Origin of the sequence: Micromonospora sp. NPDC049679 (assembly GCF_040659735.1) — a bacterium.
Lineage (GTDB): Bacteria > Actinomycetota > Actinomycetes > Mycobacteriales > Micromonosporaceae > Micromonospora_I.
Genome location: NZ_JBFANZ010000016.1, coordinates 1 through 57671 on the forward strand (window position 1 = coordinate 1; position 57671 = coordinate 57671).

Below are 57671 nucleotides of genomic sequence, written 5' to 3' on the forward strand. Positions count from 1 at the left end.
GCCGGCCGCGCCCCGCCCGGTCGCGGCGGTCGACCTGCTGCCCGAGCGGGCGCTCGCCGGGGACACCGAAGCCCGGCGCACGCTGCGCCAGGACGTGTACGGGTCGCTGGCGCGCGCGGGTGGCGAACTGCTGGAGACGCTCGACGCGTTCTTCGCCGCCGGCGGGGTGCTGGAGAGCGCGGCGCGCGCCCTCTTCGTCCATCCCAACACCGTGCGCTACCGGTTGCGGCGGATCGCCGATGTCACCGGTTTCTCCCCGCTCAGCCCCCGCGACGCTTTCGCGTTGCGCGTGGCGCTGACAATCGGGCGGCTCGATCCGGCGGCGCCGTCCGCCGCAACCCAGCCCTGACCCACCCCTTCGGCTACAAAACGCACATAAGGGCGATGACCTCTAACGATCTTTGTAGGATCTCCACAACTCCCGTAGTGTGGTTTGGTGCCGAGCAGCACACAGGTGACCCACCAGTATCAGGAAGAGTGCTAAACGTGCTCGCCGTACTCTCCCCAGGCCAGGGTTCCCAGAAGCCCGGCTTCCTCACTCCATGGCTCGACCTTCACGGCGCCGAGGCCCGGCTCCGCTGGTGGTCCGCGCTCGCCGGCGTCGATCTGGTGCACCTCGGCACCCGGGCCGACGCTGACGAGATCAAGGACACCGCCCGGACCCAGCCGCTGCTGGTCGCCGCCGCCCTGCTCGCCGCCGAACACCTGCCGATGTACGACGTCGCGGTGACCGCCGGGCACAGCGTCGGTGAGCTCGGCGCGGCCGCGCTCGCCGACGTGCTCCCCGCCGAGGCGGCGATCACCCTCGCCGGAGTACGCGGCCGCGAGATGGCCGCCGCGTGCGCCCTCGAACCGACCGGGATGGCCGCCATTCTCGGTGGCGACCCCGACGAGGTGCTCGCCGCGATCGAGGCCCACGGGCTGCACCCGGCCAACCGTAACGGCGCCGGTCAGATCGTCGCCGCCGGCGCCGTCGACCGCCTGGAGAAGCTCGCCGCCGACCCGCCGGCCAAGGCGCGCGTGATCACCCTGCAGGTCGCCGGCGCGTTCCACACCCCGTACATGGCCCCGGCCGAGGAGGCGCTCGCGGCCGTCGCCGCCGGGATCACCCCCACCGACCCGAGCAAGATCCTGCTCTCCAACCTGGACGGATCCGCGGTCAACCATGGCCGTGAGCTGCTGCAGCGACTGGTTCGCCAGGTGACCGCGCCGGTCCGCTGGGACCTGTGCATGCGCAACCTCGCCGACCTCGGCGTCACCGCCGTGATCGAGCTGCCACCGGCGGGCACCCTCGCCGGCCTGGTCAAGCGCGAGCTCAAGGGCGGCAACCCGCCCGAGATCGTCACGCTCAACACGCCCGACGACCTACCCGCCGCCCGCGACCTGATCGCCCGGCACGGCATGGCTCCGAGCCACGAGCCGACAATGCAGTTCCGCGTGGTGGTCTCCGCCAGCGCCGGCACCTTCGAGCCCGCCCCCGGCCTCGCCGAGGGCGACACGCTCCGCGCCGGACAGGTGATCGGCCACGTGGCCACCCGGCAGGGCGCCGTCGACGTCGCCGCGCACCAGGCCGGGGTGCTCACCGAATGGCTGGCCCACCACGACGACCCGGTCGCGCCGGGCCAGCCGCTCGCCCGCATCGGAGGACACCTACTGTGACCGGTTCCCGCATCGTCGCGATGGGGCACTACCAGCCCTCCCGCGTACTCACCAACGACGAGCTCGCCCAGATGGTCGACACCAACGACGAGTGGATCCGCGACCGGGTGGGCATCGCCACCCGACGCATCGCCGACAGCGAGACGGTCGCCGACATGGCGGCCGCGGCCGCCGGCAAGGCGCTCGCCAACTCCGGGCTCACGGCCGGCGACATCGACCTGGTCGTGGTCGCGACCTGCACATCCGTCGACCGCAGCCCCAACGTGGCGTGCCGGGTGGCGGCGAAGCTGGGCATCACCGCCCCCGGCGCCTTCGACATCAACACCGCCTGCTCGGGCTTCTCGTACGCGCTGGGCACGGTCGACCACGCGATCCGGGCCGGCGCCGCGCGCAACGCCATCGTGATCGGGGCCGAGAAGCTCTCCGACTTCACCGACTGGACCGACCGCTCGACCTGCATCATCTTCGGCGACGGCGCGGGCGCCGCGGTGGTCACCGCCACGGCCGACGACGAGCCGGCCGGGGTCGGCCCGGTCATCTGGGGCTCGGTGCCGGAGAAGAGCGACGCGGTACGGATCGAGGGCTGGCGCCCCTACATCCAGCAGGAGGGGCAGGCGGTGTTCCGCTGGGCCACCACGGCCCTCGCCCCGCTGGCGCTGCAGGCCTGCGAACGGGCCGGCGTCGCGCCGGAGGAGCTCGCCGCGTTCGTGCCGCACCAGGCCAACGGCCGGATCATCGACGGCATCGCCAAGCGCCTCGGCATCCCCCAGGCGGTGATCGCGAAGGACATCGTCGAGTCCGGCAACACCTCCGCGGCCAGCGTGCCGCTGGCCCTGTCCAAGCTGGTCGAGCGGCGGGAGGTGCCCGCGGGCGCCCCGGTGCTGCTCTTCGGCTTCGGCGGTGGCCTCACCTACGCCGGGCAGGTCGTCCGCTGCCCATGACGTCGCGCCGGCCGCTGTGGCCGGCGTCCGACGGGCACGGCTGCCCGCATCCCAACACCATCCATCTGGAGAGGAACCAACCCCAATGACCCGTGACGAGATCACCGCCGGCCTCGCCGAGATCCTCGAAGAGGTTGCCGGCGTGAACCCGGACGACGTGGCGGCGGAGAAGTCGTTCACCGACGACCTGGACGTCGACTCGCTGTCGATGGTCGAGGTCGTGGTCGCGGCCGAGGAGAAGTTCGGCGTGAAGATCCCGGACAGCGAGGTGCAGAACCTCAAGACCGTGGGAGACGCGGTCGCCTACATCGAGGCGCAGGCGTGACGATGGTTGACGTTGTCGTCACCGGGCTCGGCGCGACCACCCCGCTCGGCGGGGATGTCGCGTCGACCTGGGACGCGATGCTCGCCGGCCGCTCCGGGGTGGGTCCGCTCACCCCGGAGTGGGCGGCCCAGCTTCCGGTCCGGATCGGCGCCGAGCTGGCGGTCGATCCGAGCGAGGTGCTCGACCGGGTCAAGCTGCGCCGCCTCGACCGCTCGGAGGCGATCGCCCTGATCGCCGCCCACCAGGCGTGGGCCGACGCGGGGCTGGCCGAGGCCGGGCTCGACAAGGAACGGTTGGCCGTCAGCATCGGCTCGGGCATCGGCGGCGCACAGACGCTGCTCGCCCAGGACGACATCCTGGAGGCGTCCGGCCCGCGACGGGTCTCCCCGCACACCGTGCCGATGCTCATGCCGAACGGGCCGGCCGCGTGGGTCGGTCTGGAGTTGGGCGCGCAGGCCGGGGTGCACTCCGTCGCCAGCGCATGCGCCACCGGGGCCGAGGCGATCGCGCTCGGTCTCGACATGATCCGCGCCGGCCGGGCCGACGTCGTCGTCGCCGGCGGCACGGAGGCGGTCATCCACCCGCTGCCGATCGCCGGGTTCGCCGCGATGCGGGCCATGTCGACCCGCAACGACGAGCCCGAGAAGGCCTCGCGCCCGTGGGACAAGGCGCGCGACGGCTTCGTACTCGGCGAGGGGGCCGGGGTGCTCGTGCTGGAACGCGCCGACCACGCCGCCGCGCGCGGCGCCCGCGTCTACGCCCGGCTCGCCGGGGCCGGTCTGACCTCCGACGGGTACGACATCGTGCAGCCGCACCCGGAAGGGCTCGGCGCCATCCGGGCGATCGCGAAGGCGATCGCCGATGCCGGGATCTCCCGGACGGACATCGCCCATGTCAACGCCCACGCGACATCGACCCCGGTCGGTGACATGGCCGAGATCGCCGCACTGCGCGCCGCGGTGGGAACCCACCCGGTGCTGACCGCCACCAAGTCGATGTCCGGCCACCTGCTGGGCGCGGCGGGCGCGCTGGAGTCGATCGCGACGATCCTCTCGATCCGCGACAGCGTCGTGCCGCCGACGATCAACCTCGACGATCCCGACGACGGTCTCGACCTGGACGTGGCCGCCCACAAGGCGCGTCACATGGATATCCCCGCCGCCCTGAACAACTCGTTCGGCTTCGGCGGCCACAACGTGGCTCTCGTCTTCACGCGGGCCTGAGGCACGAATTTGGAGGCTGCTGCCGTGAGTACCACTGTCAGCGCTGATCAGTCCACTACGGATTACCGCGATCCCGAGGTGCGGCTCCGCGCGCTCTTCGACGCGGGATCGCTGCGCCTGCTGATGTCCCCCGACACCTCCGGCGTGCTCTGGGCGCGTGGTGAGATCGACGGCACGCCCGCGATCGCCTACGCCACCGACGCGACCAGGATGGGCGGGGCGATGGGCACCGACGGGTGCCGGCACGTCGTCGACGCGATCGACACCGCGGTCCGCGAGCGGATCCCGGTTCTCGGGCTCTGGCACTCCGGCGGGGCACGGCTGGCCGAGGGCGTCGTCGCGCTCGACGCGGTCGGGCAGGTCTTCGCGGCGATGGTCCGCGCCTCGGGGCGGGTGCCGCAGATCTCGGTCGTGCTCGGCCCGGCCGCCGGCGGGGCGGCGTACGGCCCGGCGCTGACCGACATCGTGATCATGAGTGCCGCGGGGCGCATCTTCGTTACCGGTCCCGAGGTCGTCCGCAGCGTCACCGGCGAGCAGGTCGACATGGAGCGTCTCGGCGGTCCGGAGCCGCACGGGCGTCGTTCCGGCGTCGTGCACGTGACGACGAAGGACGACGAGTCTGCGCTGGCCGAGGCGCGTAAGCTCGCCGCGCTGCTCGGTCGGCAGGGGCGCATCACCCCCGCCGACATCCCGGCCGTCGACGAGGAGGGGCACGACCTCTCCGCGCAGATGCCGGCGGAGAACAACCGGGCGTACGACGTCAAGCCGGTGGTGAAGGCGTTGCTGGACGCCCCGGGTGTGGAGTTGCACGCCAAGTGGGCGCCGAACGTGGTGACCACGCTGGGTCGCTTCGCCGGCCGTACGGTCGGCGTCATCGCCAATAACCCGCTGCGCCTCGGCGGCTGCCTCGACGCGTCCAGCGCGGAGAAGGCGGCGCGCTTCGTGCGGATGTGTGACTCGCTGGGCGTGCCGCTGATCGTGCTGGTCGACGTGCCGGGCTACCTGCCGGGGCTGGGCCAGGAGTGGGACGGCGTGGTGCGCCGCGGCGCGAAGCTGCTGCACGCCTTCGCGGAGGCGGTCGTTCCCCGCGTGACGCTGGTGACCCGCAAGGCATACGGCGGCGCGTACATCGCGATGAACTCCCGTTCGCTCGGCGCGACCGCGGTCTTCGCCTGGCCGAACGCGGAGGTCGCGGTGATGGGCGCGTCCGCGGCGGTCAACATCCTGCACCGCAAGAAGCTCGCCGCGGCCCCGCACGAGGAGCGGGAGGCGCTGCGCGCGCAGTTGATCGAGGAGCAGACGCAGATCGCCGGTGGTGTCAACCGGGCGCTGGAGATCGGTGTCGTGGATGACGTGATCAAGCCGGCGGAGACCCGTCGCCGGATCGCGGACGCCATCGCCGGCGCTCCGGCCGCCCGCGGCGCGCACGGCAACATCCCGCTCTGACCCACCCTCAAGATCCGCGTGATCAGGGAGTACGTCCGGCGAGTCGCCGGCCCGCCCATGGCGGCGGCCCCTGATCACGCGGATCTTGCATGCGCGGCGCCACCGCCGGCGCGCCCGCCGTTAAGGTAGGGACCGCCCCGACTTCAGGAGTACGCGTGGAAGCCACCGAGATCCGCAAGCTCGCCGCTCTCGAGGACACCCACTGGTGGTACCGGGAGCGCCGGGCGCTGCTGGCGCGGGCGCTGCGGCGGCTCAGCGCGGCCGGACAGCAACCGGGCCGGGCCCTCGACATCGGCGCGGCGGGCGGCGGCAACACCCGCGTGCTGCGCGCGCACGGCTGGCGACCGGTGGCACTGGAATACAGCCAGGACGGTGCCGAGGTGGCGGCCGAACGCGGACTCGACGTCATCCGCGCCGACGCGCGGTTCCTGCCGCTCCCCTCGGCCAGCCTCGACCTGGTCGTCGCCTTCGACATCCTCGAGCACATCGAGGAGGACCATCTGGCGGCGGCCGAGATCCGTCGGGCGCTGCGCCCGGGGGGCACGGCGCTCATCGCCGTACCGTGCGACATGAAGCTCTGGTCCGCGCACGACGTGGCGGTCGGACACGTCCGCCGCTACGACCGCGCGACGCTGACGACGGTGCTCGAAAAGGCCGGCCTGGTGGTCGACGAGCTGTGGAGCTGGAACGTGCTGCTCCGCCCGGTCGCGGCGTGGCGGCGGCGCAAGTCCACCGGCAGCGACCTGGACGAGCTGCCCGGTCTGGTCAACCTCGGCCTGACCACGATCATCGCCGCCGAACGCTACCTGCCGGTCAGGTCCCTGCCCGGGGTGTCGCTGATGCTCCGCGCCCACCGGCCGATCTGAGCGCGGCGACCCCGCACGGTGATAGGTTCCCCCGCGCCGCCCCACGGTCGGCCACCCGGCACCCCCGTAAGGAGAGTCAGATGTTGGCAGCGGTGAAGAGCCTGCTCGGCCATGTCCCGCTCTATGTCGCGCTGCAGCGCGGTCTCGGCGCGGACCGGCTGCGCTACCGCTGCCTCGACGAGCTCGGCCTCGCCGAGGGCGACACGGTGATCGACGTCGGCTGCGGCCCGGCCTACTATTTCGAGCGCCTCCCCCGGGTCAACTACTTCGGTTTCGACACCGCGCCGCGCTACATCGACTGGGCGCGCAAGCGGTGGGGCGACCGCGCCGAGTTCCGCTGCGAGGTCTTCGGCGAGCAGCACCTGGCGGAGATTCCGCCGGCCAACGCGGTGCTTCTGCTCGGGCTGCTGCACCACCTCTCCGACGAGGACTCCCGGCACCTGCTGCGGGTGGCCGCGAAGGCGCTCGCCCCCGGCGGCCGCGTGATCGCCGTCGACACCTGCTACGAACCCCGGCAGGGTCGGATCTCGCGCTGGATGTCGAAGAACGACCGCGGCGAGTACGTCCGGGAGCCGGAGGCCTTCGTCGCCCTGGCCCGGGAGTCCTTCACCCACGTCGACGGCGAGATCATCGACGACGCGACCCGCATCCCGTCGAGCTTCTGGATGATGCGGATGCGCGAGCCGGTGCTGGCGACGCGGGACGCCTGACGCGGGTCAGGGCAGTTCGTAGACGGCCATCCGGCCGTTGTCGAAGCGCAGCCGCGCCAGGGCCGTCAGCTCCGGCGCCTCGACGCCGACCGTACGGTCGACGACCAGCCAGCGCACGTCGTGGCGGTCGCGCAGCTCACGCAGCCCCGCGTCGGTCGGGGCGGTGAACGCCTCGTCGTTGCGGCGCAGGAGCTCCTGGTCCCAGAACTGGCCCAGCCCCAGCGCGGCGACCCGCGGCGCGAACGCCCAGCCCTCGACGAGCACGCGTCGTTCCGCGTACGCGCTGAGCCAGAAGGAGCGCGGGTCGCACCAGCCGTCGCGGATCGCCAGACAGTGCACGTTGGTGGCGACCACGTCCCGCGGCGAGCTGTGCTCCCGCGTCCACCGGGCGGCCTCGATCCGGGACAGCGGCATCGGCACGGTCGCGTACGCCCCGCCGTTGGGCGTCTGCACCGACTTGTACATGTCCATGATCAGGCCGGGGGCGCCGACCACCAGGACCGCGGTCAGCGCGACCACCGCGCCCCGCCCCCGCAAGGCCGGGATGCCGCGCCGGGCCATCAGCCAGGCCGCCGCCGCGACGAGCCCGGCCGCAGCGAGCAGCACGGACCACTTCAGCAGCGGCATCAGCGGATCGAGCGAGGTGGTGTACGACGTCGACCCGGCGTAGCTCAGCTGGGTCAGCACGAGCAGCACGGCGAGCGCTACGGCGAACCCGGCGAGCGCCCGCTTCTGCCGGGCGTCGAGGTCGGCCCGCTCGAGAACCATCGCGTAGCCCCACGCGGAGATCACGACCCCGAATGTGAAGCCGGCGCGGGTGAAGTACTGGTTGCCGTCGCTGGACTGCAACAGGACGAGGTACAGGCCGGGGCCGGCGACCGCACCGGCGAGCAGGAACCACTGCACCGGCTCCAGCCGCCATCTCCGCGACCGGATCAGCGCCACGACGCCGACGACCCGCAGCTGCATGTTGATGAGGAACGCCGTGATCACCGCGGCGATCACCAGTGGCCGTGGCCAGCCGGCCGGCGGCTGCGCCCAGAAGCGCTCGAAACTCCAGAACGGCCCGAGTTGCACGCCGTAGGTCTGGAAGCGGTAGAGCACCGCTGTGGCGAAGAGCTGCGCCGCCCCGGCGAGGACGCCGGCCACCACGACCGCCCATGGGATGCGTCGTTCGGTGATCAGCAGCGCGACCGCCGTGATCGCCAGTGCCACCGCGACGACCGGGACGGAGCTGGCCTTGGCCCCGCTCGATGCGAACATCAGCAGGGCGGCGAGGACGAACGCGCCCCGGCCGATCGGCGCGACCGGCCGGTCCGCACGCCGGTCGACGACGTCGGCCAGTGCCGCGATGAGCGCGATCAACAGCACCCAGCTGTAGATCATCGACATGCCGTGCCAGATGACGAACGAGGCCTGGGTGCCGAACGGCATCGTCACCGGGTGGGTGAAGTTGGTTTCGCCGATGACGAAGAAGAGCGCCGCGGCGGCCGCGCCGACGTACGGGCGACCGCTGACCCGCCAGCCCAGCACCGCGGTCAGCACGATCGCCGCGGCGCAGAGCGCGGGGATGGTCAGCCGCAGCGCCACGACGGGCAGGTCGATGTGGCCGATCAGGCTGGTCGCGGCCATGTGGACGTAGCCGAACCAGTGGTAGTTGAGCGGCTCCGCCGCGACCTGCGGCACGTGGATCGGCAACTGGTGCTTGGCCTCACCGGCGAGGGAGAGCTGGTAGGCGAGGTCCAGGTACTGCCGGGTCTCGTCCGAACTCGGCAGGATCGGATTTCGCTCGAGGAAGGTGTAGGACAGGTAGGTCGTGAAGAACGCGACCACGCCCGCCACCGACCAGGACCAGCCGAGCGGCGTCGCGGCGTAGCCGCGTACCACCCAGTGCCGGCGCAGTCGGGGCACGGCCGCGAAGACCGCCACCACCGACAGCGGCCAGAGCCACAGCCACCCGCGCAGGTCGAGTGCGCTGAACAGCGCCCACGCCGGCAGTTCGAGCACGAGCCCGACGGCGGCGCCCATCGCGACGTCCTCGACGAGCGTGTGCGGCCGGCGGCGCAGCGACCGGTAGACCAGCGTGCCCGGCAGGATCAGGGCGAAGAGGATGTACGCCACGTAGCGGACAAGGTCGAGCGGGGACGTCCCGGCGACGAGCAGCACGCCGGCGACGTAGCTGAGCCCGACGGCCAGCGGCAGCCAGCGGTGGACGGCGACGTACGCGGGGGTCGCCGGTCCGGCGTCGCGGTCGGCGACGTCGGGGAGTGTCGCGGTCACCGAGGCGTCCTCGGGCCGGGCGTGGTGGTGACCGTCAGCACGTCGTCGGCGTGCGGGTCCTCGGCGGCGTCGACCGGCGCGTGCTCCGTGGCGTCGTCGCTGTCCGAGCCGATGAAGTAGCTCGGCCGGCCCTGCACGGCGACGTAGATCCGGGCGATGTACTCGCCGAGCAGCCCCAGGCAGAGCAGCTGCACCGCGCCGAGGAAGAGCACCGCGACGTAGAGCGAGGCCCAGCCCGCGACGGTGTAGTGACCCAGGTACGCGACGAACGCGACGACGAGCATCGCGCTGCAGAGCACGACCCCGCCGACGCCGAGCCAGGTCGCCACCCGCAGCGGCGCCGCGGAGAAGCTCGTGATGCTGTCCATCGCGAGCCGCAGCATCCGGGAGAGCGAGTATTTGGTCCGGCCCGCCGCCCGTTGCTCCCGCACGTAGTCGACCTCGCCGCTGGGAAAGCCCAGCCAGGGCACCACGAGCCGCAGCACCGGCCCGCGTTCGGGAAGCTCCCGCAACGCTTCGACGGTCGCCCGGCTGAGCAGCCGGAAATCACCGGCCTGGGCGGGCACGCTGTTGCCGACCAGCCGGCGCACCACGCGGTAGTAGAGCCCGGCGGTCGCCCGCTTGAACGGCGAGTCGGTGGAGCGATCGCTGCGTACGCCGTAGACGACGTCCAGCTCGCCGGTCCGGGCGGTCCGCAGCATCTCGGCGAGGAGCTCCGGCGGGTCCTGCAGGTCGGCGTCGATGCTGGCGACGTAGGCGCCCCGGGCCCGGAACAGGCCCGCGGTCAGGGCGGCCTGGTGGCCGCTGTTGCGACGCAACCGGACCACGCGTAGCTGCGGCCAGCCGCGGCGCAGCCCGGCGAGAACCGCGGGGGTGGCGTCGGTGCTGCCGTCATCGACGGCCACCACCTCGTACGCCTCGGCGAGGGAATCCAGGGCGGCCCGGAGCCGTGCGGCGAACAACGGGAGCACGGCCTCTTCGTTGAAGATCGGCACGACGACGGAGAGTGCCGGTTCGAGCCGGGCCATGCCGCGTCTCCCCCGTTCGCTTGTGGTCAGACAGACAGCGGAACGCTATCAGGGCCGGCAGTGACCGACCTCACGACCGCAGTGGCCGGGTCAGCTGGCGCACACCGTCGCCGGGAGCCCCGGCACGGCGACCGGTGACCGCCCCGGCGCGGTGGCTCTGCCGGTGAGCACGGAGGCGAGCGCCGACATCGACACGCTGCTCGACGAGTAGGTGGCGAGCAGCACGGGGGACTTCGCGCCCGTGAGGACGTTCGGGGTGTCCATGGCCACCGTCACCGCCGCGTCCGGGCTCAGGTCCTTCGCCGTGTCGCCGTACCCGACGAGGTGCACCTTGGTGCCGCCGGTCGGGACGACCTTGGCGCCGGCCGCGCGCAGCGCCTCGGTCAGCAGTTGGCGGGTCGCGTCCCGCCCCGCCGACGCGGTGACGGTGACCGGTCCGCGTAGGGCCGTCTGCGTGCACGACCCGCGCAGCTGGCTGATCGCGGCGGCGCCCAGCCGCTGCACGACCTCCCGGTGGGCGGCGCTGTTCAGCGTGGACATCTCCGGCGCGTGCCCGGCGGCGAGCCGGAACTTCAGCGTCAGCACGTGGGTGACGGCGTCGACCAGCCGCTCCCGCGGCAGGTCACCGCCGCGCAGCGCGCCGAGCAGCCCGTCGTACGCGCCCGTCACGTCCGGCGGCATCAACAGCAGGTCGTTGCCGGCGTTGATCGCCCGGACCGCCGCTTCGCCGGCGGGCCAGCGCATGGCCGGTTCCATGTTCATCCCGTCGGTCACCACGACGCCCTTGAACCCCATCTGGTTTCGGAGCACGTCGGTGAGGAGCTTGCGCGAGAAGGTGGCCGGGGTGCCCGGGTCGACGGCGCGCACATCGAGGTGGCCGGACATGACGAGCGAGGCGCCCGCGTCGATTCCGGCGGTGAACGGCGGCAGGTCACGGGCGTCGAGCGCCTGACGGTTCTGCGCGAGCACCGGCAGCGCCTTGTGCGAGTCGGCCGCGGTGTGGCCGTGGCCGGGGAAGTGTTTGAGGGTGGCGGCGACGCCGGCCCCCTCCAGTCCGCGGACCGCCGCGCCGACCTGTGCGGCGGTGGCCCGGGGATCGGAGCCGTACGAGCGGGAGCCGATGACGGCGCTCTGCGCGCCGAGCACGTCGGCGACCGGGGCGAAGTTGAGGTTGACGCCGAGTGCGGCGAGTTCCGTGCCGGCCGCCCGCCAGGCGCCTTCGGTCAGGGTCGGGTCGCCGGCGGCACCGAAGGCCATCGCGCTGGGCAGCGCCGTCACCCCGGAGCGGATGCGGGTGACCACCCCGTACTCCTGATCCGTCCCGACCAGCAGCGGCGCGGCGCCCTTGCCGGTGGGGAGAGCGGCCGCGGCGTCCTGCAGGCCGGTGGTGAGCGCCCGGACCTGCTGCGGGTTGTCCACGTTGCTGGTCGGCTGGTTCTTTCCCGTCGGGTCGTCGGCGGAGAAGCCGACCAGGATCAGCCCGCCGAGGCGGTATTTGGCGACCATCTCGGCGGGGGTGTCGACTCCGGCGAGCTTGCGGTTGCCGGCGGCGGAGGCGGCCGAGACCGTGGTGGCCGCACTGCCGTACGCGTAGGGCATCAGCACCTGGCCGACGAGATCCTCGTCGCTGAGCGTGCCTACGAGTCGGGCGGCGCGGGCGGCCGGATCACCGGACTGCGTCGCGGCGCCGCGCGTGGATGGTCCGTCGGACGCGGTCGGCCGGCTCGCGCACCCGGAGAGGGTCAGCAGGGCGAGGAGGGTAATGGCGGCGATGGCGCGCCGCGGGGGGTTCGGCACAGGGTCATCCCATCAGGTGAACGGGACCGCCGGCAACCCGCACGGGGTCGGCGGCGCACCGTGGCACAACGGCCGACCGGCCGGAGATGCCTCCCCCGATGGGCGCTCCCCTGCCCACCTGCCCGCTCCCGTTTCCCCCTAATCCGGGGCACGGCACCACCCTGAGGGGCGCACGGCTCAGCCGACCCGGGTGAGGAGGGTCACCGGGGCGCCGTCCCCGGCGTAGCGGTAGGGCTCGAGTTCGGCGTCCCACGCGGTGCCGAGCGCCTTGTCGAGAGCGTGCGCGAGCGCCTCGGGCGCGCGGGCCGCCGCCATCAGCGCGCGGAGCCGGTCCTCGCCGAGTTGGATGTCCCCCGCCACGCCCATGGCAGCACGGAACAGCCCTCGGCCCGGTACGTACATGAACCGCTCGCCATCGACACCGGGGCTGGGCTCCTCGGTGACCTCGAAACGGATCATGGGCCACTGCCGGAGGGCAGCAGCCAGCTCGGCGCCCGTCCCCGCCCGGCCGGTCCAACTGCACTCCGCCCGACGGGCGCTTGGATCGACCGGTTGGGCCGTCCAGTGCAGGTTGACCGGCGCGGTGAGGACGCGCGAGATCGCCCATTCGACGTGAGAGCACACGGCGAGCGGGGTCGAGTGGACGTATACGACGCCACGCGTTGGCACGGTGACCTCCCGGAGAGCGAGGTGCGTCTTCCCCTACGACCTCGATCACCAAGCGGTTCCGCATCTCATGATGACTTGTGTGACGGATGGTGCGCTAGGGAATCGCAAAACTGGCCCGGTCGGAATGTCGGCAGGGGGCGTGTCGTTGTCTCTCACAGCACCGGATGGGCTGGGTTTTCGTCCCCGAGGGGTCGTGTAAAGTTCAGTCGGCGACTTGTGTCGCCTCCTCAGCCCTCCGGACGTCCTGTCCATTCCCGTAGTCGTGCAAGGAGTACCCCCGTGGCGAGCAACACCTCAAAGACCGCGCGCGCGTCAGTCCGCGCCGGCCAGGCCGGTCAGGGTGGCGCCCTGAGCGTGCTCGGCGAGTTCAAGTACGTGATCCCGCTGAACGGCGGCAAGCACGCCTACGTGCGCAACCTGACCAACGGCAAGACCGCGCACCTGCGCACCGACTCCGAGGCCTTCGTCGAGGAGATCCGCGTGCTGGCCGCTGCCGGCCACGCCAACAAGATCCGCGCCGAGCTCAACGTGCTGGCGGCCGAATACCCCAGCGACGGCTGGGACACCACCGAGAAGCGCCTCGTCGAGGCCGGTGTCTTCGAGGGCTGAGCGCCCCCGCGACGCACCACAGCGCTGCGCCCCGTCACGGATCACTCCGTGGCGGGGCGCTCTGCGTTTCCACCGGTCCGGACGCCGGGTCGCGCTCAGCCGAGCAGCTCGACCCGTCCCGTGTCGAGGTTGTAGAGCCCGCCGACAACATCCAGCCCGCCGGTCGCGATCGCCGCAGCCAGCCGCTGCTCCGCGCGCAGCCGCAGCACGCTCCGGGCCACGTGCCGGCGGACGGCGAGCGCCTGCACGTCCGGCTCGTCCAGTCCGACCTCGGTGACCGCCGGGGCTATCTCGTCGACGAGATAGCCGAGCGCACCGTCCGGCCGCTCCCCCGTGCGCAGCGCGGTGACCGTCGAGGCGACCGCGCCGCACCGCTCGTGGCCGAGCACGACCACCAGGGGTACGCCGAGTTCGACCACCGCGAACTCGACCGAGCCGAGCACGGCGCGGTCGAGCACCTGGCCGCCCGAGCGCGCCACGCAGATCGAACCGAAGGTCTGATCGAAGATCGCCTCCAGCGGCACGCGGGAGTCGATGCAGCCCATCACCAGGGCGGACGGCTCCTGGTCGCCGGAGGCGGCGGCCTCGGCGGCGGCGACGTAGTGCCCATGGCGGGGGCGACGGTTGACGAAGCGCTCGTTGCCGGCGAGGAGGTTGGCCAGCGCCTCGGCCGGTCCCGCGGCCCGCCCGGGGCGATCGGCGACGATATCGCGAGGCGGCACGGGCGCGGCGAGCGACGCGGGCGTGATCTCGATGCGTGACGACGACATGTCGCTCAGCGTCGCGTCCCGCGGCCGTGTGCGGAAGCGACTTGCGAAAATTCTCACGTCGATGATTCACAACGTGGGACGCCGGGTAGACCACGAGCGGCTCGGGCCGTGCCGGAAGTCAGGGCCACAAAACGTGTCTCACGTGCCGATCGGCCGACATACGAGTCATGATTACTACCCGCGGGTACGCGTGGAACCCCGGCTCGACGCGGAGGTGAGCATGCCCGACCACACCACGGTACGACTACCGGACGGTGTCCGTCTGCACGTCGAGTCCACTGGTCCCGCGGATGCCCCGATCACCCTCGTGCTGCTGCACGGCTGGACCCTCGACCACCGGACGTGGCACAAGCAGATCGCGGCGCTCGGCGCGGAGTTCAACGACGGGGTACGCATCGTCGCGTACGACGCCCGCGGGCACGGCCGGTCCAGTTCGACGCAACTGCGCTCGGCCACCCTGGGTCAGCTCGGCGAGGACCTCGCCGAGGTCGTGCGTCAGGTCGTGCCGACCGGGCCGGTCGTGCTGGCCGGGCACTCCATGGGCGGGATGTCGATCATGGAGTACGCCCACCGGCACCCGGACGGGTTCGCGGAACGGGTGAGCGGCCTGGTCTTCGTCGCCACCACCGCCGAGGGGCACACGCACACCGCCTACGGGCTCTCCCCGCGGGTGGCCCGGCTGATCCGGCTCGCCGAGACCACCGGCGCCGGCGTGCTGGCCCGGTGCGGATCGTGGTACCCGCACCGACCGCTGCTGCGGGCACTCCGCCCCACGCTGCGCTGGCTCCTCTTCGGCGACGTCTGCGATCCGGACGACATCCGGCTCACCACCAGCGCGGTGGCGCACGCCTCGCTGCGCTCGATCGGGGGCTTCCGCACGTCGATCGGCGCACAGCAACGACTGGACACCCTCGCCGCGCTCGGCGACGTACCGGCGGCCGCTCTGGTCGGTGACCGCGACCGGCTCACGCCGCCGCCGTGCGGGGAGTCGATCGCGGCGGCGCTGCCCGGCACCGAATTGACCCTCTGCCCCGGCGCCGGTCACATGCTCATGCTCGAACGCCCCGACGAGGTGACCGCCGCGCTGACCGGCGTGATCCGCCGCGCGGTGGCACGTCAACCGACCCCGGCCTAACGGCCGGTCCGCCCTGCCGGCGGAGCGTCGGCAATCACGCACTTCGGGGGAGCGTGCGTGTCGATCGCCGCCGCGCCCCGTACCCTCGCTCTGGCCGCCGGTGTCGCCTGGCCCCGCCGCCGCCGCACCTCGCGGGCCGCCACCGCGTCCCGCCACCGACCGCTCTGGAGCTTTCGCGTTGACCGACGCCACCACCCTGCAACAGGAGATCGCCGCCGAGCAACAGCATGTCGACCGGGTCTACGCCCGCCTCGACCAGTTGCGGCTGGAGGCCGCGCGGGCGGAAAAGGACAGCTACCGGCAGGCCCGGGTGGGCAACTTCAGCGCGCTGGTCGAGCGCGACGCGATGGTCTTCCACGCCGCCCGGCGGCGACACGTGCTCGACGCCGAACACGAGGGGCTGGTCTTCGGCCGCCTGGATCTGCGCGAGGGCGCGGTGCTGCACGTGGGCCGGCTCGGCGTGCGCGGCGAGAAGGCCGAACCGCTGTTGATCGACTGGCGGGCGCCGGCCGCCGCCGCCTTCTACCAGGCCACCGCCGCCGAGCCGCGCGGCGTGGTGCGCCGTCGCATGATCCAGTCCAGCGGCGAACGGGTGACGGGCGTCGAGGATGACCTGCTCGACCCGGACGCCGCGCCGAGCGGGATGCGCGTGATCGGTGACGGCGCGTTGCTCGCCGCCCTGTCGCGGGCGAAGGGCCGGGGCATGCGCGACATCGTCTCGACCATTCAACGCGAGCAGGACGAGGCGATCCGCTCGCCCGCCGCCGGAGTCACGGTGGTCTCCGGCGGGCCGGGCACCGGCAAGACCGCGGTGGCCCTGCACCGTGCGGCCTACCTGCTCTACTCGGACCGCAACCGGTTCGCGGGCGGCGGCATTCTGGTCGTCGGCCCCTCCGGCGTCTTCGTCGAGTACATCGCGTCGGTGCTGCCGTCGCTCGGCGAGGACGCCGCGACGCTGCACTCGCTCGGCTCGCTCGTGCCCGGATTCGAGGCGACCCGTCCCGACCCGGCCGACATCGCCGCGATCAAGGGATCGTTGCGGATGCGGCGCGTGCTGGAGCGGGCGGTGCGCGACGCGGTCCCCGATGCTCCGACCGAGCTGCGTCTGCTCTACCGCGGCCAACTTCTCCGGCTGGGTCCGGCCGAGCTGGACGCGATCCGGGAGCGCGCGCTGCCGCGCGGCGCCCGCCGCAACGAGGTACGGCGGGCCGGGTTCGACGGCATCTTCCGCGCGCTCTGGGCGCAGGCGCGGGGGCTGCGCGCCACGGGTCTGCCGACTCAGCCCGAGTTCGAGGACGAACTGTCGGAGCGTGGCGACTTCCGCGACTTCCTGCGCGCGTGGTGGCCTCGGCTGCATCCGCGTCACGTGCTCGGCTGGCTGGCCCGTCCCGAGCGGCTGCGCGCGTACGCGGAGGGGATCCTCTCCAACGCGGAGATCCGCGCGCTGTCGGCGGCGTACCGGTCGCTGGCCACGCAGGGGCCGACCATCGCCGACGTGGCGATCCTCGACGAGCTGGACGAGCTGATGGGGCGTCCGCGGAAGCCCGCGAGCCGGACGCGCGACCCGTTCCACGTCCGGGACGGAATCCGCGAGGTGACCACCTTCGCGGACCGGGAGCGGGCGGCGCGCGGAGCGGCGGTGCAGCGCCCGGAGGACTATCGGGAGTACGCCCACGTCATGGTCGACGAGGAGCAGGACGTGTCGCCGATGCAGTGGCGGATGCTGGGGCGGCGGGGCAGCTTCGCCTCCTGGACCGTGGTCGGCGATCCGGCGCAGACGGCGTGGACCGGCAACCCGGGCGAGCTGGCACAGGCGCGGGACAAGGCGCTGGGCCGACGACGCCGGCACGAGTACGCCCTGACCACCAACTACCGCAACTCCGCGGAGATCTTCGCCGTCGCGGCGGCGGTGATCCGCGAGGTCCACCCCGATCTGCCGTTGCCGACCGCGGTCCGCTCCACCGGCGTGGCACCGGTCGAGCTGCGGGTGACGCCCACCGGGCTGCCCGCGGCGGTCCGCGACGCCACCGCCGCCATGCTCGCCGAGGTGGCGGGGACGGTCGGGGTGATCACGCCGGTGCCGCGCCGCGACGAGATCGCCGGCTGGCTGGCCGAGTTGGCCGGGCCGCGACTGCAGGTGGTCACCAGCCTGCAGGCCAAGGGCATGGAGTACGACGGCGTGGTGCTCGTCGCGCCGACCGAGATCCGGGCCGATTCGTCGGCCGGCGTCCGCACGCTCTATGTGGCGCTGTCCCGGGCCACCCAGCGCCTGACCACCATCGACGCGACCATGTGATCCCCAGGATCCGCGTGATCAGGGACTGACTCGCGCGTAGCGCCGGCGCGGCGTGCGCACGACCGCGCGATCACGCGGATCTTGCGGCGGGTCACCGATCCGCGATGGCGACCACGGAGTACGGCGTGGTCGACGTGGGCGGGGTGGTGAAGCGGGCGTTGGGCAGGTAGAGCCGCTGGCCGTACGCCGCGACGGTGGTCGGCACGTCGAACCGGGGGTCGGTGAGCCGGGAGATCACCCGGCCACGGACGCCCGCGTCGTCGAGGCGCAGCACCGCGACGGTGTTCAGGCGGTTCTGCACGACGTGGAGCGTGTGCCCGTGGAGGAGCAGCCCGTCGCCGTTGGTGAGCAGTTCGCCGCCGAGGTCGACGGCGCGGGTGACGCCGGTGGTCGGGTCGACGCGGAAGAGCCGGCCCGTGTTGGACTGCACGACGAGCAGACCGCGCCCGTCCGGCGTGCGGGCGATCCCGTTGGCGTTGATGCCCGCTCCGTAGACGATGTCCCCGGTCAGCGGCAGCCGCACCACCGCGTCGGGACCGGGCAGCCTGCCGGAGCGGTCCAGCGGCACCTGGTAGAGGACGGCATTGGTGGAGTCGGTGAACCACGCCGCGCGCGGCGTCAGCACGACGTCGTTGACGAAGCTCGGCGACGCGGTGAACCGGTAGCTGGCGAGGAGCGCCCCGGTGACCCCGTCGACGACGCGACCGTCGCCGCCACTGCCGCCGGCGACGTAGAGCCGCCCACGCGCATCGAGCTTCATGCCGAGTGACGGCGTGCCCGACCCCGCGTTGATGACGGCGCCCTCCCCGGTCGCCAGGCTCGCCCGGTAGATCGCGCCGGTCGCGCGGGAACCGAAGAAGGCGTAGGGCAGCGCTCCGATCGCGATCCCCTCGGGCTGGAACCCGGCGGGAAGCGCGATGGTCCGCGGAAACGGCGGCTCGGGGCGGGCGGGCGCGGCGCCGGCCGGCGCGGACGTGACGGTGAGGGCCGCGGCGAGCCCCGCGGCCAGGACGAGGGCGACACGTGGACCGGTCAGCACGGTGGGTATCCCTTGCAGGTCGGGGGCTTCCACTGACGGCGCGGGGCACGCGCCATCCATCCGCGTCACTGTATACCTGATGACGCGGATGTCCCATTCCAGGCCGCGGACCCGGTTGCCGGGCGGGCATATCAGGCTCGACGAACCCGGTAGGTACCATTGGTTGCACACATAGCAATGTGAGCATGGTTTGGCCGACCGCGGCCGATCCGGCGGGTGAGTGACGGAGGGCGAGCGTGGGCGCAGGTCATGACCATGGCGCGCAGGCGGCGCGGGCCGGCGAGCGGCATCGCGGCCGGCTCTGGGGAGCTGTTGCCGTGCTCGCCACCTTCATGGTCGTCGAGGCGGCCGCCGCGTGGGCGACCGGCTCGCTCGCCCTGCTCTCCGACGCCGGCCACATGTTCACCGACGTCCTCGGCATCGCCATGGCCCTCGCCGCGATCACCGCGACCCGGCGCGCGGCGCAGGACCCCCAGCGGACCTTCGGGCTCTACCGCCTGGAGGTGCTCGCCGCCCTGGCGAACGCGGTGCTGCTCTTCGGGGTGGCCGTCTACGTGCTGGTCGAGGCGGTACGCCGGTTCGACCACCCGCCGCACGTGCTCGCCGGGCCGATGCTCGCCGTCGCGGTCGGCGGACTCCTCGCCAATCTGGTGGCCTTCGCGCTACTGCGTCCCGGCGCCCGGGAGAGCATCAACGTGCGCGGCGCGTACCTCGAGGTGTTGGGCGACCTGCTCGGGTCGGTCGGGGTCATCGTCGCCGCGGTGGTGATCGCCACGACGGGATGGTGGTACGCGGACCCGATCATCGCCGTCTCCGTCGGCCTCTTCATCCTCCCCCGCACCTGGCGCCTCGCCCGGGCGGCCGTACGGATCCTCGTGCAGGCGGCCCCCGAGCACCTGGAGGTGCCCGCGGTGCAGGCCCGGCTCGCCGCGCTGCCGGGGGTCTGCGATGTGCACGACCTGCATGTCTGGACGCTCACCTCGGGCATGGACGTCGCCTCGGCGCATCTCACGATCGAGCCGGCCGCCGAGGTGGCCAGCGTGCTCGCGGCCGCCCGGGACACCCTGCACGACGAGTTCGCGATCGAACACGCCACGTTGCAGGTGGAGCCCGCGACGGCGCCGGGCGCGTGCGGCCCCGCCCACTGGTGATTAGTTTCCGCTTAAATTTCGTGACCTCATCTCGATCTTCTGCCGTCATATGTCACGAGTTATCGGTATAAAAGGCTCAACCGTCGCAGATCCGAACCCGCGCCCGCCGGTAGTGTCGGGACCGGCTTCCGCCAGGCGGCGCCCCTCCGGCGCCGGTGGGAGCCGTCGCCTAATCGCCGAAGGGCGAGCCGGGGAACCACGTAGGTGGGGTGCATCCGCGTCAGCGGTAGGGATCTTCCGTCCCGAACCCGTCAGCTAACCCGGCCGGCGGCTGACGGAAGGACTGGAATGTGACGTTGAAGCCCCCCGTACGACGGACGTTCGCGGCGCTCCTCGCGGTGATCGCCGTCACCGGCTCACCCGCCGCCGCGGCCCCGCCCGCCGCCGCGCCGGCCGGCCTCCGGGCGGCGCCCGGCGACATCGACGAAGGCGGCACCCCCAAGCTGCGTGAGCAACTCAACGCGGCGAGCAAGGGCTTCGTGGACGCCAAGGCGGCGCTCAACAACTCCATGAAGCGGCAGAAGGAGCTCGACGCCCACCTCAAGACCGTCGAGGCGGAGCTCGTCGTCCGCACGGAGACCGTGGGCGCGCTCGCCGGCCAGGTCTACCGGACCGGTCGGCTCGGTCCCGTCTCCGCCCTGCTCAACAGCGGCTCCCCCGACGACTTCGTCAGCCGCGCCTCCACGGTGAGCGCCGTTGCCGCCGGCGAGGAGAGCAAGCTGAATGCGCTGATCACCACGCGCGACCAGGAGACCCGCGCCAAGGCCGCGATCGACAAGGAAGTCGGGGAGCAGAAGAAGCAGCTCACGGTGATGGCGAAGCGCAAAGAGCAGGCCGAACGGGCGCTCGCCGCGGCCGGCGGCGGACAGGCCGCCGGCGGGGTGAGCGGCGGCTCCGCGTCCGCCGCGCCGGCCCGGCGCAATCCCGACGGCTCCTTCCCGGGCGAGTCCTGCAGCGTCGACGACCCGACGACGGGCGGCTGCCTCACGCCGCGCACCGCACACGCGTTGAGTCAGGCGAAGGCCGCCGGCTTCGAGCGCTTCGTCGCCTGCTTCCGCGACGACGGCGGCCCGGGCGAGCACCCCCTCGGTCGCGCCTGCGACTTCGCGGCCCAGACGGGCGGGTTCGGCGGGGTCGCGAGCGGCGGCGACCGGACGTACGGCAACAACCTCGCCAACTACTTCATCAACAACGCCGATCGGCTCGGCGTGCTCTACGTGATCTGGTTCAAGCGGATCTGGCTGCCGAGCAGCGGGTGGCGCGCCTACAACAACGGCAACGGCGACCCCTCCAGCGACCACACGAACCACGTGCACCTGTCGATGAACTGACCTGAATCGTGCGGCTGGCGCCACCCGGGACGGGTGGCACCAGCCGCACGATCGTGTTCAGCGGCCGCTGCGGGTCGAGTCGAACGCCGCGTCGTCGACGCAGACGCGCGTCGCATCCCCGCTGCAGCACCGCGACCCGTCGCGACCATTCATGATCGCCTTCATCGCGCTGATGAGAGCGATCATTTCGCGTTGCGCGGATGGGGGCGCGCGGTAATGGCGGAATGCGCGGAGAGCCGCACGGTATCGCGTTTCCCGCCCGATTCCGCTGACGAGAGAGCGCTCTTTCACACACTCCACGTGATCGGCCGACCACCCACGTCGGCTCTCGTTCCGATGCTGTGAGAGCGCTCTCTGGTGGAGTTATATACCCCGGCAGCCGTCGATGTCAATGCACCCGTTCGGGCGACTGAGCGATCCGTTAAAGATGCTCGCCGAATATTGACAGGATCCAGCCCTTCTGGTGACCTCCACGCAACGACTGGTTAATGCATGCGAAATCTTCTCGCTGCCGTGCCAGCACCCCGGAACCGGAGGAACGATGAAGCTCTCCATCCGTCGCGTCGTACCCGGCGGCGCTCACCACGCCGGTGCGCGCACGCGCGGCACCGACGTCGCCCCGCGACGACGTGCGCTCGCGGCAACCACGATCGTGGCGCTCGCGGCCGGCGTCCTCACCTTCGGCGCGCTGCGCCCGGCCGACGCGGCCACCCTCGGCGCCGGGAGCTACGCGACCACCCGCCCCGCCGGCGGCGCCGCCCCCACCGCCTGCGGCAACATCGCCACCAACCCCCGCCAGTTCGTCACCGGCAACGCCCCCGGCGGCGCCGTACCCACCAACGACTGGTGGTCGTCGCTGCTCTTCAAGCGGTACGACTGCGCCTACTCCGAACCGCTGCACGCGCATCCCATGTCGTTCGACCCGGTCGCCGGTGGCCTCGGCGTCTCCTACACCACCGAGGCCGCCATCTCCGGCTCGGCCACCGGCGTCGGCGAGTACCACTTCCCCTACTCCACCGAGTTCACCCTCGGGGTCGCCGGCCTCAACTCCCCCGACGTCAAGGTCGACGGCTGGAGCGACTGGACGGTGACGCCCGCCTGGTCCGACGGGACCCGCACCCTCAAGACCACCATCGGCCACGGACTGCCGTTCCTGTACGCGCAGGTCACCGGGGGCAACGCGGAGCTCCGCTTCGGCGGCACGCCCACCGTCTGGGCGACCAGCGGCACCCGGATCGGCTTCTCCGTCCGCGGCCACGACTACGTCGGGTACGCGCCCACCGGGGCGACCTGGACGGTGGCCGGCACGACGATCAGCTCCACGCTCGCCGGTCGCGGCTACTTCTCCGTCGCGCTGCTGCCCACGACGGCGACCACCCCGGCCGCCGAGCGCACCGCGCTGATGGACAGCTACGGCCAGTACGCGCACGCGCATGTCACCGGCACCCGAGTCTCGTGGAGCTACAACCAGTCGGCGAGCGTGGTCAACGCCACCTACGCGGTCACCACCACCCGGCGCGAGGGCTCGGCGAACGGGACGGTCATCTCGCTCTACCCGCACCAGTGGAAGAGTCTCAGCGCCGCCACCCCGATCGCGCAGACCTACGTCTCACCCCGCGGCCCGATGAAGAGCCTCGTCGGGGCGGCGGCCTTCACCACCGCGATCCGTTACAACGGCGTGCTGCCCGAGGTGCCGGCGGTCGCCACCGGCAGCGGCGCCGACCTCGCGACGCTCGGCGGCTACCTCGACCAGGTGGCGACCGGCGACCCGCTGGCCGGTTTCGGCAACGACACGTACTGGACGGGCAAGGCGCTGGGACGCGCGGCCCGGCTCGCCGAGATCGCCGACCAGCTCGGCCGGACCGCCCAGCGCGACCTGCTGCTGGGCGCGATCAGGAACCGGCTGACCGACTGGTTCACCGCCTCCGCGGGAAAGACCGAGCGGCTCTTCGCCTACGACCAGGCCTGGGGCACCCTCGTCGGCTACCCCGCCTCGTACGGGTCGGACACCGACCTCAACGACCATCACTTCCACTACGGCTACTACATCGCCGCGGCGGCCACGCTGGCCAAGTTCGACCCGGCGTGGGCCGCGACGAGCCGGTACGGCGGCATGGTCAACCTGCTGATCCGGGACGCCAACAGCTACGACCGCGCGGACACCATGTTCCCGTTCCTGCGCGACTTCGACATCTTCGCCGGGCATGACTGGGCCTCTGGCCACGGCGCGTTCGGCGCCGGCAACAACCAGGAATCCTCGTCGGAGGGGATGAACTTCGCCAACGCCCTCATCCAGTGGGGGCTGGCCACCGGCAACACCGCGATCCGCGACGCCGGCCTCTACATCTACACGACGCAGGCCCAGGCGATCCAGGAGTACTGGTTCGACTCCGCCGACACCAACTTCCCCGCCGCGTTCGGCCACAGCACGGTCGGCATGGTCTGGGGTGACGGCGGGGCGTACGCGACCTGGTTCAGTGGTGAGCCCGAGATGATCCAGGGCATCAACATGCTGCCGATCACCGGCGGGTCGCTCTACCTCGGCCATCGGCCCGGGTACGTGACGACCAACTGGAACGAACTGGTCCGTAACAACGGCGGCCAACCGACCGTCTGGCAGGACGTGCTCTGGTCCTTCCAGGCGTTGGGCAACGGCGACGGCGCGCTCGCCAGCTTCCGGGCCAACCCCGGTTACGCGGTGGAGGAGGGCGAGAGCCGGGCGCACACCTTCCACTGGATCCGTAACCTCGCGGCGCTCGGACAGGTGGACACCGGCGTCACCGCGAACACCCCGCTGTACGGGGTGTTCAGCAAAGGGGGCGCCCGCACGTACGTGGCGTCCAACATCACCGCCAACCCGATCACGGTGACCTTCTCCACCGGCACGACGCTGACCGTCCCTGCTGGACGGACCGCGACCACCGGCGCCCTCACCTGGAGCGGCGGCAGCGCGAGCGGCGGAGGCGGCGGAGGCACGCCGACGGCCAGCCCGACCGCGGGCCCGACGACCGGTCCCACGCCGGGCCCGACGCAACCGCCGCTGCGCTCCAACCAGCTCCACCTCCGCACCGGCGGCGTACTCGCCGACACCGCGGGCGCCGGCGCGACGACGGTGACCGTCCCCTCGGCGGGTGGGGGCAACCACGACGGCACCCCGCACAACCCGGTGACCTTCACCGGATGCGGGATCACCGGCGGGTACGGCTCAGGGGCGAGCGCGTTCGCGCTGCACGTGGACGCGGGCACGGCGGTCGGGGCGGGGGTGCAGGCCCGTATCTCGTACGACCTCACCGGTTCCGGCAGTTACAGCCGCGTCGAGACGTACCGCTATTTCGCCACGGACCCGGTGGCGGGCACGGAGAGCTACACCCAGGGCGCGGGGCTGCTCTCCTCCTCGGGCGCTCTCGCGGGCATGACCAACGGGTGTGTACGGCTGGAGGTCTGGAACGCGATCGGTAACGCGCCGACGACGGTACGGGTCGACGCCACGGCTGCGGACGGGCGGCAGTCGATCGTCACCGTGCCGTTCACCGTCACCGGCTGACGGACGGCGGACGGGCCTCTCGCTCTGCGAAAGCGGCAGCGAGAGGCCCTTTCTTGGCTTGGATGAAAGGCGCCGGTCGGCGGAAGCCGAACGGCACGCCTCCCACGGCGGTCTGCCGCGCCGCTCCGCACCGCGGCCCCCGCTCGGCTCTGCTGTAGCGGGGCGCCACGGCGCCGGTGGATCAGACGCCGGGGAGCTGGGCCTCGGGCATCTGGCCGGCGCCGGCGTAATAGGGCTCGGGGGCGCCGAAGAGCCCGAGAAGGCCGGTGACCCAGAGCTGCCGGTGGACAAATCTGCTGGGCTCGGTGACGACAAGCTTGACGCCACTCACCTCGGCGGTCTGGAATCCGGCGACCATCGCGCTGATGCCGACCGAATCGATGAAGGTGACGAGCCGCATGTTGAGCTGGATCCGGGTCGGCCGGGTGTTGGTCAACACCCCGGCGATCGCTTCGCGCACCTCATGCGCCGTGTCCACATCGATCTCTCCACGAGGAGCGATCTCGACCACCCCGCCGGGCAGCGTCGAAGTGACAATCGACAGGCTCACGCGAGCACCTCCACTCGCCCATGACGGGCGCTTCATCAGTACGCGGGCCGCGACCGAGCGTATTCCGCCGGCCAACTCGGCGCCACCCCTTGGCCGGATGGATCCCGCCCGCACCACCACTAATGTCCGGATATGTCTGGGCAAACCACGACACATTTACTGGCCGATTGGCCTTCTGGCCCCGACCCCGTGCCGCCGACGCCCACCACCCTAGCGGCCCATCCGACCGCGTCCGACGGTTCCGCCCCGGCCGGTCCGGTCCCGCCATGTGATCAGCGCTGACTCCCCCGCGCGTCGGCGGTGCACCCGGTCCGGAGCTGCCCTGATCACGCGACCCGCGCCTACACGGCCGGCGTCGCCGCCGGACCCGTACCCGGCAAACGTGCGTTGGAACACGTCGGCCGAAACCGCACCCACCGAACACGCGGTCTTCGTACCCTCGGCTCGTGACAGGTTGCGCGTCCGGTCGCGCACGAACCTGGTCCGCGCCGGTACGCCCGTCCCGACCGCAGGGGCGGTGTCGGCGCCCCACTCCGCCCAATCACCTCGGACGCCACCGCGCGTCCGCCGCGAACTACGTCAACGGGGGTTCGGGCGATGGCCCAGACGACAACGGAAGAAAGCGACCAGCCCGGCGCACCGCGGGCGCGCCGCGCCGGGCAAGGCCATCCATGGCTGACTCTGGTGTCGGTGGCGCTCGGCGTGATCATGGTGGCGCTCGACGGGACGGTGGTCGCGATCGCCAACCCGGAGATCGGTCGTGATCTCGGCGCGTCCCTCGCCGACCTCCAGTGGGTGACCAGCGGCTACCTGCTCGCCCTGGCGGTCTTCCTGATCACGGCCGGCAAGCTGGGTGACCGGTTCGGGCACAAGAAGATCTTCATCATCGGCGTCGTCGGGTTTGCGCTGACCTCGCTGGCGATCGGCCTCTCCCACAGCATCGGCGCCGTGGTGGCGTTCCGGGTGCTGCAGGGGCTCTTCGGCGCGATGCTCCAGCCGACCGCGTTGGCGCTGCTCCGGGCCGCGTTCCCGGCCGAAAAGCTCAACATGGCGATCGGCGTCTGGGGCGCCTCGTTCGGCGTCTCCACCGCGGCCGGCCCGGTCGTCGGCGGTCTCCTCGTCGAGCACGTCAGTTGGCAGTCGGTCTTCTTCATCAACATCCCGGTCGGCATCGTCGCGCTGGCCGCCGGGCTCTGGGCGTTGAAGGAGTCCAAGGCGCCCGCCCTGGCCCGGCTCGACGTGGCCGGCATCGTGCTGCTCTCCGGCGCCATGTTCTGCCTGGTCTGGGGCATCATCAAGGCCCCCGAATGGGGCTGGGGCGACGCGCGCAGTCTCGGCTTCTTCGCCGGCGCGGCCATCCTCACCGGCCTGTTCGTCTTCTGGCAGGCCAGGGCCCCCGAGCCGCTGGTGCCGTTGAGCCTGTTCCGGTCGACGTCGGTCTCCATCGGCACGGTGCTGATGGTCCTCGTCGCGTTCTCGATGTTCGGCTCGCTCTTCTTCCTGACCTTCTTCCTGCAGAACGTGCACCGCCTCTCGCCGGTCGAATCGGGTCTGCGGATGATGCCGATGAGCCTGATGATGATCATCAGCTCGCCGTTGGCCGGCGCGCTCATCACGAAGTACGGGCCGCGGGTGCCCATCATCGGCGGGCTGGTGGTCACCGCCGTGGCGATGTTCCTGCTGTCCCGGCTGCAACTCGACGCCGGGTACGGGGCGACGGCGCTCCCCTTCCTCCTGCTCGGCCTGGGGCTCGCGCCGGTCATGGTGGCGGCCACCGACGTGATCGTCGGCAACTCCCCCGAACACCTGACCGGGGTGGCCTCGGGCGTGCAGCAGTCGGCGATGCAGGTGGGCGGTTCCCTGGGTACCGCCGTGCTCGGCGCGGTGATGACCGCGCGGGTCGCCGCGGTCCTGCCCGGCCACTTCGCCTCCAACGGGCTCCCCGCGCCGACCGACGCCCAGGTCGAGCAGATGAAGGGTGCGGTCGCGGCGGGCGTGGTGCCGCTCGGCCCCGAGACGCCGCCGCAGGTCGCGGCCGCCGTGACCCGTGCCGCGGAGCTGTCCTTCCTCGACGGGATGCACCTGGCGTTCACGCTCAGCGCCGTGATGGCCGTTGTCGCGATCGGGCTCGCATTCTGGGTGAAGGCCGGTCGCAAACAGGAGGGCCCGGGGCCGGTCCACATGTGACCGCGCACCGACGGCTGATCGGCGCGGCGTCCCGTACCGGCCGATCGGGCCGGTACGGGACGGCTTGCCGCTTCTCCCGGACCGCTCGTCGACGGGTGGTCACGAGCGCTCCGCGGGCGACCGGCAGACCCTAGCCCAGCACCGACGGATGCCCTGGTCAGCACCCGGGCGGCGTGACCTGTCGCATTGCCGACGCGCAGCGGTCACACATGGGCGGGGCCCGATCACGGGTTTGCCGGAAACGGCCAGCGGGCACCTGCGGGAGAAGCAACCGCGCCGAACAGACGCCTCGGTCCGAAGTGGCCGCTACGTTCGGCACCCAAGGAGGTAGCACCATGCTCGGAACGCACCTGCTGGAACGCGGTAACAAGGTCGACGGCATCGCCGAGCAGGCGTGGAGTCAGCTCGTCTCCGCCGTCAACTCGGCCGGCGACACCGCACGACAGGCCAAGCGCCAGACCTCACACCTCGCCGACGAGGCGGGCAATCGGATCGGTCCCGCTGCCGACGAGGCGTGGAGTCGGGCCAACGCGGCTCTCGAGGCGCTCGCCGGCCGACGGCCCAGCCTGCCGTGGGCATGGCTCATCGGCGCCGGCGCCGTCGGCGTCGCCCTCGGCTGGCTCGCCGGGAGCGCCGCCCGGGCCGCCATCTCCCCCGCCCGTCAATCTTCGGATGAGCCGGATGGCGACACGACGGACCGGATCGCGTACGTGGACGTCGACCGCCGCAACTGATAGCGCCGACTCATGCCGCCGCGACCCGGGTTCGGGTCGCGGCGGCATGACGGTGTCCGCCGCGCACCGATCGGGTGGGGTCACGTGTCACGGCGGGAACGCGCGGGCTGAGAAGGCACCGGACGAAGCGCCGGTCGGGAACTCGCGGGCGCGGGAACCGCGCCGGTCAGGCCGCCGGATAGGCCCGGGTCTGCGCCGGCGCGACGCTGGCCCAGAGCGGCAGACCCGGGTGGAGCCGCAGTTCGGCGGCGGTGGCCGGGGTGACGTCGGCCAGCGCGGTCACCGGGCCGGTCAACCGGACGCGCACGTTGTCGCCGTGGCGTTCGACGCCGCTGACCGTCCCCCGCCAGCACGTGCCGGCGCCGTCACGGGCCGGTTCGGCATGCAGCGCCACGGCAGCCGGCGGAAAAGCGACGAAGACGTCGCCGTGCAGCGGCTCGGTGACCGTCAGCGTGAAGCTGTCGTCCACCGTCACCGTCGTGCCGGCGCCCCGGCCGCGATAGAGGTTGAGCCCGACCAGCCGGGCCACGTACTCGGTGCGCGGGCGGGCGGTCACCGCCGTCGCGTCCCCTTCCTGCACGACCCGGCCGTCCTCCACGATGATCAGGCGGTCGGCGAGCACCATCGCGTCGAGCGGATCATGGGTCACCAGCAGGGTTGCGCCGGCATGGTCGGCGAGGTGCCGGTGCAGTTCGGCGCGGGTGTCGAGCCGGCCGCGGGCATCGAGCGCGGCGAGCGGCTCGTCGAGCAGGAGAAGAGCTGGGCGTACGGCGAGCGCCCGGGCGAGCGCGACCCGCTGCGCCTGTCCGCCGGAGAGTTCGCCCGGGCGGCGATGGGCGTGCTCGGCGAGCCCCACCCGACGCAGCCAGGCGGTGGCCTGCTCGCGGGCCTCCCGACGGCGGACGCCCCGGCAGCGTGGCCCGAACGCCACGTTCTCCACCGCGGTGAGGTGTGGAAACAGCAGGTAGTCCTGGAAGACCACGCCGGTCGGGCGCCGCTCGGCCGGGAGGAACCGCCGCGTGGCCGGGTCGTCGAGGCGTTCACCGGCCAGGTCGATGTGCCCACCGTCGAGGGGCAGCAGGCCGGCGAGCGCCCGCAGGGCGGTGGTCTTGCCGGCGCCGTTGGGGCCGAGCAGCGCCACCACCTCCCCGGCGGCGGCCGAGACGGCGAGGTCGAGGCGGAAGACCCCCCGGTCGACCACCAGATGGGCCTCGAGCAGCGGACGGGTCGCGGTCACGACGCCGTGATCCAGCGATGCCGGAGACCGGCGAGGATCGCGACGGAGACGACGAGCAGCACCAGGCTGAGCACGACGGCCGCCTGCAGGTCGGTCTCCAGCGCGAGGTAGACGGCGAGCGGCATGGTCTGGGTGCGGCCGGGGTAGTTGCCGGCGAAGGTGATCGTCGCGCCGAACTCGCCCAGGGCGCGGGCCCAGCAGAGCACCGCTCCGGCCGCGACGCCGGGCGCGACGAGCGGCAGCGTCACCCGCCGGAAGGCGGTCCAACGGCTGGCGCCGAGGGTGGCGGCGGCCTCCTCGAAGCGCGGATCCGCGGCCCGCAGCGCGCCCTCGACGGCGATGACCAGGAAAGGCATGGCGACGAACGTCTCGGCGAGCACCACGCCGGTGGTGGTGAACGCCAGCGTGACGCCGAAGGTCGCGTCGAGCCAGCCGCCGAGCAGACCCCGTCGGCCGAAGACGAGGAGCAGGGCGACGCCGCCGACCACCGGGGGCAGCACGAGCGGCACGGTGACCAGGGCGCGGACCAGTCGCTGCCCGGGAAACGACGTGCGGGCGAGCAGCCAGGCCAGCGGCACACCGAGCACGACGCAGACGATGGTCGCGAGGGTGGCGCTCAGCAGGGACAGGCGCAGTGCGTCGAGCACGCCGGGCGCGGTCAGCCGCTGCGGCAGCGTGGTCCAGGGTGTCCGGACGAGGAGCCCCGCCAACGGCAGCAGGAGGAAGACCAGCCCGATCACGGCGGGGACGACCAGCAGCAGCGGGGCCCGCGAACCGGCGCGCCGCCGTCGGTTCGGGGAGCGCCCGTCACCGCGCCGCGCGTCGGGCGGCGCCTCGCGCAACGCGGTCACGCGGGCGCCTCGAAGCCGGCGGCGGCGAGCACCGCCCGGGCGTCGGCGGAGAGCAGGTACGCGACGAACGCGGCGGCCCCGGCGCGGTTGGGCGCGTCCGCGAGCGCGACCACCGGGTAATCGTTCGTCGTCGCCGTCGACTGCGCGAACTCGATCCCTTCGACGTCACGGAGTCCACGGACGTCGGTCCGGTAGACCAGCGCGGCGTCGACCTCGCCCAGTCGCAGCTTGGCCAGCGCGGCCTTGACGTCCTGTTCCAGGGTGACCGGGGTGAACGCGACGCCGGCGGCGGCCAGCGCGGTCCGCGCGGCCGCCCCGCACGGCACCTGCGGCGCGCAGAGCGCCACCCGGGTGCCGGCCGCGGCGAGGCCGCCGAGGTCGACGATCCGCCGGGGATTGCCGGCGGGCACCGCGATCACCAGCTGGTTGCGGGCGAAGACCGCGGGCGTCCCGTCGGTTTCGCGGCTCGCGGTCACCGTCGCCATCGTTACCGGATTGGCGGCGGCGAAGACGTCTGCCGGGGCGCCCGCGACGAGCTGCCGCGCCAGTTGCGAGCTGCCGGCGAAGGAGAAGACGACCCGTACACCGGGGTGGCCGGCCTCGAAGTCGGCGCCGATGCGGGTGAACACCTCGGTCAGCGACGCGGCGGCGAGCACGGTGACGCGTCCGGTCACCGGGGCGCCGTCCGCGGGGGCGGCCGCTCCCCCACCGCACGCGGCGACCAGGGTCAGGAGGAGCCCGGCGGCGAGCGCGGCGACGACCTGTCGCCGCTTCATCGCGGCAGCTCCACCAGGACGGTGGTCGACTTGATCACGGCCACGGCGACCGAGCCGACCCGCAGATCGAGCTCGTCGACCGCTTCCCGGCTCATCAACGCCACGACCCGGAACGGGCCGGCCTGGATGTCGACCTGGGCCATCACGGCGTCGCGGGCGACGGCGGTGACGATGCCGCGGAGCCGGTTGCGCGCCGAGGAGCGCCCGGCGCCCTCATCGGGCCCGTCCGAGAGCGACCGGGCGAACCCGGCGAGGTCGACGCCGTCGACCAGGCGATGACCGTGGGCGTCGCGGGCGGCCACGAGGCGGCCGGAGTCGACCCAGCGGCGGACGGTGTCGGTGCTGACGCCGAGCAGCTCGGCGGCCTCACCGATCCGGAACGCAGGCATGTCGGTCACTCTAACTCGCAGCTGCGAGCAACAGCCGCCCTCAATGCTTGCTTTTTAGACCTCAGATGGGGGGCGGGCTTGTTTTTCGCGAGCGACGGTAACAATTCTCGATACCGTGCGCTACCCAACGGTCACGCTTCCGGGTGTGGTGGATCATGATCGGTTGACTCCGCCCCGGACGCCGAAAATACTCCGCCCATGCCCCAGGCGGACGAGAAGGTTTACCCGGGACGGCCCGCGCCACTGGCGTTCCGGAGCTCGGACATGAGCGAGACGAAGGCCCTGATCGCCCGGTTCCTGTACCCGGTCGCGCTCGAGATGCTCAACGGCCGGCAACCCTTCACCTTCGACTTCCGGATCCTCCAGCTCGGCCCCATCACCATCGGCGACCTGCGCTTCGGCGCGGACGTCGCGATCGACACCGGGGACCTGCAGGCCTACCACGTCGATCTGCCGCTCGCCGGTTACCTGGAGACCGAGCACCGGGGCAACACCGTCACGGCCAGCCCCGACCGCGCCGCGATCTATCGGCCCATCGGCCGTACCGTGCTGCGCCGCTGGAGCCCGGACTTCCGCCAGCTCTCCATCAAGATCGAGAAACAGGCGCTCGAGACGGAACTCGAATCGCTGCTCGGACACCCGATCCGGGGTCCGCTGCGACTCGGGCCGACCCTCGACACCCGACGGGGCGCGGGGCGGACCTGGGCGCGGCTGGCGGGCATGCTCCGCGACGAGTTCGACAACGGCGGCGCGGCGATCCATCCGCTGCTCGGCGAACGGCTCTCGCACAGCGTCCTCACCGGCCTGCTGCTCGCGGCGGACCACCAGTACCGGCGGGAGCTGTCCGAGCCGGCCGAACCGAGCCGACCGCGCGCCGTCAAACGGGTGATCGACGCGATCCACACGGACCCCGGACGCGCGTTCACATCGGTGGAGCTGGCCGAACTCGCGGGCGCCAGCGTGCGCTCGCTGCAGGAGGGCTTCCAACGGCACCTCGGGCTCTCCCCGATGGCCTACCTGCGGCAGGTTCGGCTGGACCGGGCGCACGACGAGCTGCACCGGGCCGACCCGGGCACCGTCACGGTCGCCGAGGTCGTCCACCGCTGGGGCTTCGGCCACCTCGGCCGCTTCGCCGCCGCCTACCGGAGCCGGTACGGCGTCCGCCCGTCGCAGACGTTGCGCGGCTGAGGCGCGTCACTCCCCGGGGTCGCCGTGGCCACGTCGGCGCGGACCCACCTGCGCGTGGTCGTCCTGACTTGGGAGAGGCGGATGCGAGAGCGCGAACTGCGCCGTTTCCGGCAGCCCGGCCACCTCGTACGACGGATGGTCCGACCCGATCGACTCGTCCACGCTGCGCAGATGCGTCAGCACCCGGTTGGCCGCGCGCAGCCCGTCGTCCACCCGCAACGTCAACGGCGAGAGTCCGGTCGCCTTCTCGTCGCCGTTGAGCATCGCGTGCGCCTGGTCGTACCGAATCAGAAAGTCGAGGACGGCCTGCAGCGCCTCGGCCGCCCGTACCATGTCCCGTCCGACGTCCATCGCTCCGCCCAACCTCCTCGCCTCCCCTGCCGCGCCGCACGGACCCGATCCGGCTCGGGCCACGACATACGGCTACCGCACGGAATGTAGGACGACGGTCGCCCAGAGTCGATCCGCCGCACGCGGATCTTGTCCACATCGCGCGTGCTCTCCCACATCGGGCGAGAAACGGGCCCGACACCTTGCGGCGCCGGGCCCATCCGTGCGGTGAGGCCGCCGCGGTCAACTCGTGGCGCAGCCGACCGCCGACGGCGCGCCGTTACTCCCGGTCCAACTGCCGGTGAAGCCGAACGACGTCGTCGCACCGCCCGCGAGGCGCCCGTTGTAGGCGGCGTTGCGGACCGACACGTTCGCGCCGGTCTGGGTATGGGTGCCGCCCCACAGCTGGGCGACGGTCTGCCCGTTGGGGAAGCTCCAGCTCACCGTCCATCCGTCGATCGCCGACGTGCCGGTGTTGCGCACCGTCACCTCGGCCTGAAAGCCGCCCTGCCAGGAGCCGGTGACCCGGTAGGCCGCGGCACACCCGCCGGCCGGCGGCGCGGTCGGCGTGGCGGTGGGGGTGGGAGTGGGAGTGCTGGTCGGGACGCTCGTCGGGGTGGCCGTCGGCCCGGCCGGGCCACCGAGCCGGTCGGCGACGAGGACACCCCGACCGTTGGTGCCGAGATAGACCCGTCCGTAGACCCTCGGGTCACCGGTCAGCGCCTCGCCCATGTTGCCGTACTGGTGCTTGTCGTCGTTGATCCGCACCCAGCCGACGCCGCCGTTGTCCGACCGGTAGACGCCGGTCACCCCGTCGAGCGTCGCGACCGCGAACACCGCCGGGTACATCTGCCCCGGCGCCGCCTTGCCGAAGCCGACGTTGATCGCCCCCGCCACCGTCGGAACCTTCGCGAACGAAGCCCCCGAGTTGGTCGAGTGGAAAAGTCCGCTCTCCCCGGCGAGCCAGACGTTCCCCTCCCGGCCCGGCACCGCCTTGAACTTGACGTTGCCGGTCGAGGGAAGGCCGCTCGCCGCGGTCGCGGTGAAGCTCGCGCCGCCATCGGTGCTGACGTAGAAGGTGCCGCCGCTGAAGCCGTAGAACCTCGCCGGGTTCTGTCGGTCGGATTCCACCACCGAGTTCTGCGGGAGTCCGGTCGATGCGGTCCAGGTGTTGCCGAAGCCGACCGAGTAGTGCACGCCGACGTCGCGGGGCGCCCAGACGAAGCGGCTGCCGTCGGCCGCCGCCGCGATCGTGCCCCCCTCGTTGACGCCGCCCGGCTCGGTGCCCTGGAACCAGTTCGCTCCGCCGTCGGTCGAGAAGGCCGCGTGGCTGTCGCCGGGCCGGTCGGAGTCGGTGAAGTTGCCGGCGCGCACCATCACGCCCGGGTTGAGTTCGGCGTAGTCCAGGCTCGTCGTGGTGGTGAACCCCGGTTGCCGGAACATCATCGGCGGCACCGCGTCGAGGTTGGCGTGCCGGAAGCCGCCGATGTCCCCGAGGGCGCTGATCAGCGGCGCCCCGCTCGGTGGACTGATCAGATCGAGCACCGCCGTCTCTTCCAGCCCCTTCACCATCGGGCGGATGGTGATCTGCCCGCCGGCGTCCCACCTGGCGAGGTCGGTGCTGCCGTAGATGGTCGCGCCGGTGCCGTACATGAAGCGGTTGGAGTCGAACGGGTCGATCTCCATCGACTCCGTCATCCACCCCAGTTTCGGCGCCGTCTCCGGGGGCGCCGGGTCGCCGCCGAAGCTCAACCACGGCACCGGGGAGATGTCCATGGTGTAGCGGTTGGTGCGGTTGGGGTAGCCGCTGAACTCCCAGATGCGGCTCCAGGTCGCGCCGCCGTCGCGGCTGCGGAAGAAGATGACGTCGGGCCACCAGGAGACCTGGGTCGCCACCATGAGCGTGTTCGGGTTCTGCCGGTCGATGGTCAGGCCGCTGTAGCCGAAGTAGTCGTCGGCGCTGCTCGACGGGATCGGGCTGATCTGCGTCCATGTGCCGGTCGCCGTGTCGTACTTCCACACATCGCCCTTGCCGCCGTCGTAGGGACCGCCGGTGTCGCTGGTCGCGATGTAGAGATGGCCGCCGACCGTGTCCAGCACGCCCTTGTGCGCGAGGTACCCGGTCGGCTGCCCGGCGACCCGTTCCCACGTCGTGCCGCCGTTGGTCGTGCGGTAGACGGTGTTCTGCTTGTCCGCCACCCCCACGTAGATCGTCCGGGTCGCGTTCCCCGCGGTGCCGCTGCGCTTGTCGAAGGTGACCCAGACGACGCCCTGGTTGTCACTGCCGTACCCGGTGGGGTCGCCCGGGTCGGCGACGTAGTTGCCGGCGTTCGGGAAGCTGGTGACCCTGGCCCAGCTCACGCCGGAGTCGGTGCTGCGCCACAGTCCGTTGCCGCTCGGCGCGCCGAGATACAGGACGCTGTTGCGGTTGGGGTCGATGGCCAGCCGCTCCCCCATGCCGCGCCCCGGCATGTTGCCGCCGAGCTTGAACGGCAACTCGCTCGCCTGCCAGGTGCCGCCCTTGTCGGTGGAGCGCAGGATCGCGCCCCTGTTCGGGTCCCAACTGTTGGTGTACATGCCGGCGGCGACGTAGACCCGGTTGGTCTGCACCGGGTCCGTGGCCAGGCTGACCACGCCGTTGTGGCCCCACCGGTCGTGGCCGACGTGGTCCAGCAGCGGGATCCACGACTGGCTGGCCTGTTCCCACCGGTAGGCGCCGCCGATGTCGGTGCGCGCGTAGATGAGGTTCTTCTCCGTCTGGTTGAACACGATGCCGGGCACGAAGCCGCCGCCGTCGATCCGGACGTTCTTCCACGAGTACGGCTCGGCGGCAGCGGCAGCGGCGGGGGTCGCGACGACGACGGCCGCCTGGACCGCGACGGCGACCGAAGCGGCGGCGACGACCGCGGCGAGGGCGCTGACGATGGGTTTGCGCATGTGGGGTTCCTCTCGAGGCGTGCGCATTGCCATGGGCAGACAACGGCCATGCACCGAGAGGACGAGAGGCACCGACGAGGCGGAGCCGTGCCGCGCGGACATGAGCGAACGATGTCTGTGTGTCAGGAGCTGCCCTCGGGCTCCCGAACCGGCCTCATGGCTCCCGCACCGGCCTTCGTGCAGACATTCACACACATGCTTGCGACGGCTGTCAATCACGCGGCGTACGACAAAACGCCGTGACGCCGCTTGCGCGGCGTCACGGCGGACGAGTGGTTTCCGAACGGGCGGTGGAGCCTGCGTCTGGGCTATCCCACCGCGGGGGAGGTCGGACCCGGCGGCTCGGTCGGCCCCGGATCGGGCGTCGGCGCCGGTGGCGTCGCCGTCGACGCGGGCGGATCGGACGGTTCGGCGGTGTGCACCGGCTCTGGCGGCACGTCGCCCGCGCCGGGCTGGCCCGGAGGGTGCCACACGCCGTCCGGATCAAGCTCTTCGTGCGATGAAGGAACGGGCAACTCCGGCGATGGCGACGACGACTCGGACGGCGACGCGCTGGGCGACGCGCTCGACTCGGGCGTCGTGATCGTTGCCGGCGGAGCCGCCGGCACCGGTTCGGCCCGGAACAGCGTGCCACCGAGCCAGACCGCGGGCCCCAGGCCAACCGCGACGATGGCCGCGAACAACACGCCTGCCTGCCTATTCATTCGACAGCTCCCCTGGCTGGCTATCCCCACCGTGTCGTGCCCATGCCCGCTCGCACCGCGTCACGCGGGAGCGACCCGGGTGAGCGGTCGTGCCCGTCATGCGGCCCTGCCGTTCATGGTGCCCTGTTTCCGACCGGCGGCGCAGTCACATTCTGGCGCGCGGGCCCAACCTCTGGCGGGTGGTCCCGCCATCCGGTCCGGTTCGGACGGTCGACTGGTCGCGATGCCGTCGCCGGCCCCGACGGGCGCGGTCAGTAGCCACCGCCACCACCGCCCGAACGGATCGTGAGCGCGATGATCACGATGGCGACCACGGCGGCCGCTACGGCGATCCACACCCATGTCCTCGTTCTGGCCGACGCCATCGGCACCACCTCCCCGGTACGGGATACCCCGGGCGGTGGTGGCCATGTCTGCCGGATAGGCCCGGCGCAGGACGGTTACCTCGTGCACGAATGGCGTATCGGCAGCCGCGCGCCCGAGGTGAGGAAGCTGCCACCGCCGGATGGCGAAAGATGCGAAGGCCCGCCTCCAACGATCGAGCCGGGAGGCGGGCCGTCGCTGGTGAAGTCAGCCGACCTTGGCGCCGGAGTGGATGGCGATGGCGTCATGCGCCGCGACGTTGGCCGAGAACCAGCCGGTGGAGTCGACCGTGATGACCGGCCCGGTGCAGGAGCCACCGGAATAGTCCCCGTGGATCACGTCGCAGTAGCGTCCGGCCGGCAGGGCCGTCTGGTAACGACGGCCGTTGATCGCGGAGTCCTCGTCGTTGATTGTGAGGTAGCCGCGGTTGCCGCGACCGAACGCGATGTGGTTGTTGCCGTTGTCGTACCAGTTGACGACGGAGGTGCCCTGGACCGCGTTGCGGAACGCCACCATGTTGGCGATCGCCTGCCAGCGGTGTTCGCACCGCCACCCCGAATAGCAGGTGGTGTTGCTGGTCCTGCCCGAGCCGTCGGAGGGCGGGCCCTGGTCGCGGTTGCTGAAGTCGTAGCTCGACATCACGGTCGGCGAGCCGTACGGCCAGGCGAGCATGAACGCGTTGGCGAGCGCGTAGAGGCCGTTGTCCTTGTACGTGAGGATGTCGCCGCCGTCGCGCTGCGTGTCATGGTTGTCCACGAACACGGCCGCCTTGCCGGTGGCCAGGTGACCCCACGGCTCGCCGAAGTTGTTGAGGTAGGCGAGCCTCTCCCGCCGGAAGACCCGGCCGAGGTCCTTGCCGTACCGGAACTCGTGAACGTCTCCGTTGCCGGTGTACTCCCCCGGCTGGATCGGCTCGCCCGCGCCGTGGATGACCTCCTGGACGATGTACGCCGAGCGGGACAGTTTCCCCCTGATGGCGGCGATGTCACCGGCGGCCATGTGCTTGCTGGCGTCCAGCCGGAAGCCGTCCACGCCGAGGGCGAGCAGGTCGTTGAGGTAACCGGCGATCTTGGTCCGGACGTAGTCCGAGCCGGTGTTGAGGTCGGCGAGGTTGACCAGTTCGCAGTTCTGCACCTCGTACCGGTCGCCGTAGTTCGCGATGTCGTCGTTGCCGTTGCGACCGCAGTGGTGGAAGTCCTGGGTCTGGTAGATGCCGGGATAGTCGTAGTGGCCGTACGACGAGCCGGCCCAGCCCGTACCGCCACCGTCCTGCCCGGACATGTGGTTGATCACGGAGTCGACGATGACCTTGACGCCGGCGTTGTGGCAGGTGTTGACCATGGACTGGAACTGGGCGCGGGTGCCCTTGCGGGAGTCGATCCGGTAGCTGACGGGCTGGTAGGCGACCCACCACTGCTGCCCGCGCACGTGTTCCTGCGGCGGCGAGACCTGCACGTAGCCGTAGCCGCGGGGGCCGAGGAAGCTCTGGCATTCGCTGGCGACGGAGGTCCAGTTCCACTCGAAGAGGTTGGCGATGACGTTCTTGGTGCCGGCGGGTGCGGCGGCGGCCGGTTGGACGCTCGACGCGACGGGGGTGAGCAGGGCCGCGGTCAAGACGGCGGCCAGGCCGAACGAGGGCAAGCGGCGGTGGTGCATCGGACCTCCTGGGTCCTGGGGCGGATGCCCGGCGGGGGGACGGAGAACTGGCGCGCCTGCAACACTGATGAAACGTTGTCGCAAAGTTAGAAACTTGTTGCAGCGGTGTCAAGGCATCGACGGCACTGACTTGGAGTGCGCTCCAGGTGACGCCGTGGCCGGTTGACCGGAGCCGGTGAGTTGATGCCGTACCGCCCAGAGCGCGGCCTCGGTGCGCGATCCGGAACCGGTCTTGCGCAACAGGTTCGACACGTGCACGGTGACGGTCCGGATGGAGATGCCCAGCGTGCGGGCGACCTGCTTGTTGGACATCCCCGAGGCCAGGCAGGCCAGCACCTCGATCTCGCGGGCCGTCAGCTCCGCCGCGTCGGCGGGCGCCGCCGCGGTGCGTCGCGACGGCAGCGGTTCGCCGATCAGGGCGGCGGGTCCGCTGCCGGCGACAGCCGCCAACAGCTCCATGACCAGGTACGGGTTGCCGCCGGTCCGCTGCCACACGGCCGGTCCCACCTCCGGCGGCAAGAGCTGCGCCGGATAGACCTGGGCCAGAATCGCGCCGATGTCGGCGACGGTCAGCGCGCCGAGGTGCTGACGGATCGCGCCGGGCGTGCCGGACAACCGCGCCAACGTCCGGGCGGCGAGCTCCGGCGAGACGGCCGTGTCCGGCGGACGGCTGGTGACGAGGAGCAGCGCGGGCAGCCCGGCCGCGGCGGCCAGCTCGCCGATGAGATTGAGACTCGCCGGGTCGAGCCCGTGCAGGTCCTCGACCACCAGCGCCACGGGGCCGGATGCGACCAGCGTCCGCACCACCCGTACGGCCAGGCGGAGCAGGGCGCCCGGGGCGAACCGCTCACGCGGTGCGTCGGGGTGCTGCGCCAGCCACGCCAGCGCGTCCGCGGGGACCGGGAGCTGGCCGGTCTCGCATCCACTCAGGACCGCGGCCAGCCAGTCGTACGGCGCCGGCGTGTGCATGCGTGCCGCGCCGGAGAGCACGGTGCGCGGGCGCGGCGTGAAGGCGCGCAGCGCCGCGGCGACCAGCATGCTCTTGCCGGTGCCGGCGTCGCCGGTGATCACCGCCGTGATCGGCCCGCCCACCCCGCTGGAACAGCGCTGCGACCAGGCCTGGACCAGCTCGTCGAGCTCCGCGCTCCGCCCGACCATCGACACCGGCCTCATGGGTTCACGATACGTAGTAGTGCGTACAGACACGGAGGCGGCGTTCTTGGCAGGCTGGCTCACATGAGCGTGATCTTGCGTACGGCCGCTGTCAGCAATCCCGGGCTGGTCCGACCGAACAATGAGGACGCGATGCATGTGGGGCAACGGTTACTCGCGGTCGCCGACGGGATGGGCGGCATGCCCGCCGGTGAGCTCGCGAGCAGGATCGTGATCAAAGCGCTCGCCCCGCTCGACGCGGCGCCGCCGGAAGCGGATGCGGGCACCGCGCTACGCGCGGCGCTCGAGGCGGCGAACGAGGAGATCCGCGTGTCGGCGGCGGCGGATCCCGCGCAGGAGGGCATGGGGACGACGGTCACCGCGCTCCTGCTCTCGGGCGAGCGGTTCGGGCTGCTCCACGTCGGCGACTCACGCTGCTATCTGCTGCGCGACGCCACCCTGTCCCAGGTGACCAGGGACGACACCTTCGTGCAGTCGCTTGTCGACCAGGGCGCGCTGACCATGGCGGAGGCCCGCCGTCACCCGCGGCGTTCACTGATCACGCAGGCCGTGCAGGGCGAGCCGCTGTCGCCCACGTCGGCGGTGCTCACCGCCTGTCCCGCGGACCGGCTCCTGCTCTGCAGCGACGGCCTCACCGACGTCGTCGCCGACGACGCGATCGACCTGGTGTTGCGCACCGGCCCCGGACCGCGCGACTGTGCCGAGCGGCTCGTGGAACTCGCGCTGGCGGCCGGCGCCCCCGACAACGTCACCGTCGTGGTCGCGGACGTCCTTTCCGGGTGAGCGGGGCCGGTCGCCGTCACGCCGCGGAGGCGGGTCGCCAGCCGGTCGGACGCGAATTCTGTTGCCGCTGACGCTGCCGCGCCACGTCGCAGCCGCCGAGCAGCGCAGCCTCGTCGACGTGCGCGGCGATCATCGCGCGCCAGGCGTCGACGCTCGTCGTGGGATCCGATGGAACCCACCGGTGGGCTCCGTCGGTGTAGTGCAGCGCGTCTCCAGCCGGTCCTTGCATTCCGCTCATGATTCCCGCGAAGTCGCCGACTGGCATCCACGTGTACACGTCCAGCGGGGCATCAAGCGGGGCATATCGTCCCCGCGTGATCTCCGATGAGCGCAACGTCACAGGCTATCGGCAGTTGGCGGACGTGCTGCGCGACGAGATCGGCAGCGGCGCGCTGCCGGCGGGGAGCCGGTTTCCGTCGGAGCGGGACCTGCAGCAGCGCTTCGGCCTGGCCCGCGACACCGTGCGCTCGGCGGTCGCGATCCTGCGCGGCGAAGGGCTGGTCGTCGTACGGCACGGGCAACCGACGAGGGTGTCCGACCACGACGAGAAGGACGACCTGGCGCTGGAGCCCGGCGCGCAGGTGGAAGCGCGGATGCCGACTCCGGCGGAGCGGCAGCGTCTGGAGATGCCACAGGGGTGGCCCGTGTTGCACGTGGTACGCCGGGATGGCACCGGCGATCTGTACCCTGCTAACCGGTTTAGGCTAATTACGCCGGATTCATGAGGATTGGCTTCATCTGAAAAGTTATCGGGCTCCGGGTGGGCTCGCAGGCGGGCGCGATCGCCTGCTCCGGCCGCGCGCGCAGCCACGACGGGTCGTCGTGAGCCCCCGGCGAACACGCCCCTGACCTGCGCCGGCAACCGGCGCCGACGCCGCCCGATCACCCTGGTGGAAGCGATCTTGAGACACCCCGACCCGCCCGACGGCCGATCCGCGGACTTTCCCAGCGGTCCCCGCACAGTGGACAGTGAGGGGGTCTCGAACCGCCGGCCGCATCGCGACATCACCTGATGTCGCAACACGACCGTCGCGTAAGAAGACGCACAAATGGAAGCCTTGCCTTCCCGGCAACGCGGTGATTGACTGCCGAGCCGAGGGCAAAACGTGCGAATGATTCGCAGGTCGGGAACAACCGAAAGAGCGGGCATGTACCACGGCAAGGTCGCGTGATGAGCGGGACGAGCGGATGGCGGCGGAGCCTGGCTCGGTGGTTGGATCCGACGATCGCCGTCCCACCGGAGCCGGCTCCACCGGCACCCGCTCCCGAACTGCACGCCCCGGACCCGTGGCCCCTGATCTCCGAGCAGTTCGCGCTCCGCATCCTCGGCGCCGCGTACCAGATGAGCAGTCACCTCGAAGCGGCCGAAGCCGACGAGCGGGATCCGGACCGGCTGGAGAAGCTCTACCGCATCGACCACGCGAACGCCCGGGTGCGGCGTCAGGCGGAGAACCTGCAGGTGCTCACCGGCCGGAAGGTCGAGGACGCGGGACAGCAGGTCACCGCGCTGCTCGACGTGATCAGGGCCTCCGCGTCGGCGATTGAGTACTACCAGCGCGTCCAGTTAGGACGCATCACCGAGCTGGCGGTCGTCGAGTTCGCCTCCGACGACGTGATCCGGGTGATCACCGAGCTTCTCGACAACGCCACCCGCTTCTCCCCGCCCACGGCCCCGGTGACCGTCTCGGCGCACATCACCGAACGCGGCAGCGTCCTGCTGCGCATCGAGGACGCCGGCGTGGGGATCCGCCCGGAGCAGTTGCGCGCGCTGAACGGGATGCTCGCCGAAGAGGAACCCACCGCCCTGCGCGCCGAGCCCACCCTGCAGCTCGGCATGGCCGTCGTGCATCGGCTGGCCGTCGCCCACCAGATGCGGGTCCACCTGACCAGCCGCGAGGGCGGCACCACGGCGACCGTACTCATCCCGGAATGGCTGCTCTGCGAAATCCCGCCGGCGCCGTCCGCCGGCCCGACCACCCCGCCCGCGCCGGCGGCGGCCACCCCGCCCCCCGGCCAGCGGCCGCCGTTCGTCGTCTACCGCGGCGGCGCGGCGCCTCCCGTGCCCTCGCCGCGGCACGCGGAGCGTCGGCCCGCCGCCGTGCATGCGGCCACCGGGGTAGCCCCGGCCGGCGGCGCACGGCCGACGGCGGTCGGTGCACCGGTAGCCGGGGGCCAACCCCCCGCGGCCGCCCCGCCCGCGCCCCGCGAGACCCCCACCGGCCTGCCCGTACGGGTACCGGCCAGCCTGCGCGACGAGGACCGGCCGACGTTCCCCGCAGTCGCCTTCCCGGCCCCTGCCGCCGCCGACCGGGAGCGATGGGCCGACGAGACGGCCGACTTCGCCGCCGGCATCACCGACGCGCGCCGGACCGCCATCGACTCAAATTCTGAAGGAAACGCGCGATGACCAGACCCCACAGCAGCGCCCCGGCGCAACCCGGCGCCGCCCGCGGGCCGCACGAGTTCGCCTGGCTCATCCGGCAGTTCGCCGACGAGGTGCCGGGCGTGACCCACGCGCTGATCGTGTCGCTCGACGGACTGCAGCTCGTCGCCTCCGGCGCGGTCCCCCGTGACCTCGGCGACCAGCTCGCGGCGCTCACCGCCGGCATGATCAGCATGGCGGACCGGGGCGCGGCGCTGCTCGAGCTGGGCGCATCGGAGTACATCACGATCCGACTGCCGCGGGGGCACCTGCTGTTCATGCGGGTCAGCGACTCGGCGGGGTTGGCGGTCGCCGCCACCGCCGGATGCGACCTGCGCGTCGTCGCGTACCAGATGACGCAGTTCGTGAGCGCGGTCGGCCATGTGCTCACCCCGCAGATGCGCACCGAACTGCACCGCATCACCGCCACCCAGTCGTCCCGCTGAGCGGCTCGGACCGAGGGAGTCAACCAAACGTGGCCAAGAGACACTGGAAGGTGCGGCCATACGTGCTGACGGGTGGCCGCACCCGCACCCGCCAGCAACTGCTCGTACACACGCTGGTCTCGGTGCCGTACTACGACTCGTTGTTCGCCTCTGGGCTGCTGCCCGAGGCGCGCTCGCTGTACGAGCACGCCCGCGAAACGAAATCGGTGGCGGAGCTCTCCGCCTTCTCCGGCATCTCGCTGGGCGTCACCCGGGTCGTGGTCGACGACCTCGCCTCCACCGACCGCGTGCTGATCCACGCGGAGACGTACGAATCCCCGTTCGACCGTCGCCTTCTGGAGAGAATCCTCGATGGCCTCCGCCAGCTCGCCTGAGCATCCGATGCTGACCTCAGCGAAGATCGTCATCGCCGGCGGGTTCGGAGTCGGCAAGACCACCTGCGTCGGCGCGATCTCGGAGATCCCGACGATCAACACCGAAGCGTGGATGACCGCGGCCAGTGAGCCCGTCGACCGGCTCGATCCGGGCACCGACAAGACCACGACCACGGTCGCCATGGACTTCGGCCGGTTGACCATCTCCAACGACCTGGTGCTCTACCTGTTCGGCACACCGGGGCAGGCGCGGTTCTGGCCGATGTGGGACGACCTGTGCCGGGGGGCGGTCGGCGCCCTCGTGCTGGCCGACTCGCGACGACTGGACGAGTCCTTCGCGGCCGTCAACTACTTCGAACAGGACAGCGACCTCCCGTTCGTGGTCTGCCTCAACCTCTTCGACGGCGTGCTCACCCATCACCTGGACGACGTGCGGGAGGCGCTCGCGCTCTCCCCGCACGTACCGCTGATCACCTGTGACGCCCGGAGCCCCTCCTCCGTGGCGCAGGCACTCATGGCGGTGATCACCCACACGATGGAGCGCACCGCGAGTGCCGTGCCGGGTTCCTTCCTCGCCCGGTAGCTCTTCTCCAGGAGCGTCTTCCCCTCAGGAGGTACTAATGCGCAGAATCCTTATCGTGGGCGCCGGGCAGTCCGGGCTCCAACTCGCCCTGAGCCTGCAGGCCGAGGGGTACGACGTGACGGTGATGTCCGCGCGTACGCCGGACGAGATCCGCCGCGGCTGGGTGATGAGCACCCAGGCGATGTTCGGCCAGGCGCTGCGGACCGAGCGGATCTACGGGTTGGATCTGTGGCAGCGGGAGACGCCGCAGATCGAGGGTCTGCACGTGTCGCTCTCCGCGCCGCCCGGGCAGCGCGCGCTGCGCATCCCCTGCCCCATCGACGAGCCCGCGCAGAGCACCGATCAGCGGGTCAAGATGGCGGCCTGGCTGGAGCTGTTCGAGGAGCGCGGCGGCACCATCCACTACCAGGGCGTGACCACCTCCGACCTGGACGGGCTCACGGCTCTCGGCCGGTACGACCTGACGATCGTGGCGGCCGGCAAGGGCGATCTGGTCGGCGTCTTCGACCGCGATCCGGCCCGGTCGCCGTACTCGGCACCGCAGCGCGGCCTGGCGGTGGCGTACGTGCACGGCATGACGCCCGACCCGCTGTGGCCGGTGCCGCACGTCAGCTTCAACGCCGTGCCCGGCCTCGGTGAGCTCTTCGTCATGCCCACCTACACGCTGAGCGGCCCCGCCGACATCCTGTTCTGGGAGGCCATCCCGGGCGGCCCGCTCGACCTGTGGCAGGAGCGGCGCGACCCGGGCGAGCACCTCAAGCTCACGCTGGATCTGGCGCGGGAGTACACCCCGTGGATCTACGAGCGGTGCACGAACGTCGAGTTGACCGATGGGCGGGCCACGCTCTCCGGCCGCTACACCCCCTCGGTCCGGCGGCCGGTGGCCCAGTTGCCCTCCGGCGGGCTGGCCTTCGGCATGGCGGACGTGGTGGTGGCGAACGACCCGATCACCGGCCAGGGCAGCAACACCGCCGCCAAGTGCGCGGGCGCGTACCTGGAGGCCATCCTCGCGAACGGCGACCGGCCGTTCGACCAGGCGTGGATGGAGCAGATGTTCGAATGGTTCTGGGAGAGCACCGGCCGGCACGTCACCGACTGGACGAACGCGATGCTGCAGCCGCTCCCGGAGCACGTGCAGGCCATCCTCGGCACGGCCGCCGGCAACGAGACGGTCGCGCGCCGCTTCGGCAACGGGTTCTCCGACCCGAGCGACTTCGAGAACTGGTTCATGGCGCCGGACAAGGCCCAGGCGTATCTCGCGTCGGTGCCGTCGGCCTGACGGGCTCACGTCACCTCACGTGCCCGCCCCCGTTTCGGCCCGATTTTCCGGGCCCGAGCGGGGGCGGTTCGCGTTACTCTCCCGGCCCCGGGGCCGGCCGGGTCAACCCTTCATTTCCCGGCAGAGCCGTTCCGGATCGGTGGTGAACTGCGCCTTGCGCTCCTTCAACCGGGACAGGTCCTGCACCATGCGGGCGACCTCGCCGGGCGTGAACCGCCGGTCCTCGTCGCCTTCCTGCTCCAGCCAGCCGATCATCTCGTCGTAGCTCCGCCACGGGCGCTTACGCAGCAGATGCTCCACGTCGGACTGGTCGTAGTCCTTTTCCTTCTTACGGCTGGTCGGGTCGCTCAACTTCATGGCGAATCCTCCTCAAGCTTGATCGCCCGGCAGGTTGTTCCCCCTCAGATCGCCAATACCCCGGCGGATGCCCACCATTCACCTCGGGCCGCCCGGGCTCGCCCGCCTGCGCGGGTGCCGCCCCGTGCGGCCGAGACGGACGATCGGCGCAACCGGGCGGCGAGGGGATGAATTTCCACGGTCACGGCTGTCCGCAGGGTGCCGGGATGAGCGAGGAGCGACCACAGAACCCGCGGGCCACGCCCCACTGGTCACCGTGGCGGGCCGTGCGCGGTGAGGGGCGCGGCGTCGCTCGCGACACGCGCCCCTCCCCCGTCGGTGCGCCGCAGCGGGCGCTAGGCGGCCAGCGGTCCGGCGACCGCCTCGAGCTGCGCGTCGGTGTCCACGTCGGGCACCGACTTCACACCGATGGCCTGCAACGCCCGCTGCGCGTCGAAGTTGGGCAGCGGCCGACGGCGCACCCCGTCCGACACGAACACCGTTCCGTCGGACTTCTTCTTGATCAGGAACATCTCTACCTCCTCTTCCGGCGGCGGGGGTGGTGGCGGCGGTGGCGCGAGGTGGCGCTGCCACACCGCGAGCAGCTTGTCCCACGGGAAGTTCGGTCCGGGATCGGTGTGGTCGGTCCCGCCCCATGCCAGCCGCATCTGGTTGTGGTCGTACGCCCCGCGCACCCGCGGGTTGGACCTCATCTGGGCGACGGTGGCGCGGGTGGCCGGAATGTTGTGGTGCCGGCTCACCGCGGCGAGCACGGCGCCGATCCTTTCCCACGCCACCGACGACAGCCACTTCGCGCGCGACCACGAGGTGAGCCCCGTGAACTCCACCGCGATGGCGTACGTGTTGCCCTGGGTCGATCCGGCGTGCCCGGCCCGGTCGGCGGTGTCGAGGGACTGGATGACCTCGACGTTGTCGGCGTAGAAGTGCGAACTGGTGCCGTCGGTTCGCCGGGTGGCGTACGCGGCTTCGTTGGCGGCCGACGCGTTGTTGGCGGTCGCATGGACCGCGATGGCGTACTTGGTGGATGTCCCGTACCTGTTGCGCCCCTGGACGAAGCGCACTCCGGGCACTCTCATAGCTCCCTCCTCTACGGCTGCGGCGCGCGGCCGGGTGGGTGACCGCTGTCCGCGCCCGGGCACTCGTACCGCCCGGCATCGGGCGATCCCGGGCGCGGGTAGCCGGCGTCGGGCCGGGTGCTCCCGCGGCCGGGCCGCCACGTTCGTGAGTGAGTGGTCGAGCGACCGTCGCCGGGGGCGGGTCCAATGAGGTCCATCAGTGCTCCCCGGAGCGCCGGTGGTGCCGGGACGATCCCTGCGACCGTCGCGCCGAACGTGACGCCCTGTTACGTAGTCTGCTCGTCGCAGCCAACAGCGCCCACTCCGGCAATGCCCTGACGGCGTTAGTTGGCACCTGTCACGAAGATGGACTTTTTAGCCGCGTGCGTGACAGAAATGGCCTTGGGGCTGCGAGTTCTTCTGCGCTAATGTGCTGGTGAGGTCGCTAAAACGGATCACGGGCGAGTGCCCGGGCGTCACGCTCCCGGACCCGCAGCCGTCGTCATGAGCCTCCGGTGAGCGGTACCGGTCCGAGTTCGGCGAAGATCATCCGAACCCGCGCTACGATCACGCAGAGTGTCCAAATGGGTCGGTCGCGAACGGCGGCGCGGCCGCGGTCCGCCCTCCGTCGTCGACGCCGTCATTTCTGCACGGACGAGGTCGTCACCCGCGCGGTCTCGATGCGGTTGCGTCCGAGGCTCTTCGCCACATAGAGCGCCTGGTCCGCCGCCTCGATCAGCGCCGCCGGGCTCTCCGACCCCAGATACTCCGCGACGCCGGCGCTGATCGTCACGGTCACCGGTTGCCCGCCGATGATGAAGGACGACGAGACGCAGACCTCCCGCATCGTCTCCGCACGCTGCCGCGCCTGCTCGGCGGTGCAGCCGGGCAGCACGAGGAAGAACTCCTCCCCGCCGTAGCGCACCGCGCTCTCCCCGTCCTGGATGAGGGCGGTGATGCGTTGGGCGGTCGTGGCGATCACCTCGTCGCCGGCAACATGCCCGAAGCGGTCGTTGATCCCCTTGAAATGGTCAATATCGATCATGACCACGCTGAGCGGACGGCGTTCGGCGGCGGCCAGCGCCACCTCGCGGTCGAGCGCGCCGATCAGGTACCGCCGGTTGTGCAGCCCGGTGAGCGAATCGCGGCTGGCCTGCTCGGCCAGCTCCGCGCGGAGCCGCTCCACCGCGAGCAGCTGCTCACGCAGTTCGTCGTTGGTCGCCCGCAGCTCGTGGCGTTGACGGTTGCGCTCGGTGACGTCATGCACCACCAGCACCCACCCGATCACCTTGTTGGCGCGGTCGGAGAGCGCGCTGTGCCGCACGTTGAGGTCGAACCGCTGCCCGTCGGCGGCCGTGAGGGTGTACTCCGCGTCCGACCCGGCCGACAACGCCCGGTCGATGCTGAGCACGTCACGGGCCTGCATGCCGAGGATGCTGGGGGGCGCGTCGGGCTGGAGCCGCCGGAGCAGACGATCGGCGGCGGGATTGAGGTCGAGGACCCGGGAGGACCTGTCGATCACGATGACCGCGTCGCTGATCGTCTCCAGGATCTGCCGGCCGGCAACCGGGACCAGCTCCGGCAACGCCTCCCGGAGCAGCGCCCAACAACACGCGCCGGCCGAAATGCAGAAGAAGACCGGGGTCAGGCCCACGGTCTTGCCCTGCGGCATGTACGACACGGTGATGATGTTGCCGATCACCGGCGGCACGACGGCCACCAGCGGCCAGACGAAGTGCCCCCGGTAGGACCGGGGAGCCTGCAGACAGGCACGCACCAGCGCGAACATCGCCCAGGCCAGCAGCGCGTAGCTGTAGATGGTGTGCACCCAGAACGCCGGCCCCGGCTGGGGCGCCAGCAGCGGCGGCGAGCCGGAGAGCGCGGCGCCGGCGTAGAACTCACGGTGCCACGTGTTGGTGGCGGCGGTGACGATCGCGAACGCAGGCTCGATCGCCAGCAACAACGCCGCGGAACGCGACAGTGTCCACGCCCGGTCGGCCATGCCCTTCGCGTAGCAGAAGAAGCCGGCGACGCACGCGCAGACGCCGGGATAGATCGCCGTCTCGAACGCGAGCTTCACCTCAAGGTCGGTGGCGAGCACGGAGAGGCACTTCGTCGCCGACCACCAGGCCAGTCCGGCCATCGCCACGGTCATCGCCGCGGCGGCCGGCGTCAGCCGACGGCGCGGCCACATGATCGCGGTCGCGATGAGCGAGCCGAACGCGGCGATGCCGAATAGAAGCGCGAACGGTTGCCAACGCAGCATCCGCGCCCCCTTCCGAGTGTCGTCCTCTACCGCATCGGCAGTGCCGAGCGCCAGCTGAGCTAATCACGACCGTGCGCCGGGGCGCCGCCCCGCGGCGCCGCCAAGCTCGCGGCGCGCGCATCACAGCTGAGGCGCCACCTCGGCCGCCACCAGTTCCAGGTGATCGAGGTCGTCGAGGTCCAGCACCTGGAGATAGATCCGTTCGATCCCGAGAACGGCGTACCGGCCGATCTTCTCCACTATCTCCGCGGGCGTGCCGGCCAGACCGTTCGCGCGGAGCTCGGCCGGCTCGCGTCCGATCGCCGCGGCGCGGCGGTTGACCTCCGCCTCGTCGCGGCCACAGCAGAGCACCAGCGCGTTGGAGAAGCGCAGGCTCGCGGGGTCCCGGCCGATCGCCGCACACGCGGCGCGTACCCGGCCGAGCTGCGCGGCGGAATCATCGACGCCGGCGAACGCGACGTTGAACTCGTCGGCGAATCTGGCGGCCAACGCTGGCGTCCGCTTCGGGCCGAGACCGCCGATCATGATCGGCGGTCTCGGCGTCTGGACCGGTTTGGGCAGCGCGGGTGAGTCGGTGACGGTGTAGTACGCGCCGCGGAAGTCGAACGTGCTCCCGACCGGCGTTTCCCAGAGCCCTCTGATGATCGTCAGCTGTTCCTCGAACCGGTCGAACCGCTCGCCGAGCGGCGGGAACGGAATCCCGTACGCGGCATGCTCCGCGTCGTACCAGCCGGTCCCGATCCCGAGCTCGACCCGGCCGCCGCTCATGGCGTCAACCTGGGCGACCGTGATCGCCAATGGCCCCGGCAACCGGAAGGTGGCCGCGGTCATCAGGGTGCCGAGCCGGATCCGGGTGGTCTCGCGGGCCAGCCCGGCGAGCGTCGTCCAGGCATCGCTCGGACCGGGCAGTCCGCTCACCGACCCCATCTTGAGGTAGTGGTCGGACCGGAAGAAGGCCCCGTAGCCGGCGTCCTCCGCGCACCGGGCCACGGCGAGCAACCGCTCGTAGGTGGCGCCCTGCTGGGGTTCGGTGAAGATCCGCAGTTCCATACCGGCAGCTTATGAACTGCGTCAGCCCCACGCGCTCCGGTCGCCCGGTTTGCCCCGGCCGACCGGCGCCACGTCGCGGTGCTCACGCGCCGGCATAGGTGCCGAAGCTCCAGTAGACGCCCTCAGGGTCGCGGACGGTGAAACCCCGCGAGCCGTACTCCTCGTCGGTCAACTCCTTGACGACCCGCGCGCCGGCCGCCCGGGCCTGCGCGAACAGGGCGTCCGGTTCGTCGGTGACGATGTACACGGAGCCGACGCCGGCCGGCTGATCGGCGATCACACTGTCCGGACGGTCGCTGCCCAACATGATTCCGCCCCCGCCCGGCCAGCGCAGCTCGGCATGGGCCACGACGCCGTCGTCACCGGCGTAGACGGCGGCCTCCCTGAACCCGAACGCCTCGACGAGAAACCTGATGGCGGCTGGGGCGTCGCGGTATCGCAGGGTGGGCCAGACCCTCGCGTGGTTGTCAGTCATGGCCTCAGCCTGCCTCTTCCGCATCCCGACCGTCTTGTACAAATGAGAGCTCGTCGCTGCCCAGCCACACCGAGGGCGGCACACCCGCCAGGTCCCGCCATTCCCGGGCGAGATGCGGCTGGTCGTAATACCCGCAGACGGCGGCCACCTCGGCGTACGACGCACTCTCCGATCTCCTTTTGGGTTCAGCGTGGGCCAGTTACCGATGGACGACGGACGTAACAAGTATTGACAACCGTCTTAATAGTCGCTATCAAGGTGAATAGAGAGAGCGCTCTCACGCCACGGGAATCCGGGGGGACGCGAACGGCAGGCCGCCGCTGCCCCGGCCTGCCGCTCCACGCATGAGGTGGCCCGTGCCGGCTCCACCTGTCCCAGAGGTCGCTACCGCACCGCACGCCGTGCACCCGACCCGCACCAGCGGCCGACCACGACACGGTCGACTGGCTGAGCTTCGGCCACTGAGGACGGTCCGCGCCCCCGACCCTCCGAGTCCCGAGGAGGAACAGCATGTTCACCAGACACACGTCGCGGGGTGGAAAGCCCACCGCCTCCCGCACCCGCCGGACCGCCGCCATCCTGGTGGCGACGCTCGCCGCCGTCGGCGCCCTGGCCGCCAAGGCCGACGCCGACCCCACGGCCGCACACTCCGCCCACGACCACGGCGTCGGCGACAACGCCGAGCAGTCGGCCGCCATCCGCGCGCAGCAGGCCGTCCCGGCCGCCCTGCGGGGCTCGGAGTTCCGCGCGGACTGCACCAGCAAGGGGCGCAGCGGCGACGACCCGATCGTCAAGCCCGGCCAACCCGGCGCCTCACACATTCACGAGTTCTCCGGCAACACCACCACGAACGCGTACTCAACGCTGCAGTCGCTGCGGCTCGGCGGCACGACGTGCGAGCCCAGGTCCGACCTGTCGGCCTACTGGACGCCGACGCTCTACAAAAACGGGGTACCGGTCGCGCCCGAGCGGGTCACCGTCTACTACCAGGGCATCTTCGAGAAGGCCGGCGCGGTCACGCCGCCGCAGGGACTGCGGATCGTGGTCGGCAACGCGCTGGCCACCTCCCCCGCCCAGAACCCCGCCGCCCGCTGGTCCTGCGTCGGCCACCCGCAGTCGAGCGCCGACTTCCTCAACTGCCCGCCCGGGTCGAAGCTGGAGACCTACCTGGACTTCCCGACCTGCTGGGACGGCGTCAACGTGGACTCCCCCGACCACAAGAGCCATGTGCAGTTCATCATCGGCGGCGTCGGCGGTCACTGCCCACCCGGCTACCCGAAGATGCTGCCCCGCACCGAATTCCTGATCACGTACCCGGTCAACGGCGGCGGGCTGAGCCTGGCCGGCACCCGCAACGGGGCGAACGTCACGAACGCGCCGGGGTACACGTTCCACGGTGACTGGATCAACGCGTGGGAGCCCAACGAGTTCGAACGGCGCATGAACACCTGCATCCGCGCGGGCTACGTCTGCGGCACCAACGGCAACCCCATCGGCTAGCCGCCCATGACGGGGCGCCTTGCGCTACAGACATGTGGCGCAAGGCGCCCTCCCGTACGCGGGCTCGCCCGAAGGAATCCAGGCGTCGCTGGTCAGTTCGCCATCCATCGCCGTCACCGGCCACCGCGGCCATCCGCGCGGCGCTTCCGCCCTGAAAATCTTCAGCCGCCCGACCGACGGATAGATCCCTGCTGCTCCCGCTGCCTGCCTGCCCGGTCTCGCCGGCTACCAGGGCGGCCCCTCGGCGTCCGGTTTCATGATCGAACCGGTGTCGCTAGGATTCGCACACAAAGGAGAGCGGGGAAGATTGGGATGCAACCGGTTGGTCCGTATCAGTTCGTCGAGGTCCTCCGAACGTGTGAAGTGGGCGGTGTCTGGTCAGCGGTTGACGGACAGGGACGATCTCTGACGATCGCCGTGCTCGACGCCACCGCCGCGACCGACCAGCGGTGGCGCGACGCATTCGCGACCACGACGAACGCGTTGGCACAGCCAGGGACGGGCTTCGCTGGTTTCGTTCAGGCCGACTTCACCGCGCCCACACCCTGGGTGGCCTACGCTGCCAACGGCGCACCGACCGCAGAGCGGATATTCCTGGCGCTCGGCATGGACCTCTGGCCCGTGCCACCGCAAGCGCATGACGCGGCTGCGGCACCGCAACCCGTGTCGTCACCGCCGCAGCCGGTCTCCGGAGCCGCCGTAGCGCTACCGCAATCCACCCCGGCGCTGTCACAGCCCGTCTCCGCGCCACCACAGCCCGTCTCCGCGCCGCCACAACCGGTTTCGGTGCCGCCGCGACCGGTATCGGGCATGCCACAATCGCCCGCCCTCGGACCGTTCCCCCCCGCCGGCCCGCCCTCATACGACCCGCTGTACTCGCCAGAGCGCCACATCATGCCCTCGCCGCCGGCACGACGCCGCACCGCGCTGTGGCTCGGGATCACCGCGCTCATCCTGTTCGCACTCGCCGGTACCGGAGCCGTCTTCGTCTGGGGGCCGGTCGGTGACAACGGGAAGCCGACGAGCCCACCGGCCAGGAGCGCACCGCAGGTCGCAATGCCGACAGCCCGACCGGTGAGTCCTGGTATCGAACCGCCGAAACCGGGTGCCTGGCCGACTCAATGGCCGCGATTCACCGGGACGGACACGGTCCGGACACTGGCTGGTCTTGATGGCTTCGGCTTCACCGTGAAAGTGCCGCTGAGCTGGGAGTGCAGCCTTGCCGGCCGGGCGGAAGGATTCGCCAAGTACAACTGTGGCGCCTCGCGGGGTGAGGATTCGGAGATCGGCGGCGAACTGACCGTGCGGGACTGCCCCCAGCCGTGCACGAAGGAATGGCAGGTCGTCATGCGCAAGGCCGAGGAGGCGTGGGGCGCGCAGTGGATCCGCAGCGGGGAGTTTTCCGCGTACGCAGAGGCGATCCTTGACGTCGACGGCGCGCAGCGCCACGGTCTCGTCGTGGTCGCGTACTGGCGCAGCGGGAGCGACGGATCGCTCGACCGTCAGCTGGTATTTCGCATGACGGCCCCGGTAAAGGATGCCCAGCAGCTGCGGCGGGTCGCGAGTTACCTCCGCGACACCGTCATCTTCTGAGGCTCGCACGCCAACCAGATGACGTCGCGGCGCGACGAAGGTCCGGAACCGGCGCTAGCGGGACGCCTCGCCGATCCACTCGCGCAGCCGGGCCGCGAACTGTTGCTGCGAGAAGGTGGCAGCGTGTGCCGCTATCCGTTCCGGCGACAGCTCGTGGAGGCGCTGGACGAGAGGTACGAACGCGGCCGCGTCCAGGGAGTCGACGAGGAAGCCGGTTTCGCCGTCGACGACGGTCTCGAGGAGGCCGCCGCGGCGCAGTCCCAGCACCGGTGTGCCGCAGGCCTGTGCCTCGACCGGGATCATCCCGAAGTCCTCGTGCACCGGGAAAAGCAAGGCCTTCGCTCCCCAGTAGAGCTGGCGCAGCCTCTCCGTGCTCGGCCGCACTTCGAACGTGACGGGCACGTTGACGCGCTCGGCCGCGCGGCGCAGGTTCGCCTCCTCCGGCCCGGATCCGGCGATGACCAGCGGCATCCCGGCGGCCTCGGCGATAGCGATGATCAAGTCAAAGTTCTTGTACGGAATCCACCGCCCGACGCCGAGCAGATAGTCCCGCCCCTGTGCCTGGTCCGCGAGTGGCGCGGAGGAGAAGAAGTCGACGTCTACCGGCGGGTTGATGACCACCGCGTCGCGTCGCCAGTAGCGACGGATCCGCTCCCTCACCTCCAGCGAATTCGCGGCGTAGCTGTGGACGTGGCGGCTGAGCCGGACGTCGGCGGCCTGAAGGACCCGTCTGGGCAGCGACAGCAGCGGGCTTGACCCTCGACCGTCGAAGGCGGGGCTCCAGACGTACCGGGCGGGAGAGTGGATGTAGCTCAGGTGGCGTGTCTGCTCGGGCGGGCCCAGCCGGACGGTGTGGGCGAAGGCATGGCTGGACGAGATGACGACGTCGAACTGCTCGCGGCTGAGGGTCCGCCAGACCAACGGCATCAGGGGCAACGACATCGCCTTGCTGCGCCGCAACGGCGTCCGGGCCAGCCACGATTCGCGGAGGCCGGGCTCCTCGGCGTCGCGATCTCTCCACAGGACAAATCGCTCGTCGTGCGGCACGATCTCCGCGATCTGCCGGAAGACCGCCTCGGACCCACCCGTAGCAGCGAACCACTCGTGAACGAGGGCGACAGACCGTCCCGCGAGATGACCCAGTGGATCGGACACACCGCTATCAGTGGCGTGATAGGGCTGCTGCGCCGTCCAACCCGGTGTTTCGTCACTGATGGGTGAGACGCCTTGCTCTACCACCCGTTACTCCTCATAGCCAGCACTACCGGGATACCCGCCGCCGGGACGATACAGCAGCACCCGCGGATTGCCCCCGCGCCTCACCTGCGCTCCCACCTTCGAGACCTTTTCCGGCGCCGGCAAGGGCCGACGAATTAACCGACATTGGTGCGCCACTCCCCTCGGCTCGGATCTGCGCGAAGCTGGCCTTCAGCTTGCGACGCAATATCTTCGCCATCGGACGTTCCACGCAGCGGTGCGCGACGTAGGCGAGCAGGAGCACACCACCCACCACGCCCGCGAACAGCGCCCAGGGCGGCACCGCGTCGTGTAGACGGCTCACCACGATGCGGCTGAGCTGCATGTGCAGCAGGTAGACCGGGTAGGTCAGTGCGCCGATGACGGTCAGCCCTCGCCACTTCAGTCCGGAGAACCACCCGAGCGCGACTCCCACCATGATCGCAAAGAATAAGAACATGATGGGTAGAGCTATCTCGAACGAAATTGCATTCCTGGTCGCGTTGTGCGCTTCCACGCGATTTCGAAGTGTTATCACGCCAATGATCATTGATGTGCCGAGAATGCCCCACAGGAGCAGGTTCGGACCGAATCGGTGGATCAGGTAGAGCGCGATGCCACTAATGAAGTAGGGTGCGAAGCCCGACTCCACGACCAGGATCAGCGGCCGAAACTGGGAATACTCGGCGTACAGTGCGGCGGTCATCCAGAGAATACAGAAGAGGACGACCCGCCGATACGTCAGCCCGAAATGGACGACGATTGCGAAGAGGAGATAGAACTTCAGTTCGACGAAGAGCGTCCAATACACCGAGTCGATGTTCGGAATATTGACGAACCTCTGCAGCATGGTCGCGTTGATCAGCACATGCGACGGCTGCGGTCTGCCGTTCTCAAGCGGCCAGAGCGCGAGGGCGGCAGACGTGACCAGCACGGCGAAAACATATGCCGGCACGAGTCGGGTCACCCGCGACACAAAGAAGTCGGAAACCGAGCGTCCCCAGCAGCTCATACAGATAACAAAGCCGCTGATGACGAAGAAGAACTCGACCCCCATCCAGCCGTAACGGAAGACGGTCACGAAACCGTGATCGAACAGGTCCTCGACGTTCGCGCCCCACGCCCTGCGATTATCATTATCGATCAACACGTGGAAGCCGAGGACCGATATCGCGGCGCAGAAGCGCAGCAGATCCAGCACGTAGAGTCGATTGGCGGCGCGCTGCGGCTTCTCGCCGGGCGAAGGAGTCGACCGCACGGCTCCGGACGGCTCGGGCGCAACTTGCGGGCGCGCCATTTCCGAACTCTCGCCCTGCCCAGCCACGTCTCCCTGCTGGATACTCACTGTTTCCTCACTTGCCCGCCACCGCGCTCTCTTGCGGAACCGGGGTCGGGCTCTGCTTGAATCTTTCCAAAATACTTGACAAAAACGTCCGACGAAGTTGTGGAACCACAGCGATGTAGAGCATCCACACCACCAGGATCGCCGCGGATGACGCGGCCAGGCGCAGCACGCCGGGTCCCGACAGGAAGTACCCGGCCGCGATTGCGGCGAGAACGCCCGGCAACAGGACGACGATCAACCCCAGGCTGAAGCGCAGTACCGCCAACCAACGGGCGGAGGCGATGAACATCAGCAACCCGCCGACAGATGCCGCCGCACCCAAGGTGAACGCGCCCCAGTGCCGATAGAGCAGGAGGTTGAGGCCCATGGGCACCGAAAAGGACAGGGCCATGACGATCGCGACCTGGAAGTTGGCGCCTCGTGCATTGAGCACCTTCACGAAGGTGTAGCCGAGCACCTGCGCCCAGATCCCGAGCGCGAAGCCCAGCAGCATCACCGACGAGATGTCGACCGCGCGATCGTCGAACTGGCCGCGCGCGTACAGAACGGTGACGATTCCCCGGCTGTTGATGCAGAGGATCAATGAGAGCGGAACCGTCACCAGGAGAACGGGTGGTATCAGGCGTCGAAGCCCTCCGGCCACCTCGCTCTGCTTCATCTTCGAGAAGGACGCCAGGCCTGCCAGGCCCAACGGCGCAGCGAGCAGCGCCATGCAGGAGTCGACAACGAAGCGCGCATATTCGGTCGCCGCCACGACCTCGACGCCGAGCAGCGAGCTGACGGCACGTTCGACGGCGATCGAGCCCTGCAGGATCACAGGTATCAGCAGAAGCGGCCGCAGTCGCCGCCAGAACATCGAAAGCGCGAGTTTGGCGCCGGCCCGGTCGGTGACCTGAACGGGGGCGCCGTCACCGACGCGCAGGTAACCCCGCCGCCGTATCCAGTACGCCCCCCAGCACCACAGCACGATGTATGGAACTGTGAAACCCCAGGCCAGCAAAGCGACGTGGCCG

General features: G+C 71.2%; 51 protein-coding genes and 1 riboswitch (1 of these 52 running past the window's edge). Of the genes, 26 read left to right on the forward strand and 25 right to left on the reverse strand.

The genetic code is table 11. From position 1 onward, the window contains the following. From AB0J06_RS12790 to AB0J06_RS12825, 8 genes are all read left to right on the forward strand, one after another. Positions 1 to 349 (forward strand): helix-turn-helix domain-containing protein (locus AB0J06_RS12790; RefSeq protein ID WP_357427795.1); only part of this gene is annotated, 349 nt, incomplete at its 5' end. 137 nt (positions 350 to 486) lie between these two features. Next, positions 487 to 1659, forward strand: a complete 1173-nt coding sequence (locus AB0J06_RS12795) for an acyltransferase domain-containing protein (protein WP_357427797.1) — start codon at positions 487 to 489, stop codon at positions 1657 to 1659. Then, entirely contained in the window at positions 1656 to 2600 is a 945-nt protein-coding gene (locus tag AB0J06_RS12800; RefSeq protein WP_357427799.1) for a beta-ketoacyl-ACP synthase III, read from the forward strand. The genes AB0J06_RS12795 and AB0J06_RS12800 overlap by 4 nt, the downstream gene beginning before the upstream one ends. A gap of 85 nt (positions 2601 to 2685) precedes the next feature. Continuing rightward, the gene (locus AB0J06_RS12805; RefSeq protein ID WP_357427801.1) at positions 2686 to 2925 is read left to right on the forward strand and encodes an acyl carrier protein; all 240 of its coding nucleotides are present in this window, start codon (positions 2686 to 2688) and stop codon (positions 2923 to 2925) included. After that, positions 2922 to 4148 carry a beta-ketoacyl-ACP synthase II gene (fabF, locus tag AB0J06_RS12810; protein WP_357427803.1) on the forward strand — a complete coding sequence of 409 codons (1227 nt, stop codon included), beginning with the start codon at positions 2922 to 2924 and terminating at the stop codon, positions 4146 to 4148. Before AB0J06_RS12805 ends, fabF begins: the two co-directional genes overlap by 4 nt. Positions 4149 to 4172: 24 nt before the next feature. After that, entirely contained in the window at positions 4173 to 5594 is a 1422-nt protein-coding gene (locus AB0J06_RS12815) for a carboxyl transferase domain-containing protein (protein ID WP_357427805.1), read from the forward strand. A 155-nt stretch (positions 5595 to 5749) separates the two neighbouring features. After that, the gene (locus tag AB0J06_RS12820; RefSeq protein WP_357427807.1) at positions 5750 to 6460 is read left to right on the forward strand and encodes a class I SAM-dependent methyltransferase; all 711 of its coding nucleotides are present in this window, start codon (positions 5750 to 5752) and stop codon (positions 6458 to 6460) included. A gap of 80 nt (positions 6461 to 6540) precedes the next feature. Further along, positions 6541 to 7170 (forward strand): class I SAM-dependent methyltransferase, encoded by a 630-nt coding sequence (locus AB0J06_RS12825; protein WP_357427809.1) that lies wholly within the window; start codon positions 6541 to 6543, stop codon positions 7168 to 7170. A 6-nt stretch (positions 7171 to 7176) separates the two neighbouring features. Here AB0J06_RS12825 and AB0J06_RS12830 read toward each other — a convergent pair whose 3' ends face one another. The 4 genes from AB0J06_RS12830 to AB0J06_RS12845 all read right to left on the reverse strand — a co-directional run bounded on the left by AB0J06_RS12830 (position 7177) and on the right by AB0J06_RS12845 (position 12944). Then, entirely contained in the window at positions 7177 to 9450 is a 2274-nt protein-coding gene (locus AB0J06_RS12830) for a hypothetical protein (protein WP_357427811.1), read from the reverse strand. Continuing rightward, positions 9447 to 10478 (reverse strand): glycosyltransferase family 2 protein, encoded by a 1032-nt coding sequence (locus tag AB0J06_RS12835; protein ID WP_357427813.1) that lies wholly within the window; start codon positions 10476 to 10478, stop codon positions 9447 to 9449. The genes AB0J06_RS12830 and AB0J06_RS12835 overlap by 4 nt, the downstream gene beginning before the upstream one ends. Positions 10479 to 10568: 90 nt before the next feature. Next, the gene (locus AB0J06_RS12840) at positions 10569 to 12275 is read right to left on the reverse strand and encodes a glycoside hydrolase family 3 protein (RefSeq protein ID WP_357427815.1); all 1707 of its coding nucleotides are present in this window, start codon (positions 12273 to 12275) and stop codon (positions 10569 to 10571) included. Between the two features lie 177 nt (positions 12276 to 12452). Beyond that, the gene (locus tag AB0J06_RS12845; protein WP_357427817.1) at positions 12453 to 12944 is read right to left on the reverse strand and encodes a DUF3145 domain-containing protein; all 492 of its coding nucleotides are present in this window, start codon (positions 12942 to 12944) and stop codon (positions 12453 to 12455) included. A 279-nt stretch (positions 12945 to 13223) separates the two neighbouring features. Between AB0J06_RS12845 and AB0J06_RS12850 the strand changes: the two genes are divergently transcribed. Beyond that, positions 13224 to 13553 carry a hypothetical protein gene (locus AB0J06_RS12850; RefSeq protein ID WP_357427819.1) on the forward strand — a complete coding sequence of 110 codons (330 nt, stop codon included), beginning with the start codon at positions 13224 to 13226 and terminating at the stop codon, positions 13551 to 13553. 95 nt (positions 13554 to 13648) lie between these two features. On the opposite strand, the gene AB0J06_RS12855 is transcribed toward AB0J06_RS12850, so the two are convergent. Beyond that, complete coding sequence (locus AB0J06_RS12855; RefSeq protein ID WP_357427821.1) at positions 13649 to 14323, reverse strand: carbonic anhydrase; 675 nt, start codon at positions 14321 to 14323, stop codon at positions 13649 to 13651. Between the two features lie 220 nt (positions 14324 to 14543). On the opposite strand from AB0J06_RS12855, the gene AB0J06_RS12860 reads away from it, so the two are divergent. Together AB0J06_RS12860 and AB0J06_RS12865 are read left to right on the forward strand one after the other, a co-directional pair. After that, positions 14544 to 15458, forward strand: coding sequence for an alpha/beta hydrolase (locus AB0J06_RS12860; RefSeq protein WP_357427823.1), 915 nt, complete (start codon positions 14544 to 14546; stop codon positions 15456 to 15458). A 178-nt stretch (positions 15459 to 15636) separates the two neighbouring features. Further along, positions 15637 to 17754 (forward strand): AAA family ATPase, encoded by a 2118-nt coding sequence (locus tag AB0J06_RS12865; protein ID WP_357427825.1) that lies wholly within the window; start codon positions 15637 to 15639, stop codon positions 17752 to 17754. Between the two features lie 91 nt (positions 17755 to 17845). On the opposite strand, the gene AB0J06_RS12870 is transcribed toward AB0J06_RS12865, so the two are convergent. Next, complete coding sequence (locus AB0J06_RS12870) at positions 17846 to 18793, reverse strand: superoxide dismutase (RefSeq protein ID WP_357427827.1); 948 nt, start codon at positions 18791 to 18793, stop codon at positions 17846 to 17848. A 236-nt stretch (positions 18794 to 19029) separates the two neighbouring features. Here AB0J06_RS12870 and AB0J06_RS12875 point away from each other — a divergent pair, with 236 nt between their 5' ends. From AB0J06_RS12875 to AB0J06_RS12885, 3 genes are all read left to right on the forward strand, one after another. Further along, positions 19030 to 19944 carry a cation diffusion facilitator family transporter gene (locus AB0J06_RS12875; protein ID WP_357427829.1) on the forward strand — a complete coding sequence of 305 codons (915 nt, stop codon included), beginning with the start codon at positions 19030 to 19032 and terminating at the stop codon, positions 19942 to 19944. A 156-nt stretch (positions 19945 to 20100) separates the two neighbouring features. Next, positions 20101 to 20230, forward strand: a riboswitch (cyclic di-AMP (ydaO/yuaA leader). 4 nt (positions 20231 to 20234) lie between these two features. Then, positions 20235 to 21275: a hypothetical protein gene (locus AB0J06_RS12880; RefSeq protein ID WP_357427831.1), complete on the forward strand. Its 1041-nt coding sequence runs from the start codon at positions 20235 to 20237 to the stop codon at positions 21273 to 21275. Positions 21276 to 21816: 541 nt separating this feature from the next. Further along, entirely contained in the window at positions 21817 to 24819 is a 3003-nt protein-coding gene (locus AB0J06_RS12885; protein ID WP_357427833.1) for a glycosyl hydrolase, read from the forward strand. Between the two features lie 181 nt (positions 24820 to 25000). Here AB0J06_RS12885 and AB0J06_RS12890 read toward each other — a convergent pair whose 3' ends face one another. Further along, on the reverse strand, positions 25001 to 25369 hold the full coding sequence (locus tag AB0J06_RS12890; protein ID WP_357427835.1) for an STAS domain-containing protein: 369 nt from the start codon (positions 25367 to 25369) through the stop codon (positions 25001 to 25003). 597 nt (positions 25370 to 25966) lie between these two features. Here AB0J06_RS12890 and AB0J06_RS12895 point away from each other — a divergent pair. Together AB0J06_RS12895 and AB0J06_RS12900 are read left to right on the forward strand one after the other, a co-directional pair. Beyond that, entirely contained in the window at positions 25967 to 27556 is a 1590-nt protein-coding gene (locus AB0J06_RS12895; protein ID WP_357427837.1) for an MFS transporter, read from the forward strand. Between the two features lie 335 nt (positions 27557 to 27891). After that, complete coding sequence (locus tag AB0J06_RS12900; protein WP_357427839.1) at positions 27892 to 28290, forward strand: hypothetical protein; 399 nt, start codon at positions 27892 to 27894, stop codon at positions 28288 to 28290. Positions 28291 to 28456: 166 nt separating this feature from the next. Here the strand turns inward: AB0J06_RS12900 and AB0J06_RS12905 are convergent, their stop codons facing one another. From AB0J06_RS12905 to AB0J06_RS12920, 4 genes are all read right to left on the reverse strand, one after another. Beyond that, positions 28457 to 29527: an ABC transporter ATP-binding protein gene (locus AB0J06_RS12905; RefSeq protein WP_357427841.1), complete on the reverse strand. Its 1071-nt coding sequence runs from the start codon at positions 29525 to 29527 to the stop codon at positions 28457 to 28459. Continuing rightward, complete coding sequence (locus tag AB0J06_RS12910; RefSeq protein ID WP_357428002.1) at positions 29524 to 30288, reverse strand: ABC transporter permease; 765 nt, start codon at positions 30286 to 30288, stop codon at positions 29524 to 29526. The genes AB0J06_RS12905 and AB0J06_RS12910 overlap by 4 nt, the downstream gene beginning before the upstream one ends. Positions 30289 to 30374: 86 nt before the next feature. Next, entirely contained in the window at positions 30375 to 31154 is a 780-nt protein-coding gene (gene modA, locus AB0J06_RS12915; RefSeq protein WP_357427843.1) for a molybdate ABC transporter substrate-binding protein, read from the reverse strand. Beyond that, positions 31151 to 31543, reverse strand: coding sequence for a helix-turn-helix transcriptional regulator (locus AB0J06_RS12920; protein WP_357427845.1), 393 nt, complete (start codon positions 31541 to 31543; stop codon positions 31151 to 31153). The genes modA and AB0J06_RS12920 overlap by 4 nt, the downstream gene beginning before the upstream one ends. 264 nt (positions 31544 to 31807) lie before the next feature. Between AB0J06_RS12920 and AB0J06_RS12925 the strand changes: the two genes are divergently transcribed. Beyond that, the gene (locus tag AB0J06_RS12925; protein WP_357427847.1) at positions 31808 to 32731 is read left to right on the forward strand and encodes an AraC family transcriptional regulator; all 924 of its coding nucleotides are present in this window, start codon (positions 31808 to 31810) and stop codon (positions 32729 to 32731) included. A gap of 6 nt (positions 32732 to 32737) precedes the next feature. On the opposite strand, the gene AB0J06_RS12930 is transcribed toward AB0J06_RS12925, so the two are convergent. The 5 genes from AB0J06_RS12930 to AB0J06_RS12950 form a co-directional block, all read right to left on the reverse strand. After that, complete coding sequence (locus tag AB0J06_RS12930) at positions 32738 to 33082, reverse strand: hypothetical protein (protein ID WP_357427849.1); 345 nt, start codon at positions 33080 to 33082, stop codon at positions 32738 to 32740. Positions 33083 to 33304: 222 nt separating this feature from the next. Further along, positions 33305 to 35998 carry a cellulose binding domain-containing protein gene (locus AB0J06_RS12935; protein ID WP_357427851.1) on the reverse strand — a complete coding sequence of 898 codons (2694 nt, stop codon included), beginning with the start codon at positions 35996 to 35998 and terminating at the stop codon, positions 33305 to 33307. A gap of 308 nt (positions 35999 to 36306) precedes the next feature. Beyond that, positions 36307 to 36702 (reverse strand): hypothetical protein, encoded by a 396-nt coding sequence (locus AB0J06_RS12940; protein ID WP_357427853.1) that lies wholly within the window; start codon positions 36700 to 36702, stop codon positions 36307 to 36309. 570 nt (positions 36703 to 37272) lie between these two features. Then, positions 37273 to 38721 (reverse strand): alpha-amylase family protein, encoded by a 1449-nt coding sequence (locus AB0J06_RS12945; protein ID WP_357427855.1) that lies wholly within the window; start codon positions 38719 to 38721, stop codon positions 37273 to 37275. A gap of 108 nt (positions 38722 to 38829) precedes the next feature. Continuing rightward, the gene (locus AB0J06_RS12950) at positions 38830 to 39894 is read right to left on the reverse strand and encodes a LuxR C-terminal-related transcriptional regulator (RefSeq protein WP_357427857.1); all 1065 of its coding nucleotides are present in this window, start codon (positions 39892 to 39894) and stop codon (positions 38830 to 38832) included. A gap of 63 nt (positions 39895 to 39957) precedes the next feature. Here AB0J06_RS12950 and AB0J06_RS12955 point away from each other — a divergent pair, with 63 nt between their 5' ends. After that, entirely contained in the window at positions 39958 to 40677 is a 720-nt protein-coding gene (locus AB0J06_RS12955) for a protein phosphatase 2C domain-containing protein (RefSeq protein ID WP_357427859.1), read from the forward strand. 16 nt (positions 40678 to 40693) lie between these two features. On the opposite strand, the gene AB0J06_RS12960 is transcribed toward AB0J06_RS12955, so the two are convergent. Further along, positions 40694 to 40906, reverse strand: a complete 213-nt coding sequence (locus AB0J06_RS12960) for a hypothetical protein (RefSeq protein WP_357427861.1) — start codon at positions 40904 to 40906, stop codon at positions 40694 to 40696. An 85-nt stretch (positions 40907 to 40991) separates the two neighbouring features. Here AB0J06_RS12960 and AB0J06_RS12965 point away from each other — a divergent pair, with 85 nt between their 5' ends. The 6 genes from AB0J06_RS12965 (at position 40992) to AB0J06_RS12990 (ending at position 45781) form a co-directional block, all read left to right on the forward strand. Further along, entirely contained in the window at positions 40992 to 41402 is a 411-nt protein-coding gene (locus tag AB0J06_RS12965; protein WP_357427863.1) for a GntR family transcriptional regulator, read from the forward strand. 446 nt (positions 41403 to 41848) lie between these two features. Then, positions 41849 to 43084, forward strand: a complete 1236-nt coding sequence (locus tag AB0J06_RS12970) for an ATP-binding protein (RefSeq protein WP_357427865.1) — start codon at positions 41849 to 41851, stop codon at positions 43082 to 43084. Then, positions 43081 to 43545, forward strand: coding sequence for a roadblock/LC7 domain-containing protein (locus AB0J06_RS12975; protein ID WP_357427867.1), 465 nt, complete (start codon positions 43081 to 43083; stop codon positions 43543 to 43545). The genes AB0J06_RS12970 and AB0J06_RS12975 overlap by 4 nt, the downstream gene beginning before the upstream one ends. Before the next feature lie 29 nt (positions 43546 to 43574). Beyond that, on the forward strand, positions 43575 to 43919 hold the full coding sequence (locus AB0J06_RS12980) for a DUF742 domain-containing protein (protein WP_357427869.1): 345 nt from the start codon (positions 43575 to 43577) through the stop codon (positions 43917 to 43919). Positions 43920 to 43926: 7 nt separating this feature from the next. Continuing rightward, a complete protein-coding gene (locus tag AB0J06_RS12985) occupies positions 43927 to 44502 on the forward strand; it encodes an ATP/GTP-binding protein (RefSeq protein WP_357427871.1) in 576 nt (191 codons plus the stop codon). Between the two features lie 37 nt (positions 44503 to 44539). Beyond that, positions 44540 to 45781 carry a styrene monooxygenase/indole monooxygenase family protein gene (locus tag AB0J06_RS12990; protein WP_357427873.1) on the forward strand — a complete coding sequence of 414 codons (1242 nt, stop codon included), beginning with the start codon at positions 44540 to 44542 and terminating at the stop codon, positions 45779 to 45781. A gap of 102 nt (positions 45782 to 45883) precedes the next feature. On the opposite strand, the gene AB0J06_RS12995 is transcribed toward AB0J06_RS12990, so the two are convergent. The 5 genes from AB0J06_RS12995 to AB0J06_RS13015 all read right to left on the reverse strand — a co-directional run bounded on the left by AB0J06_RS12995 (position 45884) and on the right by AB0J06_RS13015 (position 50984). Then, positions 45884 to 46138 carry a hypothetical protein gene (locus tag AB0J06_RS12995; RefSeq protein WP_357427875.1) on the reverse strand — a complete coding sequence of 85 codons (255 nt, stop codon included), beginning with the start codon at positions 46136 to 46138 and terminating at the stop codon, positions 45884 to 45886. Between the two features lie 335 nt (positions 46139 to 46473). Beyond that, the gene (locus tag AB0J06_RS13000) at positions 46474 to 47214 is read right to left on the reverse strand and encodes an N-acetylmuramoyl-L-alanine amidase (protein WP_357427877.1); all 741 of its coding nucleotides are present in this window, start codon (positions 47212 to 47214) and stop codon (positions 46474 to 46476) included. Between the two features lie 619 nt (positions 47215 to 47833). Next, positions 47834 to 49459, reverse strand: coding sequence for a diguanylate cyclase (locus AB0J06_RS13005; RefSeq protein WP_357427879.1), 1626 nt, complete (start codon positions 49457 to 49459; stop codon positions 47834 to 47836). Between the two features lie 120 nt (positions 49460 to 49579). Beyond that, entirely contained in the window at positions 49580 to 50509 is a 930-nt protein-coding gene (locus AB0J06_RS13010) for an LLM class F420-dependent oxidoreductase (RefSeq protein ID WP_357427881.1), read from the reverse strand. Positions 50510 to 50591: 82 nt separating this feature from the next. Then, a complete protein-coding gene (locus AB0J06_RS13015; RefSeq protein ID WP_357427883.1) occupies positions 50592 to 50984 on the reverse strand; it encodes a VOC family protein in 393 nt (130 codons plus the stop codon). Between the two features lie 510 nt (positions 50985 to 51494). Between AB0J06_RS13015 and AB0J06_RS13020 the strand changes: the two genes are divergently transcribed. Further along, on the forward strand, positions 51495 to 52484 hold the full coding sequence (locus AB0J06_RS13020; RefSeq protein ID WP_357427885.1) for a DUF1996 domain-containing protein: 990 nt from the start codon (positions 51495 to 51497) through the stop codon (positions 52482 to 52484). Positions 52485 to 52901: 417 nt separating this feature from the next. After that, positions 52902 to 54077 carry a hypothetical protein gene (locus tag AB0J06_RS13025; protein ID WP_357427887.1) on the forward strand — a complete coding sequence of 392 codons (1176 nt, stop codon included), beginning with the start codon at positions 52902 to 52904 and terminating at the stop codon, positions 54075 to 54077. Between the two features lie 54 nt (positions 54078 to 54131). Here the strand turns inward: AB0J06_RS13025 and AB0J06_RS13030 are convergent, their stop codons facing one another. From AB0J06_RS13030 to AB0J06_RS13040, 3 genes are all read right to left on the reverse strand, one after another. Continuing rightward, positions 54132 to 55232 carry a glycosyltransferase gene (locus AB0J06_RS13030; protein WP_357427889.1) on the reverse strand — a complete coding sequence of 367 codons (1101 nt, stop codon included), beginning with the start codon at positions 55230 to 55232 and terminating at the stop codon, positions 54132 to 54134. 106 nt (positions 55233 to 55338) lie between these two features. After that, positions 55339 to 56658: an acyltransferase gene (locus AB0J06_RS13035; protein ID WP_357427891.1), complete on the reverse strand. Its 1320-nt coding sequence runs from the start codon at positions 56656 to 56658 to the stop codon at positions 55339 to 55341. A 7-nt stretch (positions 56659 to 56665) separates the two neighbouring features. Further along, a protein-coding gene (locus AB0J06_RS13040; protein WP_357427893.1) for a lipid II flippase MurJ crosses the window boundary here: on the reverse strand, positions 56666 to 57671 show its 3' portion. The gene runs 527 nt beyond the window's last position; 1006 of the gene's 1533 nt are visible here — the last part of the coding sequence; its start codon lies beyond the right edge, outside the window — the gene reads right to left on this strand; its stop codon occupies positions 56666 to 56668.

Bases quoted from the DNA above. Each gene is read 5' to 3' on its own strand.
- AB0J06_RS12920 (WP_357427845.1), bottom strand. From the start codon at position 31,543: ATGCCTGCGTTCCGGATCGGTGAGGCCGCCGAGCTGCTCGGCGTCAGC.
- AB0J06_RS12885 (WP_357427833.1), top strand. From the start codon at position 21,817: ATGAAGCTCTCCATCCGTCGCGTCGTACCCGGCGGCGCTCACCACGCC.
- AB0J06_RS12950 (WP_357427857.1), bottom strand. From the start codon at position 39,894: ATGAGGCCGGTGTCGATGGTCGGGCGGAGCGCGGAGCTCGACGAGCTG.
- AB0J06_RS13010 (WP_357427881.1), bottom strand. From the start codon at position 50,509: ATGGAACTGCGGATCTTCACCGAACCCCAGCAGGGCGCCACCTACGAG.
- AB0J06_RS12805 (WP_357427801.1), top strand. From the start codon at position 2,686: ATGACCCGTGACGAGATCACCGCCGGCCTCGCCGAGATCCTCGAAGAG.
- AB0J06_RS12835 (WP_357427813.1), bottom strand. From the start codon at position 10,478: ATGGCCCGGCTCGAACCGGCACTCTCCGTCGTCGTGCCGATCTTCAAC.
- AB0J06_RS12975 (WP_357427867.1), top strand. From the start codon at position 43,081: ATGACCAGACCCCACAGCAGCGCCCCGGCGCAACCCGGCGCCGCCCGC.
- AB0J06_RS12995 (WP_357427875.1), bottom strand. From the start codon at position 46,138: ATGAAGTTGAGCGACCCGACCAGCCGTAAGAAGGAAAAGGACTACGAC.
- AB0J06_RS13000 (WP_357427877.1), bottom strand. From the start codon at position 47,214: ATGAGAGTGCCCGGAGTGCGCTTCGTCCAGGGGCGCAACAGGTACGGG.
- AB0J06_RS12900 (WP_357427839.1), top strand. From the start codon at position 27,892: ATGCTCGGAACGCACCTGCTGGAACGCGGTAACAAGGTCGACGGCATC.
- AB0J06_RS13015 (WP_357427883.1), bottom strand. From the start codon at position 50,984: ATGACTGACAACCACGCGAGGGTCTGGCCCACCCTGCGATACCGCGAC.
- AB0J06_RS12825 (WP_357427809.1), top strand. From the start codon at position 6,541: ATGTTGGCAGCGGTGAAGAGCCTGCTCGGCCATGTCCCGCTCTATGTC.
- modA (WP_357427843.1), bottom strand. From the start codon at position 31,154: ATGAAGCGGCGACAGGTCGTCGCCGCGCTCGCCGCCGGGCTCCTCCTG.
- AB0J06_RS13005 (WP_357427879.1), bottom strand. From the start codon at position 49,459: ATGCTGCGTTGGCAACCGTTCGCGCTTCTATTCGGCATCGCCGCGTTC.
- AB0J06_RS12990 (WP_357427873.1), top strand. From the start codon at position 44,540: ATGCGCAGAATCCTTATCGTGGGCGCCGGGCAGTCCGGGCTCCAACTC.
- AB0J06_RS12960 (WP_357427861.1), bottom strand. From the start codon at position 40,906: ATGCAAGGACCGGCTGGAGACGCGCTGCACTACACCGACGGAGCCCAC.
- AB0J06_RS12945 (WP_357427855.1), bottom strand. From the start codon at position 38,721: ATGCACCACCGCCGCTTGCCCTCGTTCGGCCTGGCCGCCGTCTTGACC.
- AB0J06_RS12855 (WP_357427821.1), bottom strand. From the start codon at position 14,323: ATGTCGTCGTCACGCATCGAGATCACGCCCGCGTCGCTCGCCGCGCCC.
- AB0J06_RS12895 (WP_357427837.1), top strand. From the start codon at position 25,967: ATGGCCCAGACGACAACGGAAGAAAGCGACCAGCCCGGCGCACCGCGG.
- AB0J06_RS12955 (WP_357427859.1), top strand. From the start codon at position 39,958: ATGAGCGTGATCTTGCGTACGGCCGCTGTCAGCAATCCCGGGCTGGTC.
- AB0J06_RS12930 (WP_357427849.1), bottom strand. From the start codon at position 33,082: ATGGACGTCGGACGGGACATGGTACGGGCGGCCGAGGCGCTGCAGGCC.
- AB0J06_RS12985 (WP_357427871.1), top strand. From the start codon at position 43,927: ATGCTGACCTCAGCGAAGATCGTCATCGCCGGCGGGTTCGGAGTCGGC.
- AB0J06_RS12935 (WP_357427851.1), bottom strand. From the start codon at position 35,998: ATGCGCAAACCCATCGTCAGCGCCCTCGCCGCGGTCGTCGCCGCCGCT.
- AB0J06_RS12940 (WP_357427853.1), bottom strand. From the start codon at position 36,702: ATGAATAGGCAGGCAGGCGTGTTGTTCGCGGCCATCGTCGCGGTTGGC.
- AB0J06_RS13020 (WP_357427885.1), top strand. From the start codon at position 51,495: ATGTTCACCAGACACACGTCGCGGGGTGGAAAGCCCACCGCCTCCCGC.
- AB0J06_RS12860 (WP_357427823.1), top strand. From the start codon at position 14,544: ATGCCCGACCACACCACGGTACGACTACCGGACGGTGTCCGTCTGCAC.
- AB0J06_RS12925 (WP_357427847.1), top strand. From the start codon at position 31,808: ATGAGCGAGACGAAGGCCCTGATCGCCCGGTTCCTGTACCCGGTCGCG.
- AB0J06_RS12970 (WP_357427865.1), top strand. From the start codon at position 41,849: ATGAGCGGGACGAGCGGATGGCGGCGGAGCCTGGCTCGGTGGTTGGAT.